The sequence below is a fragment of the Aquabacterium commune genome (genome assembly GCF_004362855.1).
In the GTDB taxonomy this organism is placed as follows: domain Bacteria; phylum Pseudomonadota; class Gammaproteobacteria; order Burkholderiales; family Burkholderiaceae_C; genus Aquabacterium; species Aquabacterium commune.
This window is the reverse complement of the sequence record NZ_SNXW01000010.1, coordinates 57,672-115,342: the sequence shown is the minus strand read 5'-3', so window position 1 is coordinate 115,342 and position 57,671 is coordinate 57,672. Positions and strand designations below refer to the sequence as shown.

Annotated in this window: 44 protein-coding genes (2 of these 44 cut by a window edge); 30 read left to right on the top strand and 14 right to left on the bottom strand. The window is 65.9% G+C overall.

What is annotated here, in order from left to right:
• A protein-coding gene (metX, locus tag EV672_RS15600; RefSeq protein WP_133610869.1) for a homoserine O-succinyltransferase MetX crosses the window boundary here: on the bottom strand, positions 1-967 show its 5' portion. 191 nt of this gene lie to the left of the window's left edge; 967 of the gene's 1,158 nt are visible here — the first part of the coding sequence; it begins with the start codon at positions 965-967; the stop codon falls past the left edge of the window.
• 352 nt (positions 968-1,319) lie between these two features.
• On the opposite strand from metX, the gene EV672_RS15595 reads away from it, so the two are divergent.
• Positions 1,320-2,975: an FMN-binding glutamate synthase family protein gene (locus EV672_RS15595; RefSeq protein WP_133610867.1), complete on the top strand. Its 1,656-nt coding sequence runs from the start codon at positions 1,320-1,322 to the stop codon at positions 2,973-2,975.
• 31 nt (positions 2,976-3,006) lie between these two features.
• On the opposite strand, the gene EV672_RS15590 is transcribed toward EV672_RS15595, so the two are convergent.
• Complete coding sequence (locus EV672_RS15590) at positions 3,007-3,627, bottom strand: glutathione S-transferase N-terminal domain-containing protein (RefSeq protein ID WP_133610865.1); 621 nt, start codon at positions 3,625-3,627, stop codon at positions 3,007-3,009.
• Between the two features lie 145 nt (positions 3,628-3,772).
• On the opposite strand from EV672_RS15590, the gene EV672_RS15585 reads away from it, so the two are divergent.
• From EV672_RS15585 to EV672_RS15515, 15 genes are all read left to right on the top strand, one after another.
• Entirely contained in the window at positions 3,773-5,149 is a 1,377-nt protein-coding gene (locus EV672_RS15585; protein WP_166643608.1) for a DUF898 family protein, read from the top strand.
• Between the two features lie 33 nt (positions 5,150-5,182).
• Positions 5,183-6,550 (top strand): adenylosuccinate lyase, encoded by a 1,368-nt coding sequence (gene purB / locus EV672_RS15580; protein ID WP_133610862.1) that lies wholly within the window; start codon positions 5,183-5,185, stop codon positions 6,548-6,550.
• Between the two features lie 290 nt (positions 6,551-6,840).
• Positions 6,841-8,181 carry a phospholipase D-like domain-containing protein gene (locus EV672_RS15575; RefSeq protein ID WP_166643607.1) on the top strand — a complete coding sequence of 447 codons (1,341 nt, stop codon included), beginning with the start codon at positions 6,841-6,843 and terminating at the stop codon, positions 8,179-8,181.
• Between the two features lie 17 nt (positions 8,182-8,198).
• Entirely contained in the window at positions 8,199-8,609 is a 411-nt protein-coding gene (locus EV672_RS15570; protein WP_133610857.1) for a hypothetical protein, read from the top strand.
• 186 nt (positions 8,610-8,795) lie between these two features.
• A complete protein-coding gene (locus EV672_RS15565) occupies positions 8,796-9,539 on the top strand; it encodes an Imm52 family immunity protein (protein ID WP_133610856.1) in 744 nt (247 codons plus the stop codon).
• A gap of 17 nt (positions 9,540-9,556) precedes the next feature.
• Complete coding sequence (gene pyrF / locus EV672_RS15560) at positions 9,557-10,396, top strand: orotidine-5'-phosphate decarboxylase (RefSeq protein ID WP_133610854.1); 840 nt, start codon at positions 9,557-9,559, stop codon at positions 10,394-10,396.
• Positions 10,397-10,456: 60 nt separating this feature from the next.
• Positions 10,457-11,821, top strand: a complete 1,365-nt coding sequence (locus tag EV672_RS15555) for an efflux RND transporter periplasmic adaptor subunit (protein ID WP_133610852.1) — start codon at positions 10,457-10,459, stop codon at positions 11,819-11,821.
• Positions 11,822-12,371: 550 nt separating this feature from the next.
• Positions 12,372-12,629: a hypothetical protein gene (locus tag EV672_RS15550; RefSeq protein ID WP_133610850.1), complete on the top strand. Its 258-nt coding sequence runs from the start codon at positions 12,372-12,374 to the stop codon at positions 12,627-12,629.
• Positions 12,630-12,634: 5 nt separating this feature from the next.
• Positions 12,635-17,368, top strand: coding sequence for a DUF3320 domain-containing protein (locus EV672_RS15545; protein ID WP_133610848.1), 4,734 nt, complete (start codon positions 12,635-12,637; stop codon positions 17,366-17,368).
• Positions 17,369-17,491: 123 nt separating this feature from the next.
• A complete protein-coding gene (locus EV672_RS15540) occupies positions 17,492-18,637 on the top strand; it encodes a Fic family protein (RefSeq protein ID WP_133610846.1) in 1,146 nt (381 codons plus the stop codon).
• A 110-nt stretch (positions 18,638-18,747) separates the two neighbouring features.
• A complete protein-coding gene (locus EV672_RS15535; protein WP_133610844.1) occupies positions 18,748-19,926 on the top strand; it encodes an ABC transporter permease in 1,179 nt (392 codons plus the stop codon).
• A 36-nt stretch (positions 19,927-19,962) separates the two neighbouring features.
• Positions 19,963-21,138 (top strand): ABC transporter permease, encoded by a 1,176-nt coding sequence (locus tag EV672_RS15530; protein ID WP_133610843.1) that lies wholly within the window; start codon positions 19,963-19,965, stop codon positions 21,136-21,138.
• A 62-nt stretch (positions 21,139-21,200) separates the two neighbouring features.
• Positions 21,201-22,124: a fumarylacetoacetate hydrolase family protein gene (locus EV672_RS15525; protein ID WP_133610841.1), complete on the top strand. Its 924-nt coding sequence runs from the start codon at positions 21,201-21,203 to the stop codon at positions 22,122-22,124.
• A gap of 67 nt (positions 22,125-22,191) precedes the next feature.
• On the top strand, positions 22,192-25,206 hold the full coding sequence (gene uvrA, locus EV672_RS15520) for an excinuclease ABC subunit UvrA (RefSeq protein WP_133610839.1): 3,015 nt from the start codon (positions 22,192-22,194) through the stop codon (positions 25,204-25,206).
• A 126-nt stretch (positions 25,207-25,332) separates the two neighbouring features.
• Positions 25,333-27,246 carry a PAS domain-containing hybrid sensor histidine kinase/response regulator gene (locus EV672_RS15515; protein ID WP_166643606.1) on the top strand — a complete coding sequence of 638 codons (1,914 nt, stop codon included), beginning with the start codon at positions 25,333-25,335 and terminating at the stop codon, positions 27,244-27,246.
• A 25-nt stretch (positions 27,247-27,271) separates the two neighbouring features.
• Here EV672_RS15515 and EV672_RS15510 read toward each other — a convergent pair whose 3' ends face one another.
• The 5 genes from EV672_RS15510 to EV672_RS15490 all read right to left on the bottom strand — a co-directional run bounded on the left by EV672_RS15510 (position 27,272) and on the right by EV672_RS15490 (position 35,236).
• Positions 27,272-28,885, bottom strand: a complete 1,614-nt coding sequence (locus tag EV672_RS15510) for a DUF1501 domain-containing protein (protein ID WP_166643605.1) — start codon at positions 28,883-28,885, stop codon at positions 27,272-27,274.
• A 14-nt stretch (positions 28,886-28,899) separates the two neighbouring features.
• Positions 28,900-30,696 carry a DUF1800 domain-containing protein gene (locus EV672_RS15505; RefSeq protein WP_133610833.1) on the bottom strand — a complete coding sequence of 599 codons (1,797 nt, stop codon included), beginning with the start codon at positions 30,694-30,696 and terminating at the stop codon, positions 28,900-28,902.
• A 171-nt stretch (positions 30,697-30,867) separates the two neighbouring features.
• Positions 30,868-33,693: a methionine synthase gene (gene metH / locus EV672_RS15500; protein ID WP_133610831.1), complete on the bottom strand. Its 2,826-nt coding sequence runs from the start codon at positions 33,691-33,693 to the stop codon at positions 30,868-30,870.
• Between the two features lie 65 nt (positions 33,694-33,758).
• The gene (locus tag EV672_RS15495; protein WP_133610829.1) at positions 33,759-33,995 is read right to left on the bottom strand and encodes an HP1242/YdcH family protein; all 237 of its coding nucleotides are present in this window, start codon (positions 33,993-33,995) and stop codon (positions 33,759-33,761) included.
• A gap of 77 nt (positions 33,996-34,072) precedes the next feature.
• On the bottom strand, positions 34,073-35,236 hold the full coding sequence (locus EV672_RS15490) for a patatin-like phospholipase family protein (RefSeq protein WP_133610827.1): 1,164 nt from the start codon (positions 35,234-35,236) through the stop codon (positions 34,073-34,075).
• Between the two features lie 196 nt (positions 35,237-35,432).
• Here EV672_RS15490 and recA point away from each other — a divergent pair, with 196 nt between their 5' ends.
• From recA to EV672_RS15445, 9 genes are all read left to right on the top strand, one after another.
• Positions 35,433-36,485 (top strand): recombinase RecA, encoded by a 1,053-nt coding sequence (recA, locus tag EV672_RS15485; RefSeq protein ID WP_133610825.1) that lies wholly within the window; start codon positions 35,433-35,435, stop codon positions 36,483-36,485.
• Positions 36,486-36,523: 38 nt separating this feature from the next.
• A complete protein-coding gene (gene recX, locus EV672_RS15480) occupies positions 36,524-37,036 on the top strand; it encodes a recombination regulator RecX (RefSeq protein WP_133610823.1) in 513 nt (170 codons plus the stop codon).
• Between the two features lie 237 nt (positions 37,037-37,273).
• Entirely contained in the window at positions 37,274-38,434 is a 1,161-nt protein-coding gene (gene sucC, locus EV672_RS15475) for an ADP-forming succinate--CoA ligase subunit beta (protein ID WP_133610821.1), read from the top strand.
• A 20-nt stretch (positions 38,435-38,454) separates the two neighbouring features.
• The gene (gene sucD / locus EV672_RS15470; RefSeq protein ID WP_133610819.1) at positions 38,455-39,348 is read left to right on the top strand and encodes a succinate--CoA ligase subunit alpha; all 894 of its coding nucleotides are present in this window, start codon (positions 38,455-38,457) and stop codon (positions 39,346-39,348) included.
• A 152-nt stretch (positions 39,349-39,500) separates the two neighbouring features.
• Complete coding sequence (locus tag EV672_RS15465; protein ID WP_133610817.1) at positions 39,501-40,202, top strand: TerC family protein; 702 nt, start codon at positions 39,501-39,503, stop codon at positions 40,200-40,202.
• A gap of 20 nt (positions 40,203-40,222) precedes the next feature.
• Positions 40,223-41,863: a serine/threonine-protein kinase gene (locus tag EV672_RS15460; protein WP_243738723.1), complete on the top strand. Its 1,641-nt coding sequence runs from the start codon at positions 40,223-40,225 to the stop codon at positions 41,861-41,863.
• Between the two features lie 69 nt (positions 41,864-41,932).
• Entirely contained in the window at positions 41,933-42,733 is an 801-nt protein-coding gene (locus EV672_RS15455; protein WP_133610813.1) for a Stp1/IreP family PP2C-type Ser/Thr phosphatase, read from the top strand.
• Positions 42,734-42,771: 38 nt separating this feature from the next.
• Positions 42,772-43,494, top strand: a complete 723-nt coding sequence (locus tag EV672_RS15450; protein ID WP_133610811.1) for an FHA domain-containing protein — start codon at positions 42,772-42,774, stop codon at positions 43,492-43,494.
• A gap of 31 nt (positions 43,495-43,525) precedes the next feature.
• Positions 43,526-44,353 (top strand): MBL fold metallo-hydrolase, encoded by an 828-nt coding sequence (locus tag EV672_RS15445; RefSeq protein ID WP_133610809.1) that lies wholly within the window; start codon positions 43,526-43,528, stop codon positions 44,351-44,353.
• Here EV672_RS15445 and EV672_RS15440 read toward each other — a convergent pair.
• The 3 genes from EV672_RS15440 to EV672_RS19385 form a co-directional block, all read right to left on the bottom strand.
• Positions 44,332-44,622 carry a type II toxin-antitoxin system RelE/ParE family toxin gene (locus EV672_RS15440; protein WP_133610807.1) on the bottom strand — a complete coding sequence of 97 codons (291 nt, stop codon included), beginning with the start codon at positions 44,620-44,622 and terminating at the stop codon, positions 44,332-44,334. The two genes, EV672_RS15445 and EV672_RS15440, sit on opposite strands and share 22 nt — an antisense overlap.
• Complete coding sequence (locus EV672_RS15435; protein WP_133610935.1) at positions 44,610-44,900, bottom strand: CopG family ribbon-helix-helix protein; 291 nt, start codon at positions 44,898-44,900, stop codon at positions 44,610-44,612. The genes EV672_RS15440 and EV672_RS15435 overlap by 13 nt, the downstream gene beginning before the upstream one ends.
• Before the next feature lie 66 nt (positions 44,901-44,966).
• The gene (locus EV672_RS19385; RefSeq protein ID WP_424923167.1) at positions 44,967-45,128 is read right to left on the bottom strand and encodes a CcdB family protein; all 162 of its coding nucleotides are present in this window, start codon (positions 45,126-45,128) and stop codon (positions 44,967-44,969) included.
• A gap of 337 nt (positions 45,129-45,465) precedes the next feature.
• On the opposite strand from EV672_RS19385, the gene EV672_RS15425 reads away from it, so the two are divergent.
• Complete coding sequence (locus EV672_RS15425; RefSeq protein WP_133610803.1) at positions 45,466-45,936, top strand: pilin; 471 nt, start codon at positions 45,466-45,468, stop codon at positions 45,934-45,936.
• Positions 45,937-46,190: 254 nt separating this feature from the next.
• Here the strand turns inward: EV672_RS15425 and EV672_RS15420 are convergent, their stop codons facing one another.
• Entirely contained in the window at positions 46,191-47,231 is a 1,041-nt protein-coding gene (locus EV672_RS15420; RefSeq protein ID WP_243738722.1) for a GSU2403 family nucleotidyltransferase fold protein, read from the bottom strand.
• A 164-nt stretch (positions 47,232-47,395) separates the two neighbouring features.
• On the opposite strand from EV672_RS15420, the gene tkt reads away from it, so the two are divergent.
• The 3 genes from tkt (at position 47,396) to EV672_RS15405 (ending at position 52,706) form a co-directional block, all read left to right on the top strand.
• Positions 47,396-49,441 (top strand): transketolase, encoded by a 2,046-nt coding sequence (tkt, locus tag EV672_RS15415; RefSeq protein WP_133610799.1) that lies wholly within the window; start codon positions 47,396-47,398, stop codon positions 49,439-49,441.
• Between the two features lie 74 nt (positions 49,442-49,515).
• A complete protein-coding gene (gene gap / locus EV672_RS15410) occupies positions 49,516-50,520 on the top strand; it encodes a type I glyceraldehyde-3-phosphate dehydrogenase (protein ID WP_133610797.1) in 1,005 nt (334 codons plus the stop codon).
• 401 nt (positions 50,521-50,921) lie between these two features.
• Complete coding sequence (locus EV672_RS15405) at positions 50,922-52,706, top strand: S8 family serine peptidase (RefSeq protein ID WP_166643604.1); 1,785 nt, start codon at positions 50,922-50,924, stop codon at positions 52,704-52,706.
• Here EV672_RS15405 and EV672_RS15400 read toward each other — a convergent pair.
• From EV672_RS15400 to EV672_RS15390, 3 genes are read right to left on the bottom strand one after another with little or no spacing between them, the layout of a single operon-like run.
• Positions 52,687-53,469, bottom strand: coding sequence for an SPOR domain-containing protein (locus tag EV672_RS15400; protein WP_133610793.1), 783 nt, complete (start codon positions 53,467-53,469; stop codon positions 52,687-52,689). The two genes, EV672_RS15405 and EV672_RS15400, sit on opposite strands and share 20 nt — an antisense overlap.
• A 50-nt stretch (positions 53,470-53,519) precedes the next feature.
• Positions 53,520-54,425, bottom strand: a complete 906-nt coding sequence (locus tag EV672_RS15395) for a biotin--[acetyl-CoA-carboxylase] ligase (protein ID WP_208110787.1) — start codon at positions 54,423-54,425, stop codon at positions 53,520-53,522.
• A 49-nt stretch (positions 54,426-54,474) separates the two neighbouring features.
• Entirely contained in the window at positions 54,475-55,008 is a 534-nt protein-coding gene (locus EV672_RS15390; RefSeq protein WP_133610791.1) for an SET domain-containing protein, read from the bottom strand.
• 128 nt (positions 55,009-55,136) lie between these two features.
• Here EV672_RS15390 and EV672_RS15385 point away from each other — a divergent pair, with 128 nt between their 5' ends.
• A protein-coding gene (locus EV672_RS15385; RefSeq protein ID WP_133610789.1) for a DNA topoisomerase III crosses the window boundary here: on the top strand, positions 55,137-57,671 show its 5' portion. Its footprint extends 249 nt past the window's final position; 2,535 of the gene's 2,784 nt are visible here — the first part of the coding sequence; its start codon is at positions 55,137-55,139; the stop codon falls past the right edge of the window.

Below are 57,671 nucleotides of genomic sequence, written 5' to 3'. Positions count from 1 at the left end.
TGAAGCTGATGACGAGGAATTTGGCCAGGGCCTGGGCCATCGCCGCCGACAGGTTGCCGCCGTGCGTGCGGGCCGGGTCGAAGTAATCGAGCGCCCGCGTGATCAGCAGGTAGGTGTTGGCGTCGAAGTAGTCGCTGAACTTGTCGCCCTGGTAGCGCAGGTAGCTCTCGACCTGGAACTCGATGTCCTGGGTGCTGTAGCTGGGTGCGTCACCGAGCTCGCGGCCGACCAGCTCGCGGCCGAACTTCGCTTCCATCACGTCGTCCGACAGGTAGGTGATGTGGCCGATCATGCGCGCCACGCGCAGGCCGCGCCGCGGCACCACGCCGTGCTCGTAGAAGTGGCCGCCGTGGAAGTCGGGGTCGGTGACGATGGCGCGGCGCGCCACCTCGTTGAAGGCGATGTTCTGTGCCGACAGGTTCGGCGCGGTGGCCACGGCCACGCAATGGCGCACGCGGGTGGGGTGCTGCAGCGTCCAGCTCAGGGCCTGCATGCCGCCCAGGCTGCCACCCAGCACCGCGGCCAGCTGCGTGATGCCCAAGGCATCGAGCACGCGCGCCTGCGCATTGACCCAGTCTTCCACCGTGACCACGGGGAAGTCGGCGCCATAGGGCTTGCCGGTGTCGGGGTTGGTGTGCGTCGGGCCGGTCGAGCCAAAGCAGGAACCCGGGTTGTTGATGCCGATGACGAAGAACCGGTCAGTGTCCAGCGGTTTGCCGGGGCCGATCATGTTGTCCCACCAGCCTTCGCTTTTGGGCAGGGGCTGGCCATCGGCGCAGGCGTGCAGGCCGGCCACGTGGTGCGAGGCATTGAGCGCGTGGCACACCAGCACGGCGTTGCTGCGGTCGGCATTGAGCTGGCCGTAGGTCTCGTAGGCGAGGGTGTAGTCGCGCAGTTGCGCGCCGCTCTGCAGCGGCAGGGGCGCCTCGAAGTGCAGGGTGGCGGGCGTGACGATCCCGAGGGACATGGTGGAGCGATCCAGAAAAAAACAAACCGGCCGCGCAGAAAGCAGGGGCCGGTGGCATCGACCTCTTTAGCGGCATTTTTAAAGCGCCCGCAATTCGGAACGGTCGGGGAGGTGCTGGCAGAGGCTGCGGCATGCACTTCCGACGGCAAATCGGCGCTGTGTGGCAGTGTAGCCGCAATTCAGGCTGTCGTGGGGTTGTCACAGCCGCGCCGGGGCAGCCCCCCGCTGGCCCCGTGTCAAACGCATCACAGCCGCGGACTGGGCGCAACAAGGCGGTCAAATGCCACGAACGGCGGCGGCCCGTTTCGCTACATTGGTCTGGCGAGCTCTTCCGGCTCCGAAGGAGGAAGCCATGCCAAGGTGGTTGATTCGACTCAACGCCCACATCCCCATCCGTTACGCGGCCTGGGTGGGCGCCGTGCTGGGGTTGCTGTACGGGCTGTGGTTGTGGGTGTCCGAAGGCGGCCACCATGGCTGGGTGTTGGCGCTGGGGTGCTCCGCGCTGGCGGGCCTGGGCCTCAATGACATGCGCCAGGCGCCGCGCTCCCTGTTGCGCAACTACCCGGTCATCGGGCACCTGCGTTACCTGCTGGAGTTCATCCGCCCGGAAATCCGCCAGTACTTCATCGAGAGCGACAACGAGGCCGCACCCTTCTCGCGCCAGCAGCGCTCGCTCGTGTACCAGCGCGCCAAGGGCGAGCCCGACAAGCGCCCCTTCGGCACCCAGAAGGACGTCGGCGCCACCGGCTACGAGTGGTTGAGCCATTCCATCGCGCCCAGCGACGTGGCCTCGCACGATTTCCGCGTCACCATCGGCGCCGGCGGCTCGTCGTGCACGCAGCCCTACAGCGCCAGCGTCTTCAACATCTCGGCGATGAGCTTCGGCGCACTCAGCGCCAACGCCGTGCTGGCGCTCAACACCGGCGCGCGCAAGGGCGGCTTCGCGCACGACACGGGCGAGGGCTCCATCAGCCGCTACCACCGCGAGCCCGGCGGCGACCTCATCTGGGAGATCGGCTCGGGCTACTTCGGCTGCCGCAATGACGCCGGCCACTTCGATGCCGACAAGTTCGTGGCCAACGCGCGCGAGCCTCAGGTGAAGATGATCGAGCTCAAGCTCAGCCAGGGCGCCAAGCCGGGCCACGGCGGCGTGCTGCCAGGCCCCAAGGTGACGCCGGAGATCGCCGCGACGCGCGGTGTGCCCGCGGGCGTGGACTGCGTTTCACCGGCCAGCCACAGCGCGTTTTCCAACCCCACCGAGATGCTGCAGTTCATCGAACGGCTGCGTCAGCTCTCGGGCGGCAAGCCGGTGGGCTTCAAGTTCTGCGTGGGCCACGCCTGGGAGTGGTTCGCCATGGCCAAGGCCATGCGCGAGACGGGCCTCTGGCCGGATTTCATCGTGGTGGACGGCGCCGAGGGCGGCACGGGCGCTGCGCCCCTGGAGTTCACCGACCACGTCGGCGCGCCGCTGCAGGAAGGCCTGCTGCTGGTGCACAACACCTTGGTCGGCCTGGGCGAGCGCCACCGCGTCAAGCTGGGCTGCGCGGGCAAGGTGATCAGCGCCTTTGACATCGCGCGGATGATGGCCCTGGGCGCCGACTGGTGCAATTCGGGGCGCGGCTTCATGTTCGCGCTGGGTTGCATCCAGGCGCAAAGCTGCCACACCGGCCATTGCCCTACGGGCGTGACCTCGCAGGAGCCCCTTCGCGCCCGCGCCCTGGTCGTGCCCGACAAGGCCGAGCGGGTTTACCGCTTCCACCACAACACCCTGCATGCTTTGAAGGAGTTGGTGCAGGCGGCTGGTTTGCACCACCCCAACGACATCAGCGCCGACCACATCGTGCGGCGGGTGTCGGGCTTCGAGGTGCGGCGGCTGTCGAACCTGCTGCCCTACCTGCAGCCTGGCGAGTTGCTGGCCGCCGAGCGCGGCGAGGTGCCCTGGAGCCAGCCCGCCTTCGAGCAGTACTGGCTGCGGGCGCAGGCCGATTCGTTCAGCTTGAGAGACTGACGATGGACTGACGAGGGACTGACGCTCGGCCTCAGGCCGCCGGCGGGGCCGTGTCGATGAAGCTCTGGCGCTGCGAGAGCTTCTCGAACAGGCGCGCGAGGTTGGGGTAGGTGTCGCGCCAGTCGATGTGGGCGAAGCGGAAATCGAGGTAGCCCAGCGCGCAGCCCGTGGCGATGTCGGCCAGGCTGTGGTGGTTGCCCGTGCACCAGGGGCGCTCGCCCAGGCCCTGGCTCATGGCCTTGAGGCTGGCGTGCATCTTGCCGAGCTGGCGGTCGATCCAGGCCTGGCTGCGTTGCGCCTCCGTGCGACCCGGCCAGGTGGCTTCCAGGCGCGCCAGGATGGCAGCGTCCAGCAGGCCGTCGGCCAGCGCCTCCCAGGTGCGCACTTCCACGCGCTCGCGGCCGCTCAAGGGGATGAGCTTGCCCACGGGCGAGAGGGTGTCCACGTACTCGACGATGACGCGCGAGTCGAAGATCGCCTCGCCACCTTCCATCACCAGGCAGGGCACCTTGCCCAGCGGGTTGGACGCCGAGATGGTGGTGTCGGCAGCCCACACGTCTTCGACGTCGAACTTGTAGTCGAGCTTTTTCTCGGCCAGCACGATGCGCACCTTGCGGACGTAAGGGCTGGTCAGGGATCCGATCAGTTTCATTCTGTGTCGTCGTGTGTGTCTGTGGCGGATTTTATCTGCCCCCCGGGACTTGCGTGTGCGGCCTGGTGCATCGCCCCCTGATCCACCTGTTTCGGGGGAGTCGCGCGGCGTGCGGGTGATGCATCCCATTACATTTGATGCCGAAATGAACAGATCCGGCGCCCGCTCCCCTGCGCGCGCCCTCCGGTTGACCCCTGTCGGACGCTGGTCTTCGGCCCTGAAGGCCGTGGGCGCAGCTTTGTCTGTGCAGGCCGTGCCCGACCGGCCCGCGCAGGCATGGACCTGGCCCGACCCGATTGGATCGCGTCGGGCCGCTGGCGCTGCGGCGTCGTCAGAGCACCCGGGGCATGCGCTGGAAGCGGGGGCTGGCGCACCGGCACCCACAGCCGCCCCGGCACCCCCCGCCCCCCCTGTGCTGACCCAGGCCGTGCCCTGGCGTGCCGCCGAGGCCTTGCCGTGTTTGCCGAACGGTGCCATCGACACCTGGCCCGTGGCCTTCACGGGCGCCGATGCCGCGTACGCGCGCCTCTGGTTCCAGGGCGTCCTGCTCACGCTGCTGACGCTGGGCGGCTACCTGCCCTGGGCGCGCATCGCGTGTCGGCGCTACCTGCTGCAGCACACCCGCGTGGCCGGCCAGCCGCTGGACGACCACCGCTCGCCCTGGGCCATGCTGGTGCGCCAGTGCCTGCTGCTGAGCCTGCTGGGCGGGGTGGTGCTGGCGGCGGCGGGGTCGCTCGTGATGGGGCTGGCGGCGGCCACGCTGGCGCTGGCCGTGTGGCCCATGCTCAAGCTGCTGGGCCTGAGCCAGCGCCTGCAGCGCACCACCTGGGCACGCCGCCCGATGGCCTTCGAGGCGGGGCTGCTGGACATCTACCAGGCGCTGGGCTGGCCCCTGGTCGGGGTGGCGCTGCTGGTGTGGTCCTGGTTGGCCGTGGCCTGGTGGGGACATGCCGCGGGCTGGGTGCTGTGGGGCATGGCCTTGGGCGGCTGCCTGCTGGCGGTGCCGGGCTGGTGCTGGGCCTGGCTGCACTTCCGCCAGTCGCACCTGCGGTTGGGGCCGCTGCGCGTGCGCTGGCGCCTGGGGCCGGACGCCCTCTCCAGCCTGATGCTGCAGGCGCTGGGGGCGACTTTGCTGCTGCTGGTGTTCAACCTCGGGCTGGCCAGCATCTGCCTGGCTGCGCTGCTGTGGTGGCAGGCCACGGGTGTGCCCGCCTGGGCGCTGGCCGTGCTGCTGGTCGCCAGCGTGGGGGTGGCCGTCGGGCTGGTCTGGCCACAGGCCCATGCCCGCGCACACAAGCTGGTGTGGAACCGCACGGGCAACCGCCACGTGCGGGTGCGCTGCCGCTTGCGCGTGCCGGCCATCGTGCGCATGCAGCGCCGCCACGGCCTGCTGCTCGTGCTGACGCTGGGTTTGTACTGGCCATGGGCCCAGATCCAGGCGCGCCGGGCGCGACTGAATGCCACCGTTCTGCAGGCGCGTGTGGGGGTGGCGGTGCTGGCGGCGCACTGGCCGGTAAAATAGCCGGTTGCCTGTTTGATCCGCCGGAAGCCCCTCATGAACCTCTCTGCCCTGTCTGCCCTGTCGCCGCTGGACGGCCGTTACGCCTCCAAGGTCGCCGCCCTGCGCCCGCTGCTGTCGGAGTACGGCCTGATGCACCGCCGCGTGCAGGTCGAAGTCGAGTGGTTCATCGCGCTGTCGGACGCCGGCCTGCCCGAGTTCGCGCCCCTGTCTGACGCGGCCCGCAGCCACCTGCGCGGCCTGGTGTCGCGCTTTTCCGAGACCGATGCCCAGGCCATCAAGGACATCGAAAAAACCACCAACCACGACGTGAAAGCCGTGGAGTACTGGATCAAGCAGCGTTTCGCCGGCCACGCCGAGCTGGACCAGGCCGGTGAGTTCGTGCACTTCGCCTGCACCTCGGAAGACATCAACAACACCAGCCACGGCCTGATGCTCAAGGCCGCGCGCGAGCAGGTCGTCCTGCCGGCCATCGACGGCCTGATCGGCACGCTGAGCGGCATGGCGCACCAGTTCGCCGCCATCCCGATGCTCAGCCGCACGCACGGCCAGACCGCCTCGCCGACCACCGTGGGCAAGGAAATCGCCAACGTGGTGGCCCGCCTGGCCACCGCCCGCGAGCGCATCGCCGAGGTCAAGCTGCTGGCCAAGATGAACGGCGCCGTGGGCAACTACAACGCCCACCTGTCGGCCTACCCCGAGACCGATTGGGAAGCCTTCAGCCAGGCCGTCATCGAGAACCAGCTGGGCCTGAGCTTCAACCCCTACACCATCCAGATCGAGCCGCACGACTACATGGCCGAGCTGTTCGATGCCGTCACGCGCACCAACACCATCCTGATCGACTGGTCGCGCGACGTCTGGGGCTACATCAGCCTGGGTTACTTCAAGCAGCGCACCAAGGAAGGCGAAATCGGTTCTTCCACGATGCCGCACAAGGTCAACCCGATCGACTTCGAGAACGCCGAAGGCAACCTGGGCCTCGCCAACGCCGTGCTGACCCACCTGAGCCAGAAGCTGCCCATCAGCCGTTGGCAGCGTGACCTGACCGATTCCACCGTGCTGCGCAACATGGGCGTCGGCCTGGGCTATGCCCTGCTGGCCTACGACAGCCTGGCGCGTGGCCTGGGCAAGCTCGAAGTCAACCCGCAGGCCCTGGCCGACGACCTCGACAGCGCCTGGGAAGTGCTGGCCGAGCCCATCCAGACCGTGATGCGCCGCCACGCCTTGCCCAACCCGTACGAGCGCCTCAAGGAGCTCACCCGCGGCAAGGCCATCACGAAGGAATCCATCCAGGCCTTTGTGCAGACGCTGGAGCTGCCCGAGGACGACAAGGCCCGCCTGCTGGCCATGACGCCAGGCAACTACATCGGCAAGGCGGTGGAGCTGGCCGAGCGCATCTGAGCGCACGCGATGCCCGCTTGATGCTCACTTGATGCGCACGTGATGCGCATCTGACGCACTGCGCCATCCGCGCGCGGTGCGTCAAGACGCCCTTGGGGGTGTGATCGATTCACCGAATCCGACTGGCGCGTGCGAGACCACGCGCTATGGTTGGGTCATGACAGGGCGGCGCATCTGCTGACCTGCATGCAGGCTCCAACGATGAGCCTGGAACATCACACACCACAGGGAATCCAATGATTTGCTCTCGCGCATGCCGCGTCGGGCTGGGTTGGGTGCTGGGCGCACACGTGCTCCTGGCCACCGCAGCCGAGACCTCGCCCCCATCTTCCACTTTCTCCACCTACTTCAACCACCGGCCTGAAGCCAGCTTCGTCGAACCCCATCGCGGCACGCAACGCGAGGGCAACAACTTCGAGCAGGTGATCGTGCAGCGCATTGCTGCCGCACGCACCCGCATCGACGTGGCCGTGATGGGCATCACCTTGCCCCACATCGCACAGGCATTGACCGAAGCCGCGCGCCGAGGGGTGCAGGTGCGTGTCGTGATGGACAACAGCTTCCGCAGGAACTGGGCCGCCTTGACGCCTGACGAAGTCGCCAGCCTCAGCGATGCCGACAAGGAAGTCTGGGCCGAGGTGGACAGCCTGGTCGATGTGGATGGCGACGGCGAAGCATCCGATGCCGAACTGGCCGCGAACGATGTGGCCACCATCCTGGCGCAGGCTGGCATCCCGGTCATCGACGACACCGAGGATGGCAGCAAGGGCTCGGGCCTGATGCACCACAAGTTCGCCGTGTTCGACGACGAGGTGGTGCTCACGGGCTCGGCCAACTGGACGCACAGCGGCTTCTTTGGCGACATCGGTCGGCCCGCCAGCAGAGGCAATGCCGAGAACCTGGTGGAAGTGCGCCATGCCGAGGTGGCCCAAGCCTACGCCCAAGAGTTCGCGCTCATGTGGGGCGATGGGCCAGGGGGCATGCGCAACAGCCGCTTCGGCATCGCCAAAGGCGCTCGTGCAGCGCTTGGCATCAGCACGCGCGATGGCCTGGTTCAGCTTCAGTTCAGCCCTTTCTCCGCGAGCAAGCCCTTGTCATCAACCACGATCGGCTTGATCGACTCGGTGCTCAAAGTGGCAGTGAGTCGCATCGACTTGGGCGCCTTCGTGCTGACCGATGCCACCTTGACCGACACCATGGCACAGCGCGCCGCCAAGGGCGTGATGGTGCGTGGCCTGTTCGATCAGGGCTACGCCTTCAACGACTTCAGCGCCACGCTGGACATGTGGGGTGTGCGCTTGCTGGATGCGGCCTGCGCGCTCAAGCCGCAGTTGCGTCCTTGGTCTGTCACGCCCATGGCCGTTGGTTACCCGGTCTTGCCAGAGGGCGACAAGCTGCACCACAAGGTGGCGGTGGTGGATGACCACACCGTGGTGGCCGGCTCGATGAACTGGTCGGCTGCAGCGCTCAGAAGCAACGATGAGAACGTGCTCATCGTTCACTCGCCTTTTGTGGCCGCAGCGTTTCGCCAGGAGTTGGATCGCCTGCATGCTTCGGCGGTGTATGGGCCTTCGCCAGCCTTGCGCGCCCGAGCCATCAAAGATGCACAGCGCTGCACCACAACCCAATGAACCCAGCGGAGAACGCCATGAATCGCATCATTTCGAACGTGCGCCGCTGCTTGGGCGCCTTGCTCTTGCCCATCGTGCTGGCCCTGCCAGCCTTCGCGGCCGACAAACCCCTGCCAGGCGAAGTCAAGGTCATCGATGTCAAAGAGGCCATGAGCCCTGCCAATGCCGCCTTCCAGGCCTGTGGCACCGGCATGCCGCCGGGCAAAGCCGTGGCCGTTGGCGTGGACGCCTCCATCAGCCGCACCGGCATGGTGAAGTTCGATGGCTTGGGGCAAGACGACAGCCTGCTGATCGAGGCCAAAGGCTTTGGGTACAAGATCGATGAAAAGCTGGGGGTGTGGAAGGAGGGATATGTGTCGGGCAGGATGCAGGACAAGCTTCGTTTGCAATTGGATCGGCAGCTGAAGGCGGCTCAATCGGTTGGATGATCTGTGCAGTGGGTGGTGCCCAATGAGGGCATCCGCAAAGCATTTGCAGAACTTCTTAACGGTAGGATTCCTGTGAAAGTAGCGCTTCCTAGGCCCGACTGCCCCAAATCGAGTGATTCAAGTGAAGGTGAAGCCGGTGGCTCTTTCTGATTTGTTGGCGTGCTCTGAATGGATGCACCTGAGAACATGACTTGTCCAGACTACCGCTTGGTATGCACTTGGGGCGCGCGCAGCCAGACGGCCCAGGAGATCGCTCACGATGTGATGCGCTTTTCATCGGCTGTGCTGGAGGTGTGCCCCGCCTTGCAGGCGTGGCATTACCTGGCGCCCAAAGACAAGCTGGTGCTCCTGCCTGACACCGTCGATGAAATCAGGCTCAAGGTCCTGAGGCCAGGCAATGGCGCCAGGCGGGGCGTTGCGCCGGACTTGATCTTGCCAGTCGGCTTCAGTGCACTGCTGCTGACATCCAAGAAGATTGACGCCGCATGCTGGATGGGCCACACGGGCTCGGATGGCGGTGGTTTGGGCAGCCGCGTCGCCATCAACTGCCCGCGCAGAGGCGATCTGGCCCAGGTCATGACCGAGCCCGACATGATGGAGCGTCTCTTTCGGATCATGGTCGAGGTGTGGCAACCGGACTGGGCGAGGGTGTCGCACACGGACATGAGCGACCCAGAGTACGCATTCCCCGTGCACTGGATGCTGTATGGCCGCGAGCCCTTGCCCCCAGGGCTGGTGCTGCCCGATGGCGTCGAGGTGCATGGCCTGACCGGTGCTGCGGGCGAGGTGCTGGCGCCGGGCCAGTACTTCGTCACGACACCAGGCGAGCGCTTTTTGTACAGCCACCCTGAGCACAAGGCGCGTTGCGAGGCCTTGAAGCGGGTGCTGCGCGAGGCGGGGTGGTTGCCGCCTGTGCCAGCCTGGGCTTGAGTCGGTAAAATTCGGGCATGAACTTCACCGACCAGCTCGCGCAAGCACAGCGCCTCCACCACTCTCTGCTTTGCGTGGGCCTCGACCCCGAGCCGTCGAAGTTCCCGGGCGCCTGGCAGGGCCAGCCCGACCGCATCTACGACTTCTGCGCGGCCATCGTGGACGCCACGAAGGACCTGGTCTGCGCCTTCAAGCCGCAGATCGCCTACTTCGCGGCCCACCGCGCCGAAGACCAGCTGGAGCGCCTGATGGCGCACATGCGCCGCGTGGCGCCCAGCGTGCCCGTCATCCTCGACGCCAAGCGCGGCGACATCGGCTCGACCGCCGACCAGTACGCCCACGAGGCCTTCACGCGCTACCAGGCCGATGCCGTCACGCTGTCGCCTTTCATGGGCTTCGACACGATGGAGCCCTTCCTGCGCTTCCCGGGCAAGGGCGTGATCCTGCTGTGCCGCACCTCCAACCCCGGTGGCTCCGATTTGCAGAACCTGCGCCTGGCCGACATCCCTGGCCAGCCGCGCGTGTACGAGCACATCGCGGCCCAGGCGCAAGGCCCCTGGAACACCAACGGCCAGATGGGCCTGGTGGTGGGCGCGACCTTCCCCGAAGAAATCGCCCGGGTGCGCGAGCTCGCGCCGACCCTGCCTTTGCTGATCCCCGGTGTGGGCGCGCAAGGCGGTGACGCCGCGGCCACGGTCAAGGCCGGTTTGAAGACGGATGCGAGCGGCGCCATCACGGGCACCATCGTCGTCAACAGCTCGCGCGCGGTGCTGTACGCCAGCAGCGGCGACGATTTCGCCAGCGCGGCCCGCCGTGTGGCCTTGCAGACGCGCGACGCGCTGAACGCGGCGCGCTGACCTGGCTGGCTTGACGCTCCCGTCAAGCACAATGCGGCATCCCTCCTCCCTGGTGATGCCATGACCGACACCGCCACGACCGGCGCCCCTTCAGCTGCCACCCCTGCCGCCTCCTCAGCCCCCCCCTCCAGCCTGAGCCGCCTGCGCATCGACCGCGGCGGGCCGGGCCAAAAGACCGGTGGCAAGACCGGTGGCCAAGCAGGGCGGCGTCGCCTGCCCTGGGGCTGGATCACCGTGGGTGCTGTGGCCCTGGCCGGCGTGGCCGCCAAGTGGCTGATCCCGCAGGCCGTCCCGGTGCAGACCGCGGCCGTGGTCACCAGCACGCCCTCGCAGCAGTTCGTGCAGCTCACCGCCTCGGGCTATGTGGTGGCGCAGCGCCGTGCCTCGGTGGCGTCCAAGGCCACGGGGCGCCTGGTGGAGTTGAACGTGCGCGAGGGCTCGGCCGTCAAGCAGGGCGACCTGATCGCGCGGCTCGACGCCAGCGACGTGCGCGCCGCCATCGTCTCGGCCCAGGCCAGCGTGCGCCAGGCCGAAGCCGGGGTGCGCCAGGCCGAGGTCGAGCTCGCCAACGCCGAGGCCGAACTGGCCCGCAGCAAGGGCTTGCAGGCGCAAGGCTTCATCTCGCCGCAGGCCGTGGACGCCACCCAGACCCGCGTGAGCGCCGCCCGCGCCGCGAAGGCCTCGGCCCAGGCCGGGCTGGAGGTGGCGCGCGCCCAGGTCCAGGTGCAGCGCGTGGCCGAGAACTTCACCGAGATCCGCGCGCCCTTCGACGGCGTCGTGCTGGTCAAGAACGCCAACGTGGGCGACATCATCACGCCGCTCTCCAGCGCCGCGGGCACCACGGGCGCGGTCGTCACCATGGCCGACATGCGCACGCTGGAGGTCGAGGCCGACGTGTCGGAGGGCAGCCTGGCCAAGGCCCGCATCGGCCAGCCGGTCGAGATCACGCTGGACGCGCTGCCGGGCGTGCGCTTCATGGGCCAGGTCGGCGGCCTCGTGCCCACGGTGGACCGCGCCAAGGCCACCGTCACCACCAAGGTCCGCTTCCAGCAGATCGACCCGCGCATCCTGCCGGAGATGAGCGCCAAGGTCAGCTTCCTGTCCCAGCCCATCACCGTGGCCGACCAGCAGCCGGTGCTGGCGGTGAACCCCAAGGCGCTGCTGCAGCATGAGGGCCAGACCGTGGTGTGGCGCGTGCGCGCCGAGACGGCCGCGGGTGGGTCGGCCTCGGCCGTGGCGCCTGCGGTGGGTGGCACACCCACGCTGCGCGCCGAGGCCGTGCCCGTCAAGGCGGGCCGCACGCTGGGCGATGTCCGCGAGGTCACGCCCCTGAAAGCCGGTGCCCTGGCCTCGGGCGACAAGGTCGTCGTCCAGACCGATGGGGTGTTGAAGGCCGGTGTGGCGGTGCGGCCGGCGGAGCAGTGAGCTGAGGGGCTCGCGCGCCGAGCTCCGAGCTTCGCCCGCCGAGCCAACAGCCCCACCTGCCGAGCTCCGAGCCGCGACCGCGCACCTCGGAGGTGCGGCGTCGCAGATCAAAGCTCGGCCGCCCGAGATCCGAGCTCGGCGCATGCACCTCTGAGCTGCGCACACCGAGCTTTTTGCTCCGACGTCCGAGCTGTTTGCTCCACGCATGCACCTTTTAGGTGCGTGAGTCGAGCTCAGAGCTCTGTGCGCCGAGCTATTTTCTCCGTGCGCGCACCTCCGAGGTGCGTGGGCCGAGCAAAAAGCTCGACTCACCCCGATGGCCGCCCCCCGCCTCAGGTGCGTGCCTCGGCAGCCCGCCCGCCGTGGGCGCACCGACTGGTTACCATCTCGCATCGCCGGGCAGCCCCCTGAGCCACCGGCGCCCAACGCTTCTCCTTCCAGCCCCCGGGACCCATGCTCGACGACATCAAGAAAACCCTCTGGGCCACCGCCGACAAGCTGCGCGCCAAGATGGACGCCGCTGAGTACAAGCTCTCTGAAGAAATTCCCCATGGACACTGATCGCATTGAAGATTTGCTCGAGCGCCTCATCGACAAACAAGACGACATCATCCGCAGGCTCGAGTCAATCGAAACGGTGCTGGATGCCCAGCTTGGTGAAGCCAACGTCCGGCTCTCGCGTGTCGAGGAAGAACTGAACTGGTGGGAAGACAAGCCCACCCTGGCCAAACAACTGCTATCGGCCCTGGAGCACATCGACAGGTCAGTGAACGAGGTCAACTTGTCGGTCATTTCTACCGGAGCGTGAGCATCATGAGGGAGGACATCAAGGCCAAGGTTCAAGCAAGCCGAAAAGAGCTGCTCGACATCGGATTGCGTAACAACCTGATCAGCTTCAGAAAGACCAGCAAGACGCTCGCTCTGCAGGCCGAATCTTTGCCCTCACTGTTTGATGCCCTGTATGCGGAGGGGCGCTCGCTGTCGTTCGAGGCAACCAGGGAGTCGAAGGCCAAAGCGGAGTCCGTAACCGATGCAGATCATCTGTCAAGCGAATTGGCCGATGACGCCTTGTTGGAAGTGCTGTCTGAGCGCAAGGCTGAAGCGCCCGGCCGCGGCCGCACTGACGAGCGTGTCTCGGGCCTGAAACTGAAGACCCAACTGGATCCAGAGCGCCTGTTTCTACAGTTGCTCAAGATGCGGGCCGAAGCGCAAGGCTATGTGGACGAGCAGGGGGTCAATATCCTTTTCCTGGCCTTTGGCTTTCTGCACTGGTATGAGAGCCCGCAATCCGCAGAGGCACGTAGGGCGCCATTGTTGCTGGTGCCAGTCAGCCTGAGCCGGGATGGCGCGCAAGAGGCGTTCAAGCTCGCCTACACCGGCGAAGACATTTTCTTGAACCTGTCTTTGCAGGCCAAGTTGAAAGCGGACTTCGCCATCACGCTCCCCTCGTTTGACCTAGAGGGCGATGTCGACAGTCAGGCGCTGATGGACTATGGCCGTCAGGTCGAGAAGGCCGTCGCCAACCAGCCTCGCTGGCGCGTGGCCACAGATGATCTCGTCCTGGGGTTCTTCTCGTTTGGCAAGTTCCTGATGTTCAGGGATCTAGATCCGCAAACCTGGCCAGAGGGCAAAGGCCCTGCGGATCATCCGGTCGTGGCTCGCCTGCTGGGCGGCGGGTTTGGTGATCGCCCCCCGCGCTTTTCTGACAGCCAGCGGATCGACGACATCATCTCGCCGGGTGATGTGCACTTTGTGCGCGATGCAGACAGCAGCCAAACGCAGGCGATTCTGGAAGTCAGGGCGGGTTCGCACCTCATCATCCAGGGGCCGCCTGGCACGGGCAAGTCTCAGACGATCACCAACTTGATTGCCGACCTGATCGGTCAGGACAAGACCGTGTTGTTCGTGTCCGAGAAGATGGCTGCGCTGGAGGTGGTCAAGCGGCGCCTGGATGAGTCTCATCTGGGCGATGCCGTGCTGGAGTTGCACAGCCAGCGCGCGACCAAAACCTCTGTGTTGTCAGAGCTGGCCCGCACGATGGGTCAGGGGCAGCCTCTGAATGACACGGGTGACCGCGACATCGAAGAGTTAAGTCGACTTCAAACCCAGCTCAACGCCTATTGCGAGGTGGTCAGCGCCCCAGTCGGCGCCAGTCAGATCCCGTTCGGCACGGTGCTGGGCCGACATCTGCAGATCAAGCGGCAGCACCCGTCCGCTTCAGTCGGGTCGTTTGCGCCCATGGCGAAGTGGTCTGAACGAGACTATCTCTTGAGACGAGAGGTGGTGTCCGAACTCCAGATGCACGTGGCCTCCAATGGTCGCCCCGACCGCAATGCCTTCTGGGGAAGCTCGCGAGAGTTCTTCACGCCCATTGAAGAGGCCGAGGCTAGGCAGGCCCTGGAGTCGGCTGAAGACTCGCTTGGCGGGTTGAAGGCCGCAGCAACGTCTTTGTCCGAGCGGCTGATGCTGCCCAGGCCGGCGTCTTTGCATGACATCGATGTGATTTGCCGTGCCGCCAGGCGTGCTTCTGGTGCACCCAGGCTGCAAGGCATTCAATTGTCGACGCAAGACTGGCAGCTTCGGCGTGATGCGCTCAACGAATTGATAAGTGCAGGTCGACGCATGGCTGCGCGTCGCGAGCAGCACGACGCCTCGTTGATGGAGCGGGCCTGGGACCATGACATGCTGGCCATCCGGCAAGCGCTCATGACCTACGGGCCGAAGTGGTGGAAGTTCTTGTCGTCTGCGTACAAGCAGGCCAGAGGTCAGCTGCAAGCCTTGTCTAAGGTTACTTTGCCCAAGGACCATGTAGACATGCTTCGGTTGGTTGATGCCGTGATGGACTACCAGGCGACACGCAAGGTCTTTGAGCAGCATGAAGGCCTTGGTGAGGCACTGTTTGGCGCGCAGTGGCAGCGGCAAAAATCGGATTGGGATGTGCTGGAGCGAATCACCGAGTGGGTGATGCAACTCCATGACGACATGGGGCGTGGTGACATTCCTGACGGCATCTTGGCATTCCTCTCCGGCAATGGTGATGCCAGCGGGTTGGGAGACCAGGCGGGTCAGATCGAGTCGTCCATTTCTCAGTTGAAGTCCAGCCTTGAAGCCGCCGCAGCGACGACAGGCATGGGCGATGCACAGCAGGCCTTTGATGTGAAGTCGTCGTCTCTGGACGAGTTGGCCGATGACTTGGACCATTGGCTTGAACACATCGGTCAGCTTTACCCCATGGTTCGATTCAATGTCCTTGCGGACAAGCTCAAACGAGAAGGCTTAGGCTCAATTGCAGACGTGGCGGCTCGTTCAGACGACACGACATCGATTCTGGCGAGCTATGACCAGACTTGGTACTCGGGATTGGTGCAGCAGGTCTATGCAAAGAACCCGACATTGCAGCAGTTTGATCGCATCCAGCATGAGCACCAGATTGCTCGCTTCAAGGCGTTGGATTTGAGTTCCATGAAGCATGCACAAGCGAGGCTCGCCTCTCATGTGTGGCAGCGTAAGCCGGCGCTCAACGCACCCGGTGAAATGGCGGTGATCCGCACCGAGATGAACAAAAAGCGGCGTCACCTGCCCATTCGACAGTTGATTGAGCGTTCTGGTCGAGCCCTGCAGCAGATCAAGCCGGTGTTCATGATGAGCCCGATGTCGATTGCCAACTTTCTGCCTCCAGGCAAGCTGGAGTTTGACGTCGTCATCTTTGACGAAGCGTCGCAGGTCAAGGCCGTGGATGCGCTGGGGGCCATCATGCGTGGCAAGCAGGTGATCGTGGTGGGCGACACGCGTCAGATGCCACCGACCGATTTCTTTGCACGAGAGATCGATTTTGACGACGAAGACAACGAGACCAGCGACATCGAAAGCATCCTCAGCCTGTTCAAGGCGGCAGGCTGCCATGAGTGCTACCTGCGTTGGCACTATCGCAGTCAACACGAATCATTGATCGCCGTCTCGAACGCAGAGTTTTACGACAACAAGCTGGTGATCTTCCCGGCTGCAGGTACGCATGAGAGCGCCACGGGCGTGCATTTCCATCACCATCCTCAAGCCATCTACGACCGAGGGCGAACACGCACCAATCGTGAGGAAGCCAAAGCGGTTGCCGCCGATGTCATGAAGCATGCTGCCGAGCGGCCGCATCTCTCTCTTGGCGTCGCTGCCTTCAGCGTGGCTCAGCGTGACCTGATCGAGGTAGAGGTTGAAATGCTCCGGCGGCGTCAGCCGCAGTTGGAGAGCTTTTTTAGCGCGCATCCAAACGAGCCGTTTTTCGTCAAAAACCTGGAGAACATTCAGGGCGATGAGCGCGATGCCATTTTCATCAGCGTGGGCTACGGGCGCAATGAGTCCGGCAGGGTGGCGAAGGAGTTCGGGCCACTGAATCGCGATGGCGGGCATCGCCGTTTGAACGTGCTGATCACGCGCGCCAAGATGCAGATGCGCGTCTTTTGTAACTTCACGGCGGACGAGCTGGAGCTGGATGCCGGGGCCAAGCAGGGTGTGCGTGCGCTCAAGAACTTCCTGAAATACGCCGAGTCCGGGGTGCTGGAGGTGGCCAAGGAAACAGGCAAGGCCACGGATTCTCCCTTCGAGGATGAGGTCCTGGATGCCTTGCGTGAGCGCGGCTACCAGGTCGAACCTCAAGTGGGCACGGCCGGATACTTCATCGACATGGCTGTGAAAGATCCTGAGCGGCCGGGGCGCTACATCCTGGCCATTGAGTGTGACGGCGCGTCCTATCACAGCTCGCGGTCCGCTCGGGATCGAGATCGCTTGCGTCAGGGCGTGTTGGAGGGACTGGGCTGGCGATTTCATCGGGTCTGGAGCACGGACTGGTTTCGCAACCGTCGGCAAGAGATTGATCGCATCGCGGCGGCCATCGAACATGCACGTGCATTGCCCACCTCATCGCAACCGTCACAAGCGAAGCCAGTTAGCGTAAAAGACGAGCCTTACGTGATCATGCGAGGCAAGCCGGCGGACGAAGAGATGAAGGGCGCCAGTCGGCCTTATCAAAAGGCGAGGCTGACCAGCGCCTCACAGGCCAGTTTGTTGGAGGTCAGGACAGACGTCTTGGCTCGGATGGTTGGCGAGGTGATGCGGCAAGAGGGCGCGGTGCATGTGAGCGACCTGACCAGGCGCCTGATGGATGCCTTTGGCGTTTCGCGAGCGGGTTCACGAATCACGGCCAAGGTAGATGAGGTGCTGGCCGATTGCGATAAGCGAGCTGTTGCGACGCTGCGCGGAGAGTTCGTTTATCCCTCCGGCGACGCTTCGATTCAGGTGCGCGATCGCTCCAGCCTGGAATCTGCCGAGCGGAAGATCGAGTTGGTTCCGCCTGAGGAGCTTGACTTGGCGCTTGTGACGTGCGTTCGAGCAGCGTTCTCCATCTCAGAGGATGAGGCCGTTCCGGCCTCGCTCTCGCTGTTGGGGTTTGGCCGAGCGACCCAGCGCATTGTTAGCGTGATGCAGGACCGGCTTGATGACTTGCTGAAGTCGGGGACGATCCGGCGTGAAAGCGGACGTTTGGTCATGGCTCAGTGAGATGCCAGGCGAGCTCTCTGCGCCGTCTGGTGTGGGCGGGGTGAAAGCCCGCTTGCATCCTTGCCCGTCAAATTAAAGAATGCTTTAATATAAAGCCAGACCATTCAAGCAGGCTTTCACACCATGCGCAGCACGGGCACTTACGCCATCGCCACGACCCTGGGCGAAGCCGTCCAGGCTTTCGTGCCGCATGCGCTGCCGCCCCGCGATCCGCCCGTGTCACCTGAGGCCTTTGCCACGCGCAACCAGGCGGCCGAAATGGCCTTGGCCCGCCTGTCGGGGGTGTCAGGCCTGGCACCTTCGGTGGACTGGTTGCTCTACAGCGCCATCCGCAAAGAGGCCTTGCTGACCTCTCAGATCGAGGGCACCCAGGCCACGCTGGTGGACCTGTTCGACGACGAAGCCGGGCTGGCCATCAGCAACACCGACGATGTCGAAGAGGTGACCAACTACCTGCGTGCCTTCCGCTTGGTAAAGGGCCATCTGCGCGACCCCAACGGTTTGCCCATCAGCGTCCGCCTGCTGTGCGACGCGCACCGCCTGCTGCTCGATGGCGTGCGCGGCGCGGGCAAGCAGCCCGGTGAATTGCGCCGATCGCAGAACTGGATCGGCGGCACGCGCCCAGGCAATGCCGCTTTCGTGCCGCCGCCACCGGAGCAGGTGGCGCCCTTGCTCGCCGACATGGAGCGCTTCATCCATGCCGATGGCTCGGGTTTGCCGCCGCTGGTGAAGGTGGCCTTGGTGCATGCCCAGTTCGAAACCATCCACCCTTTTCTGGATGGCAACGGCCGCATCGGGCGCTTGCTGATTGCGGCCTTGCTGGAGCATTGGGGCTTGCAGCCCGAGCCGCTGATGTACCTCAGCGGCTACCTCAAGCAGCACCAGGCCGAGTACTACCGGCGACTGTCGGCCATCCGCACCGAGGGCGATTGGGAGGGCTGGCTGGCCTTCTTCTTGGAAGGCGTGGCCTGCGCGGCCGCCGAGGCTGAGCGTGGCGTGGTGGCCTTGGCGAGTTTGATCGCGGCCGATCGGCGCCGCTTGCTGGCCTCGCCCAAGGCTGGCCCGGCCAGCTACCGCTTGTTCGAGATGCTGCCCACGATGCCGCGCTTCACCATCGAACGTGCACGCCAGGCACTGGACACCACCTTTCCGACCGCCACCGCGGCGGTGAAACTGCTGGAGGACCTGGGCATCGTGGCGGAGCTCACAGGTCAGAAGTCGAAACGCAGCTACAGCTACCAGGACTACATTGCGCTGCTGGCGCTTTGACGACGCACAGGACAGGTCCAGGCCCGCGCCACGTGCGCGTTGGCAGCCCAGGATGAACCGACGCCTGGTGTATGGTGACGGCCACCCCCGGACAGCGACCCGCCCGCCCCATGTTCCTCCTGCGCCTGCTGCTGAAAAACGCCTTCCGCCATCGGCTGCGCACGCTGCTGACCCTGGTCGGCCTGGTCGTGGCCATCTCGGCCTTCGGCTTGCTGCGCACCATCGTCGATGCCTGGTACGCCGGTGTCGATGCCACCTCCAGCACGCGCCTGATCACGCGCAGCTCGATCTCGCTGACCTTCCCGCTGCCGCTCCATTACGCCGAGCGCATCAAGTCGGTCGAAGGCGTCAGCGGCATCTCCTGGGCCAACTGGTTCGGCGGCATCTACGTGACCGAGCGCAACTTCTTCGCGCAGTTCGCCGTGGACCCGCCCAGCTACCTCGCGCTCTACCCCGAGTTCCAGCTCGACGAGGCCGACAAGCAGGCTTTCTTCCGCGACCGCCAGGGCTGCGTCGTGGGCCGCAAGCTGGCCGCGAAGTTCGGCTGGAAGGTGGGCGACAGCATCGCGCTGCGCGGCACCATCTACCCGGGCACCTGGCGCTTCACCGTGCGCGGCATCTACCAGGGCAAGGACGCCAAGACCGACGAGCAGCAGATGTTCATCCACTGGCAGCGCCTGGCCGATGGCATCCGCGCGCGGGTGGCCGGGGGCACGGCCGGCAAGGCCGCGAAAGCCGATTACGTGGGGGTCTATGTGGTGCGCATCCACAACCCGGACGACGCGCCGCTGGTGTCGCAACGCATCGACGCGCTGTTCAAGAACTCCCTGGCCGAAACCCTGACCGAGACCGAAAAAGCCTTCCAGCTGGGCTTCGTCTCCATGAGCGAAACCATCTTGCTGGCCGTGCAGGCCGTGAGCTTCATCATCGTCCTGATCATCATGGCGGTGATGGCCAACACCATGACGATGACGGCGCGCGAACGCTTGGCCGAGTACGCCACGCTCAAGGCCCTGGGCTTCCCGCCGGGCTTCGTGGTCAAGCTGCTGTTCGGCGAGAGTTTGCTGATCGCGCTCATCGGCGGGGGCATCGGCATCGCCGTGACCTTCCCCATGGCGCAGGCCTTCGTGAAGGCCGCAGGCACGCTCTTCCCCATCTTCCAGGTCTCGATGCTGACGGTGGCCTTGCAGGCGCTGGCCGCGCTGGTGGTGGGCACGGTGTCGGCGGCCTGGCCGGCTTGGAAGATGTCGCGCATCGACATCGTGCAGGGCTTGCGCCATGTGGCTTGAGCGCGTTTGGCATCACCCGATGACGGGGCACCCCGCATGAGCCTGCGCACCGTGCCCCTGAGCTACATCGCGCGCAACCTCTGGGTGCGCCGCGTGACCACCGTGCTGACCGCCGGCGGCATGGCCCTGGTGGTCTATGTGTTCGCCACCGTGCTGATGATGAGCGAGGGCATCCGCGCCACGCTGGTCGCCACCGGGCAGCCCGACAACGTGATGGTGCTGCGCAAGGGCGCGGGCGCGGAGATCAACTCCGGCATCGTGCGTGAGCAGGCCGCGGTGGTGGACAGCCTGGCGCAGATCGCCACCGACGGCCAGGGCCGCAAGCTGGTCAGCCGCGAGCCGGTGGTGCTCAACACCCTGCCCAAGCGCGACAGCGGCAAGCCCAGCAACGTCACGGTGCGTGGCACCTCCGACATCGGCCTGGCGCTGCGCCCGCAGGTGCGCATCGTGCAGGGCCGCATGTTCCGCCCGGGCACCTCCGAGATCGTCACGGGCCGGGCGGTGGCACGCGGCTTTGCCGGTGCCGGCCTGGGCGAGACCATGCGCTTCGCCGGCCGCGACTGGCTGGTGGTGGGCGTGTTCGACGCCTCGCGCAGCGCGTTTGACTCCGAAGTCTGGGGCGACAGCGAGCAGATGATCCAGGCCTTCCGCCGCAGCGCGTTCTCCAGCGTGGTCTTCCGCCTGGCCGATGCCGACAGCTTCGACGCCGTCAAGGCGCAGCTGGAGTCCGACCCGCGCCTGACGCTGGAGGCCAAGCGCGAGGTGGCCTTCTACGCCGAGCAGTCCGAGGCCCTGGCCACCTTCATCCGCCTGCTCGGCCTGGCGCTGTCCATCATCTTCTCGATCGGGGCGGTGGTCGGCGCGATGATCACGATGTTCGCCTCGGTGGCCTCGCGCGTGGGCGAGATCGGCACCCTGCGCGCCCTGGGTTTCCGGCGCAGCGCGGTGCTCTCGGCCTTCCTGGGCGAGGCCTTGCTGCTGGCGCTGGTGGGCGGCATCATGGGGCTGGGCGGCGCCTCGCTGATGCAGGCCGTGAACATCTCCACCGTGAATTTCCAGACCTTTTCCGAGCTGGCCTTCCAGTTCCGCCTCACGCCGGCCATCGCGGCGCAGTCGCTGGGCTTTGCGCTCGCCATGGGCCTGGTGGGCGGCTTCATCCCGGCCTGGCGCGCGGCGCGGCTGAAGATCGTGGACTGCCTGCGCGCCGCTTGAGTGCCATCCTCGCGCCATCCTCGCGCCATCTGCGCCCCCGCAACGAAACCAGGATCTCTCCCATGCATGTGTGCACCTTCGAACACCTCGGTCAGGCCCAGAGCGGCGCCGTGAGTGGCGCCCAGATCGGTGTCCTGCGCGGCAACGAACTCGTCACCCTCGCCGACAAGCTCACGCTGCCGCACGGTGCCCAGCTCTCGGCGCACCAGCCCATGATCGACCTGATCACCCACTGGCCGGCGGTGCGCGCCCAGGTGGCGGCGCTGGCCGCGGGGGCCCCGGCCGACCTCACGCTCGACAACGTCCACCTGCTGGCGCCCATCCCGCGCCCGGGCAAGACCCTGGCCATCGGCCTGAACTACCTGGAGCATGTGCAGGAAAGCATCGTGGGCGAAAGCCGCACCGTGCCCGAGCACCAGGTCTGGTTCCCCAAGCTGGCCAATGCCATCCATGCGCCCTTCGACGACATCGTGCTGCCGCGCGTCTCGCAGATGAGCGATTACGAGGCCGAGATGGTGGCCATCATCGGCCAGCGCTGCCGCCATGTGCCGCTGGAGCGCGCCCACGAGGTGGTGTTCGGTTACGCCGTGGGCAACGACGTGTCGGTGCGCGATTTCCAGAAGCGCACCTCGCAGTGGACGCTGGGCAAGAGCTTCGACACCCACGCGCCCTTCGGCCCCTGGATCACCACTTCCGACGAGGTCGGCGACCCGCACGGGCTGGAGATGCGCTGCTGGGTCAATGGCGAGCTGCGCCAGCACAGCAACACGCGGCTGATGATGCACACCGTGTGGTCGCAGATCGCGCAGCTCACGCAGGTGATGACGCTGGAGCCCGGCGACGTCATCTTCACCGGCACCTGCAGCGGCGTGGGCGCGGCCTTCAGCCCACCGAAGTTCCTGCGCGCCGGTGACACCGTGCGCGTGGAGATCGAGCGCCTGGGCGCCATCGTGGCGCATTGCGTGGACGAGGACAGCGAGGCCTGAGCCGACGTATCATGGCCGGTTGCCCTTGCCCCTGGTGGGTGGGCCTGTTCCTTGCTCTGAGTCGCTCATGCCTCGCCCTGATTCCCCTGCTGTTCCTGCCGCTCCCGATGCCGCTGCGCCGTCCGGCGAATCCGCTCCCTACCTCGCCCAAGCCCTCCGCTCCGAGCCTCGGTCGGCTTCCCGGAGTGAGCCCCGGACCGCACCCCGAACCGCACCCCGGGCAGAGCGCACGGAAATCCAGATCCGTGGCGCCCGCACGCACAACCTGAAAAACATCGACCTGGACCTGCCGCGCAACCAGCTGGTGGTCATCACCGGCCTGTCGGGCTCGGGCAAGTCCAGCCTGGCTTTTGACACGCTTTACGCCGAAGGCCAGCGCCGCTATGTGGAAAGCCTGAGCGCCTACGCGCGCCAGTTCCTGCAGCTGATGGACAAGCCCGATGTCGATGTCATCGAGGGCCTGTCGCCGGCGATTTCCATCGAGCAAAAAGCCACCAGCCACAACCCCCGCTCGACGGTGGGCACGGTCACCGAAATCCACGACTACCTGCGCTTGCTCTTCGCCCGCGCCGGCACGCCGTTCTGCCCCGACCACGGCCAGCCGCTGCAGGCGCAAAGCGTCAGCCAGATGGTGGACGCCACCCTGGCCCTGCCCGAAGACACCAAGCTGATGGTCCTGGCGCCCGTGGTGCGCGACCGCAAGGGCGAGTTCGCCGAGCTGTTCGCCGACATGCAGGCCCAGGGCTATGTGCGCTTCCGCATCAACGGCCAGGTCACCGAAGCCATCGACCTCCAGCCCCTGGCCAAGAACGAGAAGCACGACATCGACGTCGTGGTGGACCGCCTCAAGGTGCGCGCCGACATGGCCCAGCGCCTGGCCGAATCCTTCGAGACCGCGATGCGCCTGGCCGACGACCGCGCCCTCGTGCTCGAAATGGACACGGGCAAGGAGCATCTGTTCTCGGCCAAGTTCGCTTGTCCCGTGTGCAGCTACTCGCTGTCGGAGCTGGAGCCGCGGCTGTTCTCCTTCAACTCGCCGGTGGGCGCTTGCCCGACCTGCGACGGCCTGGGCCATGTCATCGCCTTCGACCCGCAGCGCGTGGTTGCCTTCCCCTCGCTGAGCGTGGGCAGTGGCGCCGTCAAGGGCTGGGACCGCCGCAACCCCTACACCTACAGCCTGATCGAGTCGGTGGGCAAGCACTACGGCGTGGACATCGACCAGCCCTTCGAAGAGCTGCCCGCACACCTGCAGCAGGTGCTGCTCTACGGCTCGGGCGCGGACGAGATCGAGTTCACCTACGAGGCCGAAGGCGCCAACGGCAAGAAGCGCAAGGTCAAGCGCAGCCACGCCTTCGAAGGCGTCATCCCGAACTTCGAGCGCCGCTTCAAAGAGACCGATTCGGCCACCGTGCGCGAAGAACTGGCCCGCTACCAGCAGCCCAAGGCCTGCCCGGAGTGCGATGGCACCCGCCTGCGCCGCGAGGCCCGCAACGTCAAACTGCACGATGCCGTCAGTGGCGACACCAAGGCCATCTACGAGATCGGCCACGCCACGCTGGCCGAGGCCCATGCCTACTTCGCGCAACTGCACCTGGTGGGCGCCAAGGCCGAGATCGCGGCCAAGGTGGTCAACGAGATCCGCTCGCGCCTGCGCTTCCTCAACGACGTCGGCCTGAACTACCTCAGCCTGGACCGCAGCGCCGACACCCTCTCGGGCGGCGAGGCCCAGCGCATCCGCCTGGCTTCGCAGATTGGCTCCGGCCTGACGGGCGTGATGTACGTGCTCGACGAGCCCAGCATCGGCCTGCACCAGCGCGACAACGACCGCCTCATCGGCACGCTGCAGCACCTGCGCGACCTGGGCAACAGCGTGCTGGTGGTCGAGCACGACGAGGACATGATCCGCGCCGCCGACCACGTGGTGGACATGGGCCCGGGCGCCGGCGTGCACGGCGGGCGCGTGCTGGCCCAGGGCACGCCCGAAGAGGTCACGGCCTCGCCCGACAGCATCACGGGCCGCTACCTGTCGGGCGCCTTGCGCATCGAGGTGCCCACGCAGCGCCGCCCCTTCACCGACGAGACGCCGCGCCTGCGCGTGGTCAATGCGCGCGGCCACAACCTGCAGGGCGTGACGGCCGAGTTCCCCGTGGGCCTGCTCACCTGCGTGACGGGCGTGTCGGGCTCCGGCAAGTCCACCCTGGTCAACGACACGCTGTATGCGGCCGTGGCGCGCAAGCTCTACCAGGCCCACCTCGACCCCGAACCGCACGACGAGATCGAAGGCCTGGAGCTGTTCGACAAGGTCATCAACGTCGACCAGTCGCCGATCGGGCGCACGCCGCGCTCCAACCCGGCCACTTACACCGGCCTGTTCACGCCCATCCGCGAGCTGATGGCCGACGTGCCCACCGCCCGCGAGCGCGGCTACAACGCCGGGCGCTTCAGCTTCAACGTGGCCGGTGGCCGCTGCGAGGCCTGCCAGGGCGACGGCGTGCTCAAGGTGGAGATGCACTTCCTGCCCGACGTGTACGTGCCGTGCGACGTCTGCCAGGGCAAGCGCTACAACCGCGAAACGCTGGAGGTGCTCTACAAGGGCAAGAACATCCACGAGGTGCTGAACCTGACGGTGGAGGACGCGCTGGCTTTCTTCAGCGCCGTGCCCAGCATCGCGCGCAAGCTGCAAACGCTGATGGACGTCGGCCTGGGCTACATCCGCCTGGGCCAGTCGGCCACCACGCTGTCCGGCGGCGAAGCGCAGCGCGTCAAGCTGGCGCTGGAGCTCTCCAAGCGCGACACCGGCCGCACGCTCTACATCCTTGACGAGCCGACCACCGGCCTGCACTTCCACGACATCGCCTTGCTGCTCAAGGTGCTGCACCAACTGCGCGATGCGGGCAACACCATCGTCATCATCGAGCACAACCTGGACGTCATCAAAACGGCCGACTGGCTCATCGACATGGGCCCCGAAGGCGGCTCGGGCGGCGGGCGCCTGCTGCTGGCGGGCACGCCCGAGGCCCTGGCCGTGCACGCCGACAGCCACACCGGGCGCTACCTGAAGCCCCTGCTGTCGCTGGGCTGACGGCCTCGGGGCGGTCAACGGCCGTGGTGCAGCGCAGCACGGCAGGGGTGGGATGCACCCCGTTGTGCGCCACGCGGCTGTTGTGCCAAAGTGGTGCAAAGCCGTTTTGCCTCTCCCTGGATGTCGATGAGTTCACCCGAAATGGCGCAGGCCGCCCCCGACCTGGTGCCCCCCCTGGCCGTTTTGCAGCTGCTGGACGCTGCCTGGTTCCTGGCCGATGCCGATGGGCGGGCCAGCCAGGCCTGCGCCAAGGTCACGGCCTGGCTGGGCGCGGGCTTCGGCGCGGGGCACTGGCAAGACCTGGTGCACCCAGACGACCGCGCTCTCGCGGAGGGGCAGCCCGTGGGTGAACGTGGTGCCGACCGCCGCTGGCGCATGGCCGATGGCAGCTGGCGCTGGTTCGCGCACCGCAGCCAGCCCATGGGCGCGCAGACCTTGCACGTGCTGCAGGACATCGACGCGCGCAAGCGCCAAGAGATCGCGCACAGCGATGCCGCCGGGCTGCTCGACAGCCTGCGCCTGCACCTGCCCGGCGTGTTCTACAAGCTCGACGCCGACGAGCAGGGCGTGCCCCACGTCACCTTCGTGAGCGAGGCCGTGCGCGAGCTGCTGGAGTACGAGCCCGAAGAGGTCGAGGCCGACTTCCGCCGCATCTTCGACCGCGTCCACCCTGACGACCGTGAGCGCTTCCAGGCCATCGTCGCCAACGCCTTGCGCACCAACGCCGACACCACCTTCGAGTACCGCGTGGTCTTGCCCCGCAAGGGCGTGCGCCATGTCGCGGGCCGCGCCTGCTCGGCGCTGCAGTCCACCGGCCGGCACGCGCGCTTCGGCTACCAGCACGACATCACCGAGCAAAAGCTCTACCAGGAGGCCCTGGTGCAGGCGCGTGCGGCCGAGCAGGCCAGCGCGGTCAAGTCCGAGTTTCTCTCCCGCATGAGCCACGAGCTGCGCACGCCGCTCAACGCCATCCTCGGCTTCGCGCAGCTGCTCAAGATGAGCACCGCCGAGCCCCTGGGCGCCGAGCAGTGGGAGCGCGTCGATGTGCTGGAGCGTGCCGGGCGCCACCTGCTGGCCCTGGTCAACGACGTGCTCGACCTCTCCCGCATCGAGGCTGGCCACATGGCCTTGCACATGGGGGCCATGGGCGTGCGCGGCGTGTTCGACGAGGTGCACAGCCTGGTGGTGTCCACGGCGCACGCGCACGGGGTGTCGCTGCACCGACCGCTCCTGCCCGAGCAGCCCCAAGGGCCGCTGGCCGTGCGCGCCGACATGCTGCGCTTGCAGCAAGTGCTGGTCAACCTGATGACCAACGCCATCAAGTACAACCGGCCGGGCGGCGATGTCTGGCTGGCCGCGTCGCTGGTGGGCAGCGAGGTCTGCCTGACGGTGCGCGACAACGGCCAGGGCATGACGCCCGAGCAGCAGGCGCACCTCTTCGAGCCCTTCAACCGCCTGGGCGCCGAAGGCAGCGACATCGACGGCTCGGGCATCGGCATGGTCATCGTGCAGCGCCTCGTGCAATGGATGGGCGGCCGCCTGAGCCTGCGCAGCGCCCCCGGCGAGGGCACCGAGGTGTCGGTGTTTCTGCCGCGTGCCGAGTCTCAGGAGGTGGCTGCACCGTTGGCTGCTTTGCCCTTGCGTGGCGATCAGGCCATGCAGCGCCCCGTGGACATCCTCTGCGTGGAAGACAACGAGGTCAACATCGCCCTGTTGACGAGCATCCTGGAGTTGCGCCCGGCCTGCGCCTTGCGGGTGGCCCGCTCCGGTGCGGAGGCTTTGCAGCACGTGGCCCAACGACGGCCTGACCTCATGCTCATCGACATGCAGTTGGGTGACATGTCCGGCCTCGATCTGGCCAGCAGCCTTGACCGCGACGCCTGCACCGCCGGCATCCCACGCATCGCCTTGTCGGCCGACGCCATGCCCGGGACGATCCGCGAAGCCCAGGCCCGGGGCTTCCAGGCCTATGTCACCAAGCCGGTGGACGTGCGTCCCTTCCTCGCCACCCTGGACCAGGCCATCGATCAGCTGGCTTGAGGTTCATGCTGGCCCTGAGCCGGATTCAAACCCGCATGAAGCCGAGGTCGTGCGTGCTGCTGCTGAACTGGCCCAGGTTGGGCAACAGGGTCGCCAGGTCGCCAGGGCTCACGCCCATCCACTTGCCCAGCGTGTAGGCGTACTGGTCCACCGAGGTGGTCGGGATCAGCACGCCGTTCTGGATCTGGTCGGGGCTGCTGAAATTGCCGGCGGTGTCGGCCGAGCTGTACTGCGGGAAGGTGCCATAGACCTCGGTGCCATGGACCGCACCACCCATGACGATGTGGTGCGAGCCCCAGCCGTGGTCGGTGCCATCGCCATTGCTGGTGAAGCTGCGGCCGAACTCCGATGCTGTGAAGGTGGTCACCTGGCTGCGCATGTCGCCGCCCGGCATGCTGGCCAGCACGGTGTCGAAGTAGTTCAGGGCGTGGTCCAGCGAAGCCATGCGGTCGGCCTGTTCGCTGATCTGCTTGTCATGGGTGTCGAAGCCGCCCATGTTGACCATGAACAACTGGCGCGTGATGCCGAGGCTGGCCGTGCGGTTGGTGTCGATGAGTCGCGCGATCATCTGCAACTGCAAGGCCACGCCGTTGAGCTTTTGCGTGCCGTCCACCGGGCTGGTGTAGTGGAGCAGGGGGTCGGTGTACGGGTTCGTGACGCCAGCGCTGCTCCACGGGCTGCTGCCCAGTGGCGCCAAGGCGTTGCCCAGCAGGGTGCTGGCGGTCAGCGCGCGCTGCACCAGTTTCTGCTGATCCAGCACGAACAGGCTGGTGCGGTCGTTGGGGGTGCTGCCTCCGGGGGGGATGGTGCCCATCACCGAGGCCACTGCAGTCTGCAGGCCCGCGTTGCCATAGATGCGTCCGCCGCTGCCCAGGCTCTGGATGCCGGTGCTGCTGCTCTGGTAGGGCAGCACCGAGCGTCCTGCCAGCCACACGGAGGTCTGGGCGGGCGTCATGCAGGTGAACATGCGCTGGACGATGGCGGCATCGGTGGCACTGCGGCCGCCGCCATTGCCCGACATCAGCAGGTCCCCCATCAGGCCGCCCCAGCCTTCGCTGGCACCCTCCGGCTGGAACGACTGCCAGGTGGATTGCTGGTCGTTGTGCGAGAACAGCTTGGCTGGTTTGCTCGCGGTGGCGCTGGCGTAGTCCAGCTTGCTGGTCGGGCGCGTCAGTGGGCCCACATTGGCCAGCACGCAGGCGCGTCCGGCATTGTGGATCTGTTGCAGCTTGCTCAGCGCCGGGTGCAGCGCGAAGGTGCGACCCGCATGGACGCTGCGCCCCGCGTGGTTGATGGGCAGCACACCACCCAGGCGCTCTGGCGTGGCGCCGGATGCGCTGCTCACTGGCGCCACACCGGGTTCCATCAGCGCGATCGAGGTGCTGCCATCTGTGGGGCGCCGGTGGTGGAGGTAGTGCCCCCAGGATGTGCTGTCCGTGGCCAGCACCATGTTGAAAGCGTCGTTGCCGCCGTTGAAGAAGAGGCACACCAGGGCCTTGTAGCCGCCGCCTGCACTCTGGGCAGACGCCTGCGTCAGCGTGCCCATGTTCAAGCCAAAAGGCAGCGCAGCGCCCATGGCAGACATGGAGGCCGCGCGTTGGAGGAAGCGGCGCCGGTCAGGGTGGTGGGGGTGACTCACGTCTTGCTCCTGGCTCATTGCTGGACCATGAAGTCCGGTGACACGGCCACCAGCAGCACCGCGGCTTGCACCCGCTGGCGCTTGTTGGCATCGGTGGTTTTGGGCATGCCGTCGATGGCTGTGATGGCGGTGGTGCGTGCGGTGCCGCTCAGCGGGCGGCCCAGCATCAGCGTGGCAATGGCATCGATCAGGTCGGATGGCGTGACCGCCTTGCCCAGCCAGGGGCTGAAATCGAACTGCACATCGTTGCGACGCATGGTACTGCTCCACTCTCCCCAGCCGCTCTCCAGGATGTTGCTCACGAAGTTGGCGTAGCCCAGTGCTGCGGTTTCGGTGGCGATCTGGGCTTCGGGTGCGACCAGGCCTTCCGCCGCGATGGCGCTTTGCGGTGGCCGGTAGCCAGGGCGAAAGAAGTTGAACACCGAGGGCGAGCGCATCGGTGTCTGACCGAGAGAGCTGGCCGCATCGCTCGTGTCGATCGCAGCATAGAAGACCGAGCCGCTGCTCAGGTAGCGGTCGCTGGTGTGGGGCAGGGCGCGCAGCAGGTGTGCCAGGCGCAACACGGGTTCGCGCAGCTTGCCGTAGCTGTACAGGGTGGCCGCAGCAGGGCGACGTGCCTCATCGTGCAGCAGGATGGCCTTGACCACTGCGCGCAGGTTCCCGTTGCTCTGGCGGAAGGTGCGGGTTACGTCCGCCACATAAGCATTGCTGGGGTTGCTCGTCACCAGGCGCTGGATGAGTTGACGGCTGAGGAACGGCGCGGTGTTGGGGTGGTTGGCCAGGGTGTCCAGGGCCACACGAAGGCTGGCCTGGGGGTTGGCGGTGCTCTGGGTGGCCACGGTCACCCCCAAGAACTGTTTCACGCCGGCTTCATGAGCCTCCGCATAGCCTTGCATCGGGCTGATGTCCTGGGTGTTCGGATCGGAACACTCGTTCCAACGCCAGAAACACTTCCACCAAGGCTGCCCCGACTTGGAGGCTGGCCACATCCAGCTGAAACCGGTGAACACCCGTGCCAGCCCCTTGATGTCGTTGGCGTTGTAGCTCTCAACCGGCTTGCCGTTGATCAACTTGGGCTGGGCGCTGTCGTCGAGGTCGTACAGGCCGATCGAGAACAACTGCATGACCTCGCGCGCAAAGTTTTCGTCCGGCACGCGACCGCTGCCATCTGCCTTCACATTGGCCATGTGCGAAAGGTATTGCCCCATCGCTGGGTGCATCGCCACGCCTTCGAGCAAGTCACGGTAGTTGCCACTGGACTGCTGCGTCAGCATGTCCATGTAGCTGGCCACGGTGCGACCATTGCCAACGTTGTTGATGGAGATGACGAAGATCTCTGAGAGCGCGAAGGCCACCCTGTGCCGCAACTGGGCCTGTTCGTCTCGCAGGACGTGTGTCCACCAAGAGTAGATGATGTCATCAGGGCTGGGTCCAGCGGAGCGCGCCTTGGCTGCCGCAGACGCCTCGACCGTCTGCACATGGGTCAGCGCGGGCTGGGCATCGAACTGCTCGTCGATCCATGGGCCATAGCCGACTTCTCTGAGCCGTGCAACCTGGGTGGGTGTGGGCCCGAAACTCGCCTGCTGCAGAAAGCGGTGAGCCTCGCTGTCGCTGGCGGGCTTGGCCGCGGCCTGCTCACGGGGGGAGGTGTTGCTGGGCGAGTCCCCGCCGCCGCAGGCGCCCAGGCCCAGCATGACGGCCATCCCGGCCACCATGGCGGCGCGCTTCCCCCAGGCCAGGCTGGCGAGGGTGGTGCGGTGCAGCAAGGGCGTGACGCGGGCGAGCAACAACATGGCGGAGCGGTTCGGCATGGCGGCCGTGACCGAGGGCAGATCGGAATGGTTGCCAATCTGCCACGCTCCCCGGTGAACGTCCTGCAGCCGGATGCCTCAGGTGTAAGAGCCTGAAACGGCTGCGCCAGAAAGGGGCGGCACGTGCGACATCCGTCACGCCCTGCCTCCGGTCAAACCAGAGGGGTGGGCTCAGAGCAGCGGTGCCAATGCACGCTCGGCATCGCTGCGGTTGTGACCGGTGCGCTGCGCCCAGTCGTCAACCTGGTCCGAACCGATCTTGCCCACGTTGAAGTAGGCGGCCTCCGGGTGCGCCAGGTAGAAGCCGCTGACGCTGGCCGCCGGCATCATGGCCAGGCTCTCGGTCAGGTGCATGTGGACCTCGTGGGCGTCCAGCACCTTGAACATGTCGCGCTTGACCGTGTGGTCCGGGCAGGCCGGGTAGCCCGGTGCCGGGCGGATGCCGCGGTACTGCTCCTTGATGAGCTGGGTGTTGTCCAGCACCTCGGCGTTGGCGTAGCCCCAGAACTCCTTGCGCACGCGTTCGTGCATGCGCTCGGCGAAGGCCTCGGCCAGGCGGTCGGCCAGGGCCTTGAGCATGATGGCGGAGTAGTCGTCATGGTGGGCCATGAACTCGGCTTCCTTCTTCTCGATGTTCAGGCCCGCGGTGACGGCGAACATGCCGATGTAGTCGGCCTTGCCGCCGGCCTCCGGGTGCGGTGCCACGAAGTCGGCCAGCGAGCGGTTGGGGCGCTTCACCCCGTCCACCACCGGGCGCTCGCTCTGCATGCGCAGCGGGTGCCAGCGCATCAGCTCGGTCGTGCGGGTCTCGTCGGCGTACAGCGCGATGGCATCGTCGTCCACCGTGTTGGCCGGGTACAGGCCGATCACGCCATGCGCCGTCAACCAGCGGCCCTCGACGATCTTCTTGAGCATGGCCTGGGCATCGGCGAACACGCGCTGGGCTTCTTCACCCACCACCGCATCGCTGAGGATGGCGGGGTAGGGGCCGTGCAGATCCCAGGTCTGGAAGAAGGGCGACCAGTCGATGTAGGGGGCCAGCTCGCCCAGGTCGTAGTTCTTGAACACGCGCCGGCCGATGAACTTCGGTGCCTCGGGCGTGTGGGCCGCGAAGTCCACCAGCGCCTTGTTGGTGCGGGCCTCGGCCAGCGACACCATCGGCGTGGCTTTCTTGTTGGCGTGCTGCTCGCGCACCTTGGCGTAGTCGGCGTTGAGCTCGGCGATGTAGGCCACCTGGCGCTCGTCGCTCAGCAGCTCGGAGCACACCCCCACCGCGCGCGAGGCATCGGGCACATAGACCACCGGGCCGCTGTAGTTCGGCGCGATCTTCACGGCGGTGTGCACGCGCGAGCAGGTGGCGCCACCGATGAGCAGTGGCGTCTGGCGTTCGCGGAAGTAGGCGTCGCGCTCCATTTCGGCGGCGACGTACTGCATCTCTTCCAGCGAGGGCGTGATCAAGCCTGACAGGCCGATGATGTCCGCGCCGACTTCCTTGGCCTTGTCGAGGATGTCCTTACACGGGACCATCACGCCCATGTTGACCACCTCGAAGTTGTTGCACTGCAAAACCACGGTGACGATGTTCTTGCCGATGTCGTGCACATCGCCCTTGACGGTGGCGATCACGATCTTGCCCTTGGCCTTGGCGTCGCCGCCGCCTTCGATCAGCAGTTTTTTTTCTTCTTCGATGTAGGGCAGCAGGTGGGCCACGGCCTGCTTCATCACGCGGGCGGACTTCACCACTTGCGGCAGGAACATCTTGCCCGCACCGAACAGGTCACCCACGGTGTTCATGCCAGCCATCAGCGGGCCTTCGATCACGTGCAGGGGGCGTCCGCCGTCTGCCTTGATCTCTTGATAGCACTCTTCGGTGTCGGCCGTGATGAACTCGGTGATGCCGTGCACCAGGGCGTGGCTCAGGCGTTGCGCCACCGACACCGGTGCCTCTGGCGTGCCGCGCCAGGCCAGCTTGGCCGTGTCGTCCTTGGCGGCACCTTTGACCTGCTCGGCGATGGCCAGCAAGCGCTCGGTCGGCGTCAGCGTGGTGTCTTCGCCATCCTTGAAGACGGGTTGGCGGTTGAGCACGATGTCTTCGACCAGCTCGCGCAGGTTCGCGTCCAGGTCGTCATAGACACCGACCATGCCGGCGTTGACGATGCCCATGTCCATGCCCGCCTGGATGGCGTGGTACAGGAACACGGTGTGGATGGCCTCGCGCACAGGCTCGTTGCCGCGGAAGCTGAAAGACACGTTCGAGACACCGCCCGACACCTTGGCGCCTGGCAGGTTCTGCTTGATCCAGCGCGTGGCCTCGATGAAGTCCACGGCGTAGTTGTCGTGCTCCTCGATGCCGGTGGCGATGGCGAAGATGTTCGGGTCGAAGACGATGTCCTCGGGCGGGAAGCCGACCTCATCGACCAGGATGCGGTAGGCGCGCTCGCAGATCTCTTTCTTGCGCGCGAAGGTGTCCGCCTGGCCTTGCTCGTCGAAGGCCATGACCACGGCCGCCGCGCCATAGCGCTTGACCAGCTTGGCCTGATGGACGAAGTTCTCGACGCCTTCCTTCAGAGAGATCGAGTTGACGATGCCCTTGCCCTGCACGCACTTCAGGCCCGCCTCGATCACCTCCCATTTGGACGAGTCGATCATGATGGGCACGCGCGCGATTTCCGGCTCACCCGCGATCAGGTTCAGGAAGCGCACCATGGCGGCCTTGCTGTCCAGCATGGCCTCGTCCATGTTGATGTCGATGACCTGGGCGCCGTTTTCCACCTGCTGGCGGGCCACGGACAACGCGTCCTCGAAACGCCCCTCCAGGATCATCCGCGCGAAGGCCTTCGAGCCCGTCACGTTGGTGCGTTCACCGACGTTGACGAACAGCGAGCCTTGCCCGATGAGCACGGGCTCCAGCCCCGACAAGCGCATGGGCGGCGGGGCGGCGTCAGGCGTGCCGGTGGACAGGGGGGCGGTGGAGGCGGCAGGTGCGGGAGGGGTCATCCCGCCATTTTAAGTGGCATGCCACCGACCGACGCAGAAGCGTTCAGGTCGGCGTCCTGCTTTTGTCAGGCCTTGAGCAGCGCGTAGAGCTCGTCCTTGAGGGCCACGCGGCGCAGCTTCTTGGATTCGAAGTCCGCGGCGGAGCTGTGCTCGATGCCTGTTTCCAGGCGCACGATGGCCTTGTCGAGGTCTTCGTATTCGCGCTCCAGACGGGCGAAGTGCGCATCGCTGGTCTTCAAGGTGTGGATCTTGTCCTTGAGTTCGGGGAAATCTTTGGCCAGGGGGTGGTGGTCGAGGGTCATGGGGCGCCTTGCGTGTCGCTCTGGGTGGTTCAGGCCTTCATGTTCGCGCGGACGCGGCTGGCCAGACTTGCGTCACATCAAGGATGCGGGTGCTGCCCCAGGAAGAAGCCCTCGATGTCGAAGCTGCTGCTGTGGCCAATTTGTTCGCGGTGCTGGGTGAGCCATTGGCTGGCCGCCCGGTGGCCCAGTTGGTGCAGCGTCTGCAGGAAGGCCCAGTCGGTGTTGAATTTGCTGGAGGCGTTGAACTCGGCCATGCCCGCGTCGTCGGCGACCATGTGCATGTGCAGGTTCTTGTAGCGGCCGGGGTCGAGCTTGTCTTCCTTGAGCAGGCGCTTGACGAAAGCAATGGCGCGCATCTCGCCGATCAGGCTGGCGTTGAAGGTGATTTCGCTGAGCCGGTCGATGATGTCGATGCTGCGCGTCGGGTTGTCCTCGCGCTGCAGGGGGTTGAGGCGCACCAGCAGCAGGTCGCTGTTGGGCGTGTTGTAGATCAGCGGGAACAGCGCCGGGTTGCCGGTGTAGCCGCCGTCCCAGAAGTGCTCGCCGTCGATCTCCACCGCCTGGAAGGCGAAAGGCAGGCAGGCCGATGCCAGCAGCGCGTCCAGGCTGAGCTGCTCGGCGCTGAACACGCGCGCCTGGCCGGTGCGCACCGAGGTGGCCGTCACGAACAGCGGGATCCCACAGTGCGCGCAGCCGGTGTGCAGGGCTTCGACGTCCACGTGCCGCACCAGGATGTCGCGCAGCGGGTTGAGGTTCAGCGGGTTGAACTCGTAGGGGCTGAAGGCCCGCGTGAACATGTTCAGCCACTGATAGGCCGGGAACTGGTCGAAATTGAACTGGCTCTTGAGCTGGCCGTCGGCTTGCAGCGTCATGGGCGACACCAGGGGGCCATGCTGGCTGACGTCTTGCCAGAAGCCGTGCAGCGCCTTTTGGGCGTGCTTGCGGGCCCGTCGGATGGCTTCGCCTGCGGTGCCTTCCGGTGCACCCACCGATGTGCCTGTTGTGGCCTGCTTCGAGGCGCCGCCTTGGAAGCCCGTCACGTACCCCGACAGCGCCACCGCCCCGTTCAGCGCTCCCGCGCTGGTGCCCGAGATGGCGCCGATGTCCAGGCCGTCCTCGTCCAGCAGCCGGTCCAGCACGCCCCAGGTGAACGCCCCGTGCGAGCCCCCACCCTGCAGGGCCAGGTTGACGCGGGGCCGGGGTGCGGCAGCGGTGGTGGCGTGGGTGCGGGCGGTGCTCATCGGATCAGTCTAAAGCAGCGCATGTGCCGGCGCGTGACAACAGACACCCCCTCAAGAGGGATAAAAAAATCACTGCCAGGTACTGTACAGATATCCAGTCTTTGCCATAATGCAGCCAACACAGCCCGGCAGGCAAACAGGCGAACAGCCGTTTGTGACTGCACCCCGAACCCACAGGCCCAGTGCCGGAGACCCCATGGAAGCCACTGCGAAGTCCAACCTCAACACCGAAAAAGCCAAGGCCCTGCAGGCCGCGTTGGCCCAGATTGAAAAGCAGTTCGGCAAGGGCTCCATCATGCGCCTGGGTGAGGGCGAAGTGATCGAAGACATCCAGGTCGTCTCCACCGGCTCCCTGGGCTTGGACATCGCGTTGGGCGTCGGCGGCCTGCCCCGCGGTCGCGTCATCGAAATCTACGGCCCGGAGTCGTCCGGCAAGACCACGCTGACCCTGCAAGTCGTCTCTGAAATGCAGAAGCTGGGCGGTGTTTGCGCCTTCATCGACGCCGAACACGCCCTGGACGCCCAGTACGCCCAGAAGCTGGGCGTCAACCTGCAAGACCTGCTGATCTCCCAGCCCGACACCGGCGAGCAGGCCCTGGAAATCGTCGACGCCCTGGTGCGTTCCGGCTCGGTGGACCTGATCGTCGTGGACTCCGTGGCCGCGCTGACGCCCAAGGCCGAACTCGAAGGTGAAATGGGCGACGCGCTGCCCGGCCTGCAGGCCCGCCTGATGAGCCAGGCCTTGCGCAAGCTGACGGCCAACATCAAGAAGACGAACTGCACCGTCATCTTCATCAACCAGATCCGCATGAAGATCGGCGTGATGTTCGGCAGCCCCGAAACCACCACCGGTGGCAACGCGCTGAAGTTCTACGCGTCTGTGCGCCTGGACATCCGCCGCACCGGTTCCATCAAGCGCGGCGAAGAGATCGTGGGCAACGAAACCAAGGTCAAGGTCGTCAAGAACAAGGTGGCGCCCCCCTTCAAGACCGCTGAATTCGACATCCTGTACGGCGAGGGCATCAGCCGCGAAGGCGAGGTCATCGACCTGGGTGTCACCGCCAAGGTGGTGGACAAGTCGGGCGCCTGGTACGCCTACAGCGGTGAAAAAATCGGCCAAGGCAAGGACAACGCCCGCGAGTTCCTGCGCGAAAACAGCGACCTGGCCCGCGAAATCGAGAACAAGATCCGCGAATCCCTGGGCATCTCCCTGCGCCCGGTGGGTGCGGATGCGTCCTCGGCCGAGTGATGGGCTGAGGTGCTTGGGCGCACGGTGAGGGGCTCCCCATGAAGCTGTCGCTCAAAGTGTCGCTCAAGGGGCGCGCCCTGAAATACCTCGCCGCCCGCGAGCACTCCCGTCTGGAGCTCCAGCGCAAGCTGGCGCCCCATGCCGAATCGCCCGAGCAGGTGGATGCTGCACTGGACGAGCTGGAAGCCCGAGGCCTCCTGTCGGCGGAGCGCTTCGCAGAGTCCATGGTCCATCGCAAAGCGGCCCGCTTTGGCGCAGCGCGCATCCAGGCCGAGTTGACGCAGCACCGCCTGCCGTCAGACATTGCCCAGGCCGTGGTCCGCACCTTGCGCGACACAGAATTGGCTCGCGCCCACGCCCTGTGGGTCCGGCGCTACGGCGAAGTCGCCCAGGCGCCCCAAGACCGTGCCAAGCAGGTGCGCTTCTTGACAGCCCGTGGTTTTTCCTCCGACGTGGTGCGCCGAGTCACGCGCGGTGAAGGGGGTGAGGCCTGCGAGGGTGCGGAATTGGACGTCGGCCCTGAGCGCGGTGGCGGTGATGGCGAGCCCTGAATTGGCCCTCTTCCCCCCAGCATCTCACCCCTTCAGACGCCATCCTCGGCTGATGACGCATGCGACGCCATGCAGCCCTGCGGAAAACCACATTCACTCCCAGGGGTGGCAGTGCTATGCTGACCGCTGCGACGCAGGCCGGCCAACCCGGAAGGCGTTGCGCTCGCCCCCGCCCGATCGGCCTGGGCGGGTTTTGTCACGTTCGACACGAACGCATCACCACATTGCGAGATCCCCATGAAGATTCATGAGTACCAAGGCAAAGAGATCCTGAGCCGATTTGGCGTGCCGGTCCCAAGAGGCATCCCGGCGTTTTCCGTTGACGAAGCCGTGGCTGCCGCCGAAAAGCTCGGCGGCCCCGTCTGGGTGGTCAAGGCCCAGATCCATGCCGGTGGTCGCGGCAAGGGCGGTGGTGTGAAGGTGGCCAAGTCCATCGACGACGTGCGCCGCCTGGCCAATGACATCCTTGGCATGCAGCTCAAGACCCACCAGACCGGCCCCGAGGGCCAGAAGGTCAACCGCCTGTACATCGAAGACGGCGCTGACATCCAAAAGGAATACTACGTGTCGGTGGTCACCGACCGCGGCACCCAGAAGATCGCCTTCATCGCTTCCAGCGAAGGCGGCATGGACATCGAAGAAGTCGCCCACAGCACGCCCGAGAAGATCATCACGGTCTTCATCGACCCGCTGGCCGGCCTGACCGACGCGCAAGCCCAGCAGATCGCCGACGGCATTGGCATGCCGGCCGACTCGCAAGCCCAGGCCAAGGACATCTTCAAGAAGCTGTACCAGTGCTACATGGACACCGACGCGTCGCTGGTTGAAATCAACCCGCTGAACCGCGACGGCAAGGGCAACGTCATCGCCCTCGACGCCAAGTTCAACTTCGATGCCAACGCGCTGTTCCGCCACCCCGAAATCGTGGCTTACCGCGACCTGGACGAGGAAGACCCGGCCGAAGTGGAAGCCTCCAAGTTCGACCTGGCCTACATCCAGCTCGACGGCAACATCGGCTGCCTGGTGAACGGCGCCGGTCTGGCCATGGCCACCATGGACACCATCAAGCTGTTCGGCGGCGAGCCGGCCAACTTCCTGGACGTGGGTGGCGGCGCCACCGCCGAGAAGGTCACCGAGGCCTTCAAGATCATGCTCAAGAACCCTGACGTCAAGGGCATCCTGGTCAACATCTTCGGCGGCATCATGAAGTGCGACACCATCGCCGATGGCGTCATCACCGCCTGCAAGGCCGTGAACCTGAACGTGCCGCTGGTGGTCCGCATGAAGGGCACCAACGAAGACCTGGGCAAGAAGATGCTGGCTGACTCTGGTCTGCCCATCATCAGCGTGGACACGATGGCCGAAGCGGCCACCAAAATCGTCGCCGCCGTCAAGTAACGCCCCAGGAAAGAACCATCATGAGCATCCTCATCAACAAGGACACCAAGGTCATCACCCAGGGCATCACGGGCAAGACCGGGCAGTTCCACACCCTCGGCTGCCAGGCCTATGCCAATGGCAAGAACGCCTTCGTGGCGGGCGTGAACCCCAAGAAGGCCGGCGAGAAGTTCTCCGACATCCCCATCTACGCTTCCGTCAAGGAAGCCTCGCAGCAAACCGGCGCCACCGTGTCGGTGATCTACGTGCCGCCCGCCGGTGCCGCTGACGCCATCTGGGAAGCCGTCGAGGCCGACCTGGACCTGGTCATCGCCATCACCGAAGGCATCCCTGTGCGCGACATGCTGATGGTGCGCAACAAGATGAAGGCCAAGGAAGCGGCTGGCGGCAAGAAAACCCTGCTGCTGGGCCCCAACTGCCCCGGCCTGATCACGCCCGAGGAAATCAAGATCGGCATCATGCCCGGCCACATCCACCGCAAGGGCCGCATCGGTGTGGTCTCGCGCTCCGGCACGCTGACCTATGAAGCCGTGGCGCAGTTGACCGAACTCGGCCTGGGTCAGTCCAGCGCCGTGGGCATCGGTGGTGACCCCATCAACGGCCTCAAGCACATCGACGTGATGCGCGCCTTCAACGACGACCCCGACACCGACGCCGTCATCATGATCGGCGAGATCGGCGGCCCGGACGAAGCCGAAGCCGCTCAATGGTGCAAGGACCACATGAAGAAGCCCATCGTCGGTTTCATCGCCGGTGTCACCGCCCCTCCGGGCAAGCGCATGGGCCACGCCGGTGCGCTGATCTCCGGTGGCGCCGACACGGCGGATGCCAAGCTGGCCGTCATGGAAGAGTGCGGCTTCAAGGTCACGCGCAACCCGTCGGAAATGGGTCGCATCCTGAAGTCGCTGATCTGACCGCTCTGACTTGATTCGGCCTGAATCAGCCTGATTCTGGTCGGATGCTAGGGGCCGGCGCATCGCCCTTCTGGGGGTGGTTCGCCGGCCCGGTTTTTTGTCTGAGCGCCATCCTCAGCCCCTACACTCAAGATCTGATTCTTTCATCGCACATGGACGCCTTCCTCACCCCCGAGTTCTGGCTTGCAGTTGGCCAGATCATCATGATCGACATCCTGCTGGGCGGCGACAACGCCATCGTCATCGCGCTGGCCTGTCGCAATCTGCCGCCTGAGCTCCGTCGCAAAGGCATCCTGTGGGGCACCGCGGGCGCCATCCTGTTGCGCGTCGTGCTGATTTTCTTCGCCATGTCCCTGCTGGCACTGCCCTACCTGAAGTTGGTGGGCGCGGCCTTGCTGCTGTGGATCGGCGTCAAGCTCCTGGTGCCCGAGGACGAGGACCACGGCAACCTGCAGGCCAGCGACCGCCTGATGGGCGCCATCAAGACCATCATCGTGGCCGACTTCGTGATGAGCGTGGACAACGTCATCGGCATCGCCGGTGCAGCCCAAAGCGCCGGACACGAAGGACACCAGATGCCGCTGGTGATTTTCGGTTTGCTGGTGAGCATCCCCATCATCGTGTGGGGCAGTGGCCTCGTTTTGCGCTTGATGGACCGTTTCCCCATGATCGTCACAGCCGGCGGCATGTTGCTGGGCTGGATCGCTGGCACCCTGGCGGTGACCGATCCGGCCATCCAGGGCTACCTGCCGCAAGGTGACGCCGTGCGCTATGCAGCGGGTGGGCTGTGTGCTCTGCTGGTGCTGGCCGTGGGCAAGGCGCTGGCCGCTCGGGTTGAGCCCAGCGCTTCCTGAGCGTCACGTTCGGGATGCCCATGCCGCTGTGGTATCTGCTGTTGGTGCTGCCGCTGGTGATCTGGCTGATCTGGCGCAGCCCTTGGGGGCGCCGTGCAGCATCGCGGGCCCGGCGCCACAGTCAACAGGCAGCCACCGACTGGGCTGATTTCACCGACACCGCGCCGGTGGCCGAGGACGCTCAGCAGGCCCGTCGTGAGCGCAGGCAGGCCGAGCGCGACGGGTTTGTGGATTCTTCGCTGGCTCACCGCGAGGCGTCTCGCCAGGAAATCGCGCCCGGCGTGTTCGGCGACAGCGTGGCCAGCAGCGTCCGAGACAGCGCCCATGACAGCACCGATGACAGCACCCTGAGCGGCGCCCGCAGCTCCTCGCCCGCCCTGGACAGCTGGTTCGATGACCTGGACGACGGCCATGCGCAAGAGGGCAGGCACTCGCAGCCCATGCCGCTGACGCCGCCGCAGCGCATCCAGCGCATCCAGCGCGTCCTGCAAGCGCAGGGCGATGCGCCGGTGGACCAGGCCTGGGAGACCCTGCGCGGCTACATCCCGGATGCCAGCCACCGCGAGGCGACCCTGCAGACCTGCGAGCGCATCGCGGCGGCCTTCGAGGCCGATGCCCGCTTCGAAGCGGCCCGCGACGTCTATGAGCACATGGCCGACATCGACCCCGATTGGCCCGAGGTGCGCCATCGCCTGATGCGTGTCCGTGGCCTGGCCCAGGTGGCCACGGTGAGTTCCTGGGGCTCCGTGCCGCCGCGGCCGGTGCCCACCCTGTCACAGCCGGGCCTGGGCCGCTACCTCATCGACAAGCCCTTGGGCCAGGGCGCCATGGGCGCGGTCTATCAGGGGCACGATCCAGCCACGGGTCGGCGCGTGGCCATCAAGACCATGGCCTTGTCCCGCGAATTCAGCGGCGACGACCTGGTGGACGCCCGCAACCGCTTCCTGCGCGAGGCCGAGATGGCCGGTCGACTGCAGCACCCCGACATCGTCGGCATCCTGGACGCGGGCGAGGTCGATGGGCTGGCCTACATCGCCATGGAGCTGGTCGAGGGCGTGGACCTCGCACGCCATGCCCAGGCCAGCCAGTTGCTCAGCGTGCCGCAGGTGCTGCGCATCACCGCGCGGGTGGCCGAGGCGTTGGCCTACGCACACACCCGTGGCGTCACCCACCGCGACGTCAAGCCGGCCAACATCATGGTCGATCTGGCCCACGACGTGGTCAAGGTGATGGATTTCGGCGTGGCCCGCGTGGCCGACGCCACCCGCACGCGCACGGGCGTGGTGCTGGGCACGCCCACCTTCATGTCGCCCGAGCAGTTGTCCGGGCAGCCCACCGACGGCCGCAGCGATGTGTACTCGCTGGGCGTCACGCTGTTCCAGTTGCTCACAGGTGCGCTGCCCTACCGCAACGATTCCATGGCGGCGCTCATGCGTGCCATCGGGCGGGAGCCACCCACGCCCTTGCTCAGCCTTCGCCCCGAGCTGCCGCCCGCATTGGGTGACATCGTGGCGCTGGCGCTGCAAAAACACCCCGCCACGCGTTATGCCAGCGGCCAGCAAATGGCCGATGATCTGCGGGCGGTGCTGCGCAGCTTGCCCGATTCGCCTCCGCCGCAGGTGCCGAGGCCGGGCGGTGGCCTCGACATCGACCTCGGTTGACGGCCTCCGCGCAACGCCCTGACGACATCCCCGATCCCCGCATCGACCCAACACAGCGACAATTTGGCCATGGAGTTCGAGTTCTACAGTCAGACAGACACCGGGCGGGTGCGCACCAACAACGAGGACAGCATCGCCCTCGAGGAGCCCTGCGCCCTGGCCGTTCTGGCCGATGGCATGGGGGGCTACGCCGCGGGCGAGGTGGCCAGCGGCATGGCCTGCGAGTTCATCCGGGCCGAGCTCGGCCGCTGGTTGAGTGAAGCGGCGGCCAACGCCAGCGACACGGACGTCAAGCGCGCCATGGACATCTGCGTGGACAACGCCAACCGCGCCATCTTCAGCGCCGCCAACTCCAACCCGACCTACGCCGGCATGGGCACGACCCTGGTGATGGGCGTGTTCCGCTCCGGGCGCCTGCTGATGGGGCACATCGGCGACTCGCGCGGCTACCGCTGGCGCGCAGGCCAACTCCAGCAGATCACCAAAGACCATTCGTTACTGCAAGAGCAGATCGACGCTGGCATGCTCACGCCCGAGCAGGCGCTGTATTCGGCCAACAAGAACCTCGTGACGCGGGCCCTGGGCGTGGAAGACCTCGCCCTGCTGGAGACCCACCTGCACGAAGTCCAGTCCGGCGACATCTACCTGATGTGCTCGGATGGCCTGTCCGACATGCTGCGCGACCCGCAGATCGCTGACGTCATGTCTGCCCACACTTCGCTGGCGGACATGGGGGGGGCGCTGGTTGCCGCGGCGAACGAGGCGGGCGGGCGGGATAATATCGCTGTCGTGCTGGTGCGGGCCCAGGGAGTGGCCGAACCGGTGCCCAGGTCATGGTGGCCCTTCAAGCGGCTGGGCGGCCTGGGCTGAACATCCAATATCAAGATCCATACCCGAAGAGGTTACGAATGGGAAAACTGGTTGTCTCACTCGATGGGGTCGTCATCAAGGAGGTCCAAGTCACGAAAGACAAGACCACCCTGGGACGGCGCCCCTACAACGACATCGTGATCGACAACCTGGCCGTCAGCGGTGAGCACGCTGTGCTGCAGCTGGTGGGTGGCAATGTCTTCCTCGAAGACCTCAACAGCACCAACGGCACCTACATCAACGGGAAGGCCGTCAAGAAGCAGCTGCTGCAGCACAACGACACGGTCGAGATCGGCAAGTACAAGATCAAGTTCCTGGTGGACGAGGGCTCGGACTACGAAAAGACCATGATCATGCGCTCGGACACGCCGCTGCCAACGGCCCTGGGCGCCCGCAGCCCGTCCGGCCCGAGCACCACCCCGCCGTTGTCCGGTTTCGGTGGCACGCTTTCGGGAGGCATGGGCAGCTTCGGCAGCAATTTCGGCAGCCTGCCCCAGCAAACGCCCGCGTCCATCAAGGTGCTCAACGGCGCTGCGGCAGGCCGTGAAGTGGCGCTCACCAAGGTCGTGACCACCGTGGGCAAGCCTGGCGTGCAGGTGGCCTCCATCACCAAACGCCCGGGCGGCTATGTGTTCGCCCACGTCGAGGGCAGCGCCCGCCCGACCGTGAACGGGGAGCCCGTCGCGGCCGACCCGGTGCACCTGAAGAGCGGTGACGTGATCGAGCTGGCCGGCACGCAGATGCAGTTCGTGCAGGCGTGAGCCTGACGCCAAGCCACAAGCCGGTGCCGACATGATCCGCGTGCTGGGTTGCTACGGGTCGATCGCGGCCCGCTGCCACACCACCTCCTTCCTGCTGGACGACGACATCCTGATCGATGCCGGCAGCGGCGTGGGCGAGTTGCGCCTGGACGAACTGGCCCGCATCGACCACGTCCTCGTCACGCACAGCCACCTCGACCACGTTCTCAGCATCCCCTTGCTGGCCGACACGGTCATCAAGTTGCGCATGGGCGCAGGCGGGCCTGCCCAGCTCAAACCCATCCACGTGCACGCGCTCCCGGAAACGCTGGAGGCGCTGCGCCAGCACATCTTCAACGGCGTGATCTGGCCCGATTTCACGCGGTTGCCCAGCGCGGCACACCCGGTGCTGGTGTTCCACGAAGTGCAGGTGGGCCAGACGCTGCGCTTTGCCGCGCGCGGCGGCCAGACCGACCGCCTGGTGCACGTTCTGCCAGCCGCCCACACCGTGCCGGCCGTGGGTTTCGGCGTGGACACGCCCCAGGGCTGGTGGGTGTTCACCGGTGACACGGGCCCGAACCCGGCGCTGTGGCAGGCCTTGAACGGCTTGCGCATTGCCCAGCTGGTGATCGAGACCGCGTTTGGCAACGAAGAAGCGCACCTGGCGAACATCAGCGGCCACCTCTCACCCGAAACCCTGGCCCAGGAATTGGCGCAGCTGGACGGCGAGGTGAGCGTGTACATCACCCACCCCAAGCCCGGCGAGGTGCCGGCGGTGCTGTCGCAGGTGCGGGCGCTGGACAGCCGCCACCGCATCGAGCCCCTGCGGGAGGGGCAGCGCTTCCATGTGCCGGCGGATCAGCCGCCCACTTCCCTCTGATGGCGCACCGCGAGGATGATCACAACATCCCCATCGATGCGATAGCGGGCCACATAGCCCGTGTCACCGAAGTCGATCACCCATTCCCGGAACTCGTCGGGCAGGCCTTCAATGGGGCGGCCGATGTGGGGCTGCAGGCCCAGCACTTGCACAGCCTTGATGATGGCCTGGCCTGCGCGCTGCGCAGCGAGTGGGTTGTGGGGCCTGAGGAACTCACGCAGCCGCTGCAAGTCAAGCACGGCAGACGGCGCGAACCTCACTTGTGGCATGCAGGCGCGGGCAGTTCGTTGTCTGTGCCCCAACTTGCCAGCCAGCCATCCACCTCTTGTGCGGTGGCATGCAAGCCTGTGGCGCGGTACGCTTCCCAGGCCTTGAGGGTGTCTTGGCGAAAAGCTTCGCGCTTCTCTTCACGCTCAACGTACTGGCAGATGGCCTCACGCATGAGCCAGTGAGGCGTGCGCTGACGAGCCTCGGCCAGGCGCTTCACACGCTCTTTGATGTCGGCGCCAATTTTGATGGCAACAGGGCGAATGACAGCATCAGCCATGGCGAGTTCGACCTTCAAAAACACACAAGGTATTACCTTAGCATAACAGGGGCTCGATGCCTGCACTCAAACGCCACTGAACAAGCAATTCAGCGCGGCGGTGACTTCACACGTGTGTGCTTCGACGCTTTGAACGGCATCGCCAAGGGCCTTCACCGGCACTGCGGCCATGAATTGCGTCACCATGACGACTTGCTCGCCTTCGGGGACCGCATCAGATTTGCCGATCCTCGGCCAAAGGCAGGCCCTGCTTTGCGCGGCAGTGGCACAGAGGACGGTGCAGTGTTCTGGGTCGCAAGCATGGCGTGCTCACTTGGCCTGAGTGACAAAAATTGTCATCTCAAACTGGGGATTGACACTTTCTGTCTCACACACAGAAACAACCCCGACCTGAACAGTCTCATCCGTTCGGATGCCCGCGGGAAAGCGCGCAGGAAATCACGGTTTTTCAAGGGCTGAAAGCTGGCACGCGGGCTGCACTTGTACTGGCATGCGCTCGGCGGTGCCGGGTGCTTCTCGCAAACCCTTTCTCTGACCAGCGGGCACATGCCCCAAGGAGTTGACCATGAAGCGCGTCCAACAAGGTTTCACCCTCATCGAACTGATGATCGTCGTGGCGATCATCGGCATTCTGGCGGCTGTGGCGCTGCCAGCGTACCAAGACTACACCGCACGCTCGCAAGTGACTGTATCTCTCGCTGAGATCACGGGTGCGAAGGTCAACGTTGATGACTCGCTGAGCGCAGCCATTCCGGCGGCTGCGATCACTGCAACCAACGCTGCTGATATCCAACCGTACGGTTTCACCGCTGCTACTTCGCAGCGTTGCTCGGCATATGAGGTCAAGCTAAACACGGACTCCACCGCTTCCATCAAGTGCACCATGAAGGGCGGCACGGACGTCGGCAGCAAGTACATCCAGTGGGCTCGCACTGCAGCTGGCGCTTGGACGTGCACCTCTGACACCGTCGCAAAGTATCTTCCCAAGGGTTGCACCGCTCCTGTCGTAGCCGCAGCCCCTCCTGCCGCTCCTTGATTGACTTTGCCTAAGCGCCCTGGCTGAACGTCGGGGTGCACAGAGGGCGCCTGCTGGCGCCCTCTGTCGTTTTGGGGTTCTGTAGATGGCCTCACGAAACGCTAAAATGCGCAACTCAGCGCAACGCACCCACCCCCGCCATGCCCCAAACCACCAAGAACATCACCGCCATGGCCAACGCCATTCGCGTTCTGGTGTTGAGGTTCACCGGGCAAGTCGTTCAGCTCTTTTGAGGGGCGGTGGGGCATCAGCCCTCACATCGCCCCAAGCTCTCTTGCGATTTCGGGCTCCACCCGCCCCAGGGCCTTCAGCCCTTCCGCAGCCCGCTTGCGCCATCCCGGGCCTCGCCCGAGCGCATCAGCCCAAGCCTCCTGCAAGGCCTCCGGGTCGTTGGCCACGAAGTAGCTCATCAGTGCGGCAGCTTGGGCCAAGTCTTTGCTGACTTTGGCTTTGAATGCGCCGGCGCGCTCTCCGATGATCAGCAGCTTGTGCACGGCATAGCGTTGCGGTGCGGGCAGGTTCACCACCACGCAGCGGCCTGTCGGGTCGAACAGCGTGGTTTGCTGAACACCTTCCAGCGAAAACTCCATGAACCGCAGCGGCTGCAGGGCCACATCGAGGTTGGGAATGCGTATCGGGTCTTCGCTGTCGGAGGTTCTTGGCGTCAGGAAGTCCACCTGAAACTCGGGTTCATCGCGGTGCTTGTATGAAGCGCCTGCGCTGCCTCGGTACTGCACCAATGGCAGGAAGCCACCCTCCATGGTCGTCAGTGCCGAATGCGGCTGGGCTGCGATGTCGGTCGGCAGCGCGATGGACACATTGCGCCCGGCATGGGCGAAGTCGATGTCGGAGGTTTGGTCTGGGCTGCGCCATCGCACCCCCAGTTGGTTGGCATAGGCCAAGAAGGCGTGCGTGCCGATCAGCACCCCGCCTGCGCGGAAGAAGCCAAACTCGTTGAGCCGCAAGATCACGCTGAGGTGTTTGCGCTGGATGGGCGCGCAACCCAGCGCCTGTGCGGATTTGGCCAGAGGTTTGAGCCGTTCCAAGGGGGCTTGCAAACCAGCTCTTGCCATCAGTTCTTTGACGGCTTCATTGTCTGGGCCGACGTAGATTTGCCGCACCGACTGGGCGTTTTCTCGGTAGGCGAAGTACCAGTGCCGTGAGCCTTTCACCATCTTGGAGGCGAAGCTGCCCTGGATGTGTGAAACGTCGCGCGCGAGTTCCGTGGCCATGGCTGCGGTTTGCAGTTGTGCAAAAGCCGTGGCAGCGGAAACGGGCAGGTCTGTGAAGTGCATGGGCATGCAGCGTTATACAACATATTGTTTTTTGTTGTATAGCGAGTGCGCAGGGCAAGTGACCGTGAGCTTGTGGTCATGACAGGCGGCTTTCGGCCGCTGCCGGGCCCCGACCAAGCTAAAATCCAGGGTTTCCCGCAGCCACCCACCCAGCCGCCTCCACCATGCCCCAAACCACCAAGAACATCACCGCCATGGCCAACGCCATCCGTGCTCTGGCGATGGACGCCGTCCAGCAAGCCAATTCGGGCCACCCTGGCGCGCCGATGGGCATGGCCGACATGGCCGTGGCGTTGTGGGGCCGTCACCTGCGCCACCACCCGGCGCAGCCGCTGTGGGCCGACCGCGACCGCTTCGTGCTGTCCAACGGCCACGCGTCGATGTTGATTTACGCGCTGCTGCACCTGTCGGGCTACGAGCTGTCCATCGATGACCTCAAGGCCTTCCGCCAGATGCACAGCAAGACGCCGGGCCACCCGGAAGTTGGCGTGACGCCGGGCGTGGAAACCACCACCGGCCCGCTGGGGCAGGGCATCACCAACGCCGTGGGCATGGCCCTGGCCGAGAAACTGCTGGCCACCGAGTTCAACCGCCCCGGTCACGCCATCGTCAACCACCACACCTATGCCTTCCTGGGCGACGGTTGCCTGATGGAAGGCATCAGCCACGAGGCCGTGGCCCTGGCCGGCGCCTGGAAGCTCAACAAACTGATCGCGCTGTACGACGACAACGGCATCTCCATCGACGGCCAGGTCACGCCCTGGTTCATCGACAACACCGCGCAGCGCTTCGAAGCCTGCGGCTGGAACGTCATCGGTCCGGTCGATGGCCACGATGTCGATGCCGTGGATGGCGCCATCACCAAGGCCAAGCTGTCCGCCGACAAGCCCACCCTGATCGTCTGCAAGACCCACATCGGCAAGGGCTCGCCCAACCGCGCCAACACGGCCAAGGCCCACGGCGAGCCGCTGGGTGGCGACGAGATCAAGCTGACCCGCGAAACCATTGGCTGGGAGCACGACGCCTTCGTCATCCCCGACGAGGTCTATGCCGACTGGAACGCGAAGGCCGACGGCGACATCCTGGTGGCCGACTGGAACACCCGCTTCGAGGCTTACAAGGCCCTGTTCCCTTCTGAGGCCGCCGAGTTCCTGCGCCGCATGGCCGGTGAGTTGCCCGCGAACTTCCCCGAGATCGCCGTGGAAGCCGTGGCCGCCGCCCACGACAAGGCCGAAACCGTGGCCAGCCGCAAGGCCAGCCAGATCGCGCTGGAGTTCTTCACCGCCGCCATCCCGGAAATGCTGGGCGGCTCGGCCGACCTGACCGGCTCGAACCTGACCAACACCAAGAGCACCCCGGCCTTCCGCGTGGACGAGACCGGTGCCGTGGTCACCACCGATGGCAAGCCCGGCCGCCACATCAACTACGGTGTGCGCGAGTTCGGCATGGCCGCGATCATGAACGGCGTGACGCTGCACGGCGGCTACATCCCCTACGCCGGCACCTTCCTGACCTTCTCCGACTACAGCCGCAACGCCATCCGCATGGCCGCGCTGATGAAGCAGCGCGTGATCCATGTGTTCACGCACGATTCCATCGGTCTGGGTGAAGACGGCCCCACGCACCAGTCGGTCGAGCACGCCGCCAGCCTGCGCCTGATCCCGGGTCTGGACGTCTGGCGTCCGGCCGACACGACCGAAACCGCCGTGGCCTGGACCATCGCCCTGGCCAACAAGCACCGTCCTTCGGCGCTGTTGCTCTCGCGCCAGAACCTGCCCTACGCCCCCAAGCAGGATGCGGATGTCATCACGCAAGGCGCTTACGTGCTGGCCGAACCCGCAGAAGTGGGGTTGAAGAAGAAGGCCGTTGCCGTGATCATCGCGACCGGCTCGGAAGTGCAACTGGCCCTGCATGCCCAGGCCGAGCTCGCCAAGCGCGGTGTGCCGGTGCGCGTGGTTTCCATGCCTTCGACCTCCGTGTTCGACCGCCAGGACGTCGCCTACAAGAAGGCTGTGCTGCCCCCGAAGCTGCCCCGCGTGGCGGTGGAAGCCGGTGTCACCGACTTCTGGTGGAAGTACGGCGTGGACGCGGTGGTCGGCATCGACACCTACGGCGAGTCGGCTCCGGCTGGCGTGCTGTTCAAGCATTTCGGCCTCACGCCCGAGAACGTCACGGCCACCGTCCTCAAGGTGCTGGCCAAGAAGAAGTGAGCTTCGGCTCCTGCCGTGACTCTGCCCCCTGACCCGATTTCCTGTTCTGTCATCCTCCGCAAGGTAAACGAATCATGACCATCAAGATTGGTATCAACGGCTTCGGCCGCATCGGCCGCATGGTGTTCCGCGCTGCCATCCAGAACTTCGCCAACGACGTCGAAATCGTCGGCATCAACGACCTGCTGGAGCCCGACTACCTGGCCTACATGCTGAAGTACGACAGCGTGCATGGCCGTTTCAAGGGCGACGTGGCCATCGAGGGCAACACCCTGGTCGTCAACGGCAAGAAGATCCGCCTGACCGCCGTGAAGAACCCCGCCGAGCTGAAGTGGGACGAAGTCGGTGCCGACATCGTCATCGAATCCACCGGCCTGTTCCTGACCAAGGACACCGCCGAAGCCCACCTGAAGGCTGGCGCCAAGAAGGTCATCCTGTCCGCCCCGTCGAAGGACGACACCCCGATGTTCGTCTATGGCGTCAACGACAAGACCTACGCTGGCCAGACCATCATCTCCAACGCTTCGTGCACCACGAACTGCCTGGCCCCCGTGGCCAAGGTGCTGAACGACACCTTCGGCATCAAGCGCGGCCTGATGACCACCGTGCACGCTGCCACCGCGACGCAAAAGACCGTGGACGGCCCGTCGAACAAAGATTGGCGCGGCGGTCGCGGCATCCTGGAGAACATCATCCCCTCCAGCACGGGTGCTGCCAAGGCCGTGGGCGTGGTGATTCCTGAGCTGAACAAGAAGCTGACCGGCATGGCCTTCCGCGTGCCCACCTCCGACGTGTCGGTCGTTGACCTGACCGTCGAGCTGAACAAGGAAGCGTCGTACGAAGACATCTGCAAGGCCATGAAGGCCGCCTCTGAAGGCGCCATGAAGGGCGTGCTGGGCTACACCGAAGACAAGGTCGTGGCCACCGACTTCCGTGGCGAAGTCTGCACCTCGGTGTTCGATGCCGAAGCCGGCCTGGCCCTGGACAGCACCTTCGTGAAGGTCGTGTCCTGGTACGACAACGAGTGGGGTTATTCCAACAAGTGTCTGGAAATGGCCCGCGTCATTGCCGCCAAGTGAGCGAGCTGCTCGCCATGTGAAAATCGGTAAACAACGCGCGAAGCGTTGACTTGTACCGCGAAGGCCCCCGAGTGGGGCCTTTTTCATTTGACTCCAGATGCAACATGGCCGACAACAGGTGTCAGAACGTGCTTGTTTGCATCTTTGTGGTGCCACCCCGGGCGACATAATTTCGCCGACATGTTGCGTCAGTGCTGGTTCAGGAGTGTCGTGTGAACGCTGGTCGAAATGGGCTTGGGCGCCCGGGTGAGGTGGTTGCCACGTGGGTGCGCCGCGGCGGGGCGTTGGCCTGTGCGCTGGGGCTGGCCCTGGGCGCTGCGGGTGCTTGGGCCCAAGGTGCTGCTGCCGCGCCTGCGGAGCGCCTGGCGCTGGGCCTGATCGTCAAGCTCAAAGACACCCAAGTGAACTCCGTGGTGCGCCTGCCGGCGAGCGTGCGCCCGTCCGACACGGCCCAGGCCCAGCGCCTGCGCATGGCCGCGGCCACCAACCGCAAGCGCGTTGGCTTCCTGGTGCAAAAGCCCACGGCCTACGGCGCCCATGTGATCCACCAGGGCCACTACACCACGGTGGCCGAGGCCGAGGCCGAGGCTGCCAAGCTCCGCCAGGACCCGGACGTGGAATGGGTGGTGGTCAATCGGATGGAGCGGGCCGCGGCGACAGGGGTGCAGTTTGGGATCACAACAACGGCGGGAAATGCCGCTTACCTGACGCACAAATGGCTGCAACGGCGCGCTGACGTGGGCCTGGGTGTGGCGGGGTTCCGGGATGCCTGGGACAGGTTGAACAACGCATCCAAGCCGGGCAGCATTCCATCGCCCCTGGATCTGTCGCCCGTGGTCGTGGCTGTGCTGGACACCGGTAAGCTCACCCACCCTGACCTGGACGCCCGCACGCCGTTTGGGTTCGGGTACGACTTCGTTTCTGAGGTTCAGTTCGCACAGGATGGCAATGGATTGGACCCCGATCCAACCGACCCTGGCGACTACTTGGTCAGTGACTACAGCAGCACGTGCACAGCACATGACAGTTCTTGGCACGGCACGTCGGTGATGTCCATGTTGACGCCACTGGCGGATGACCCTGCCACCCTCATGGGGCCTGGTGCCTTGAGCATGTTGCCGCCATCGGTGGCGAAAGTGTTGCCTGTGCGCATTGGCGGCACTTGTGGTGCATTGGTCAGCGACATCATCGAAGGCATGTTATGGGCGGCAGGTGTGGACTACCAAGGCTCACCGGGCATCAACCAGGCGCCTGCACGGGTGATCAACCTCAGTTTTGGTGGCCAAGGAAATTGCCAGAACACAGACCCCAAATCCGGTGACGCCTTGTACCGCCAGACGATTGCCACATTGCGCACTAAGGGCACATTGGTGGTCTCTTCCGCTGGCAATGGCGACAGTTCCGACACTGCGCGTGGTTACGTCGGGCCGACCCGCCCGGCCAGTTGCCCTGGAGTCATGGCCGTGACCGCATTGCGTTACGACGGCAGCAAGGCGACGTATGCCAATACTGTGGATGGCACGCGCAGCAGCGCTGGCTACTTCGGCTTGGCTGTGGCAGGAGGGGACAGTATTTCAGCCAGCTCGGCAGAGAGTCTGAACTTGCTTTCAGACCGAGGTCCACGGGGTGCCGTCGGTGTTGCCTTGGAAGGCGATATTTGCGACAACCTGGGCCGATGCTACGTTTCCATGGGCACGAGTTTTGCAGCGCCCCAGGTGGCCGCTGTCGCAGCGCTTGTACTTTCTGTGGCGCCGACGCTGACTGTGGACCAACTGGTGAGTGTCTTGCTGGAGACTGCCACGCCTCACCCCGCGCCTTCAGCCTCTTCCTGCAATCTCGCGGCGCAGACTGTGGGGAATTGCACCTGCACCACTGCTGCGTGCGGCAGCGGGGTGCTGGATGCTGATGCGGCGCTGGATCGGGCAATCAGAGACCATGCTTCCTCGGGCACTTTCAGCTCGCCGTCTCTCTACGCCAGCTACTTCGTGCCGCAACGACTGCAGAGCGCGGGCAAAAGCGGTGGCGGCGGCGGCGGCGCCACCGACGACCTCAGCCTCCTGGCGCTGATGGCCTCGGTGCTGGGCCTGACGTGGTGGCGCTGGCGCTCTGAAGCTCAGGCCCGCGCCATGCGCACCGTGCGCACCGTGCGCATCAGGGGCGACAGGCTCAAGGGCGGCAAGCGCTGAACGTCTTGCCTTGCGGCAGCTTGGTGGCCGACAAGGCCACTTGTGCCTGCTGCGAAGCTTGCGCCACGCGGACCAGTTGCATCTCGCCTTGCGGGCGCAGCACGACGATGCGCGCGGTGCGGATGCCGCGCAGCTTCACGGTGGCCAGGCCGCTTTGGGCGTCTGCCAGGCTGGTGTAGCGGCCCAGCGAGAGGCCTTGGGCGAGCGCAGGCGGTGCGCTGAGTTCTTCGAAGTTCAAGCCTTTGATGCGGCGTAGCTCGCTGAGCTTCTTGGCGTACAGCTCGTCGTCGGGGTAGGGGCCCATGTACACCAGCCAGATGCCCGAGATGGGCACCGCTTGCGTTGTCCACGCATCCGCGGGCAGTTGCGCTTTGAGTGCGGTGCCCACCTGGGCCATGTCTTCGCTGCGGAAGGGGCCGGCCTGCAGGCAGATGCCGGTGGTGGTGGCGGACGCTGTCGCCGCGCCAGAGGCTGCACTGGACGCCGCAATGGACGCTGCACCCGATGCGGCCGACGACGTTGCCGAGGCGGCATCCGGCATGGCGTCCGCGGCTGTCGTGGCATCGGTGGCCGCTGGGCCACTGCTGGCGGCCTGAGCCCCCGACAGCACGGCGATGCGGTCTGCATGGCGCTGCTGCTGCAGCCGGGCGGGCTCGTGCTGGGCGTCGGGTTGCACGCCCACCAGGGGCTTGAGCCAGCCCTGGCTCCAGGCCAAGAAGGTGGCGTTGACGGCGAACAGGATCAGCACCAGGTAGCGCAGCATGGGGGCGGGTGTGTGGGTGGACCGGAAGGGTTGGGTGAGTCGCCAAAGCCTCAGGCGGGGCGCACGCTGACGTCGCCGGCGTGCCAGCGTTGGAGGCCCGAGGCAGTATGCACGAGCAGGGCACCGCTGTCGTCCACGCCCTGTGCGGTGCCTGTTTCATCGGGCTGTGGGGTGCCGGGTGATGCGGCCCCCGCAGCTGGCGGCAGGCTGGCGGCCGAGGTCCACAGCTGCACCGGCTGGCCCAGCAGCACGTCGCGGCGGGCATAGGCCGCTTGCAGCGGGGCAAACCCCTGGCGCTCGAAGGCCTGCGTGGCCCGGAGCAAGGCCGGCAGCAGCCAGCCCCAGACATCGCCCAGGCTGGGCGCCGGCGTGGGCAGCCAGGCCGAACCCGGCACCGCGGCACCCGGCTGGACGTTCAGCCCCACGCCCATGACCACCCAGCGTTGCCCTTCGGTCAGGCCTGGGGCCGGGGTGGCTTCGATCAGGATGCCACCGACCTTGCGCCCGCCCAGCCACAGGTCGTTGGGCCATTTCAGGCCGATGGCGGGGGGGAGGGCGCCACCCCGCTCGGCGTGGTGCGCTTGCAGACCGGTGTCGAGCGCATCGGCCAGGGCCAGGCCCACGGCCAGCGACAGCGCGCTGCCACCGCCCGGCACGGCGTCCAGGTGCAGGGGCAGGCCCAGGGAGAAGGTCAGGGTGTCGCCCGGGCGGGCTTCCCAGCTGCGGCCGCGGCGCCCGCGTCCTGCGGTCTGGCGCACGGCCACCATCGCGGTCGGCCAGACCTCGCCACGCCGGCCCTGGGCCATGAGCGCGGTGTTGGTGGACTCGGTCTCGGGCACAACGTCCAGCACCAAGCCAGGCGTGGTGGGCGCGCAAGCCACCCACAAGCGCTCGGCGGCCTGGTTCAGGTCGGCCAGGATCGGCGCCAAGTCTGGCGTGCTCTGGGTGGTGTCCATGCTGCGCGCGGTGGCGGTGGCAGGCCGGTGGGGTGGGGCGCCGAGGGGCTCAGCGGCGGCGCTTGGAAGCCAGCATGGTGCCTCGGCAGGCGTCGGCGCCACACCAGCAGGCGTATTCCTTTTTCAGCTTGGGCGTCAGGCGGGCGTCGATGATCAGGCCGTAGTCGAAGAACAGCTCTTCGCCGACGGCGATGTCGCGCAGGGCCTGGAGGAAGACGCGGTCGCCATCCTGCTCGGCTTCCAGGTTGGGCGCGCAGCTGTGGTTGATCCACTTGGCCGAGTTGCCCTTGTGTTTGCCGTCGATGACGTGGCCGTCGTCGAGGTGGAAGTAAAAAGTGTGGTTGGGCTGGGCCGGGTCGTGCGGGTGGCGGCGCAGCGCCTCTTTCCAGGTGATGATCTCGCCCTTGTACTCCAGCACGGTGTCGCCTGCGCGCAGCGGGCGGATCGCGAAGACGCCCTTGCCATGCACGCCGGACTCGCGCACCTGGGTGCGGCGGCCCCGGTCTGCGGCCTCAGAGTGTTGTTTGGCCGTCCGCACAGCGGGTTGGGGCGCGGATGAGTTTCGAGAGGCTGCTTGCGTCATCGGCCAGTTTGGGTACATTGAATTGGTGGGCGCGCGCGTGCCCGCGTGTGCGCCCCTGCGCCCACGTGTGTGCGCGCGAGAAGCCCGATTGTAAGTACGGTCTCCAACATTTCCGAACACGCCCGCTCATGAGCAAAGCCCTGGTCATCGCAGAGAAGCCTTCCGTCGCCCAAGACATCGTGCGTGCCCTCACGCCGATCGACGGCAAGTTCGACAAGCACGACGAGTACTTCGAGTCCGAGCACTACGTGGTCAGCTCGGCCGTGGGTCACCTGGTGGAAATCAAGGCGCCCGACGAGTTCGACGTCAAGCGCGGCAAGTGGAGCTTCGCCAACCTGCCCGTCATCCCGCCGCACTTCGACCTCAACCCCATCGACAAGAGCAAGGGGCGCCTCAACGCCCTGGTCAAGCTCATCAAGCGCAAGGACGTCACCAGCCTCATCAACGCGTGTGACGCGGGGCGCGAGGGTGAACTGATCTTCCGACTGATCGTGCAGTACGCCGCCGACAGCACGGCCACCACCCGCGCCAAGGGCCTGGGCAAGGACGTCAGCCGCCTGTGGCTGCAGAGCATGACGCCGGCGGCCATCCGCGACGGCTTCGCGCAGCTGCGCACGGACGAACAGATGCTGCCGCTGGCCTCTGCGGCGCGTTGCCGCTCCGAGGCCGACTGGCTGGTGGGCATCAACGGCACGCGGGCCATGACGGCCTTCAATTCGCGCGATGGCGGCTTCTTCCTGACCACCGTGGGCCGGGTGCAGACGCCGACGCTGTCCATCGTGGTGGAGCGCGAAGAAAAGATCCGCAAGCACGTCTTCCGCGATTACTGGGAGATCCGCGGCACCTTCGGCGCGCAGGCCGGCAGCTACGACGGCAAGTGGTTCAACCCGGACTTCAAGAAGGCCAAGGGTGCGGCCGAAGGCTCGCTGGAGGCCGAACAGAAGGCCGACCGCGTCTGGTCTGCCGCCGAGGCGCAGGCCATTGCCGACGCCGTGCGCGGCCAGAGCGGCACGGTCACGGAAGAGTCCAAGCCCAGCACCCAGGCCAGCCAGTTGTTGTATGACCTGACCACGCTGCAGCGCGAGGCCAACTCCCGCTTTGGCTTTTCCGCCAAGACCACGCTGGGCCTGGCGCAGGCCCTGTACGAAAAGCACAAGGTCCTGACCTACCCGCGTACCGATTCGCGCGCGCTGCCCGAGGACTACCTCAGCGTGGTCCAGCAGACCATGGGCATGATCGCCGACGAGGACCTGCCCGGGCCGCTCAAGGACCTGGCCCAGCACGCCCGCAAGGCGCTCAACGACGGCTACATCAAGCCCACCAAGCGCGTCTTCGACAACGCCAAGGTCTCGGACCACTTTGCCATCATCCCGACGCTGCAGGCACCGCGCAGCCTGACCGAGGCCGAGGCCAAGCTCTACGACATGGTGGTCAAGCGCTTCATCGCGGTGTTCTACCCCTCGGCCGAGTTCATGGTCACGACCCGGATCACGCAGATCCCGGCGGGCGGTGCCACGCACCACTTCCAGACCAACGGCAAGGTGCTGGTCAAGCCGGGCTGGATGGCCGTCTATGGCAAGGAAGCGGCAGAAGAAGGCGACGACGCCCACCTGGTGGCCGTGCAGCCGGGCGAGTCGGTGGGCAACGAAGATGTCAGTGTGACGGCGCTCAAAACCAAGCCACCCGCCCGCTACACCGAAGCCACGCTGCTGAGCGCCATGGAAGGTGCGGGCAAGCTCATCGACGACGAGGAGCTGAAGGCCGCGATGCAGGAAAAGGGCCTGGGCACGCCCGCCACGCGCGCACAGGTCATCGAAGGCCTGCTGACCGAGAAGTACATGCTGCGCGAAGGCCGCGAGCTCATCCCCACGGCCAAGGCCTTCCAGCTCACCACGCTGCTGCGCGGCCTGGGCGTGGAAGACCTGACCAAGCCCGAACTGACCGGCAACTGGGAGCACCAGCTTTCCGAGATGGAGAAGGGCCGCCTCAGCCGCGAGGCCTTCATGGACGAGATCGCCGCGATGACGCAGCGCATCGTGCAAAAGGCCAAGGAGTACGACCGCGACACCATCCCCGGTGATTACGCCACCCTGAGCACGCCCTGCCCGAACTGCGGCGGCGTGGTCAAGGAGAACTACCGCCGCTTCACCTGCGTGGGCAAGGGCGCAGCCACCGGTGCGGACGGCGAAGCGCCCGCGGGTTGCGGCTTCAGCATGACCAAGATCCCGGCCGGGCGCAGCTTCGAGCTGCACGAGGTCGAGCAGCTGTTGCGCACGCACAAGCTGGGCCCGCTGGAGGGCTTCCGCTCCAAGGCGGGCTGGCCCTTCACGGCCGAGCTGAAGATGGTCCAGGACGCCGAATCGAACAACTGGAAGATGGAGTTCGACTTCGGCGAAGACGCCAAGAAGGAAGAAGAGTCCGGCGAGGCCATCGACTTCAGCGCGCAGACCACGCTGGGCGCCTGCCCCAAGTGCAACAGCTCGGTGTTCGAGCACGGCACCAACTACATCTGCGAGAAGTCGGTCGGCCCCAAGCCCAGCTGCGACTTCAAGACGGGCAAGGTCATCCTGCAGCAGCCGATCACGCCGGAGCAGCTCGCCAAGCTGCTGGAAAACGGCAAGACCGACCTGCTGGACGGTTTCGTGTCCAACAAGACGCGGCGA

Excerpts from the sequence above, each read along its gene's own strand:
- EV672_RS15465 (WP_133610817.1), top strand. The coding sequence starts at position 39,501 with ATGGACGCCTTCCTCACCCCCGAGTTCTGGCTTGCAGTTGGCCAGATC.
- EV672_RS15425 (WP_133610803.1), top strand. The coding sequence starts at position 45,466 with ATGAAGCGCGTCCAACAAGGTTTCACCCTCATCGAACTGATGATCGTC.
- EV672_RS15450 (WP_133610811.1), top strand. The coding sequence starts at position 42,772 with ATGGGAAAACTGGTTGTCTCACTCGATGGGGTCGTCATCAAGGAGGTC.
- EV672_RS15400 (WP_133610793.1), bottom strand. The coding sequence starts at position 53,469 with ATGCTGCGCTACCTGGTGCTGATCCTGTTCGCCGTCAACGCCACCTTC.
- EV672_RS15495 (WP_133610829.1), bottom strand. The coding sequence starts at position 33,995 with ATGACCCTCGACCACCACCCCCTGGCCAAAGATTTCCCCGAACTCAAG.
- EV672_RS15460 (WP_243738723.1), top strand. The coding sequence starts at position 40,223 with ATGCCGCTGTGGTATCTGCTGTTGGTGCTGCCGCTGGTGATCTGGCTG.
- EV672_RS15590 (WP_133610865.1), bottom strand. The coding sequence starts at position 3,627 with ATGAAACTGATCGGATCCCTGACCAGCCCTTACGTCCGCAAGGTGCGC.
- EV672_RS15595 (WP_133610867.1), top strand. The coding sequence starts at position 1,320 with ATGCCAAGGTGGTTGATTCGACTCAACGCCCACATCCCCATCCGTTAC.
- EV672_RS15515 (WP_166643606.1), top strand. The coding sequence starts at position 25,333 with ATGAGTTCACCCGAAATGGCGCAGGCCGCCCCCGACCTGGTGCCCCCC.
- metH (WP_133610831.1), bottom strand. The coding sequence starts at position 33,693 with ATGACCCCTCCCGCACCTGCCGCCTCCACCGCCCCCCTGTCCACCGGC.
- EV672_RS15390 (WP_133610791.1), bottom strand. The coding sequence starts at position 55,008 with ATGACGCAAGCAGCCTCTCGAAACTCATCCGCGCCCCAACCCGCTGTG.
- EV672_RS15585 (WP_166643608.1), top strand. The coding sequence starts at position 3,773 with ATGAACAGATCCGGCGCCCGCTCCCCTGCGCGCGCCCTCCGGTTGACC.
- EV672_RS15570 (WP_133610857.1), top strand. The coding sequence starts at position 8,199 with ATGAATCGCATCATTTCGAACGTGCGCCGCTGCTTGGGCGCCTTGCTC.
- EV672_RS15545 (WP_133610848.1), top strand. The coding sequence starts at position 12,635 with ATGAGGGAGGACATCAAGGCCAAGGTTCAAGCAAGCCGAAAAGAGCTG.
- uvrA (WP_133610839.1), top strand. The coding sequence starts at position 22,192 with ATGCCTCGCCCTGATTCCCCTGCTGTTCCTGCCGCTCCCGATGCCGCT.
- pyrF (WP_133610854.1), top strand. The coding sequence starts at position 9,557 with ATGAACTTCACCGACCAGCTCGCGCAAGCACAGCGCCTCCACCACTCT.
- gap (WP_133610797.1), top strand. The coding sequence starts at position 49,516 with ATGACCATCAAGATTGGTATCAACGGCTTCGGCCGCATCGGCCGCATG.
- EV672_RS15445 (WP_133610809.1), top strand. The coding sequence starts at position 43,526 with ATGATCCGCGTGCTGGGTTGCTACGGGTCGATCGCGGCCCGCTGCCAC.
- EV672_RS15490 (WP_133610827.1), bottom strand. The coding sequence starts at position 35,236 with ATGAGCACCGCCCGCACCCACGCCACCACCGCTGCCGCACCCCGGCCC.
- EV672_RS15440 (WP_133610807.1), bottom strand. The coding sequence starts at position 44,622 with ATGCCACAAGTGAGGTTCGCGCCGTCTGCCGTGCTTGACTTGCAGCGG.
- EV672_RS15395 (WP_208110787.1), bottom strand. The coding sequence starts at position 54,425 with ATGGACACCACCCAGAGCACGCCAGACTTGGCGCCGATCCTGGCCGAC.
- EV672_RS15555 (WP_133610852.1), top strand. The coding sequence starts at position 10,457 with ATGACCGACACCGCCACGACCGGCGCCCCTTCAGCTGCCACCCCTGCC.
- sucD (WP_133610819.1), top strand. The coding sequence starts at position 38,455 with ATGAGCATCCTCATCAACAAGGACACCAAGGTCATCACCCAGGGCATC.
- EV672_RS15565 (WP_133610856.1), top strand. The coding sequence starts at position 8,796 with ATGACTTGTCCAGACTACCGCTTGGTATGCACTTGGGGCGCGCGCAGC.
- purB (WP_133610862.1), top strand. The coding sequence starts at position 5,183 with ATGAACCTCTCTGCCCTGTCTGCCCTGTCGCCGCTGGACGGCCGTTAC.
- tkt (WP_133610799.1), top strand. The coding sequence starts at position 47,396 with ATGCCCCAAACCACCAAGAACATCACCGCCATGGCCAACGCCATCCGT.
- EV672_RS15435 (WP_133610935.1), bottom strand. The coding sequence starts at position 44,900 with ATGGCTGATGCTGTCATTCGCCCTGTTGCCATCAAAATTGGCGCCGAC.
- EV672_RS15550 (WP_133610850.1), top strand. The coding sequence starts at position 12,372 with ATGGACACTGATCGCATTGAAGATTTGCTCGAGCGCCTCATCGACAAA.
- recX (WP_133610823.1), top strand. The coding sequence starts at position 36,524 with ATGAAGCTGTCGCTCAAAGTGTCGCTCAAGGGGCGCGCCCTGAAATAC.
- EV672_RS15455 (WP_133610813.1), top strand. The coding sequence starts at position 41,933 with ATGGAGTTCGAGTTCTACAGTCAGACAGACACCGGGCGGGTGCGCACC.
- EV672_RS15420 (WP_243738722.1), bottom strand. The coding sequence starts at position 47,231 with ATGCACTTCACAGACCTGCCCGTTTCCGCTGCCACGGCTTTTGCACAA.
- EV672_RS15505 (WP_133610833.1), bottom strand. The coding sequence starts at position 30,696 with ATGCCGAACCGCTCCGCCATGTTGTTGCTCGCCCGCGTCACGCCCTTG.
- EV672_RS15535 (WP_133610844.1), top strand. The coding sequence starts at position 18,748 with ATGTTCCTCCTGCGCCTGCTGCTGAAAAACGCCTTCCGCCATCGGCTG.
- EV672_RS15540 (WP_133610846.1), top strand. The coding sequence starts at position 17,492 with ATGCGCAGCACGGGCACTTACGCCATCGCCACGACCCTGGGCGAAGCC.
- sucC (WP_133610821.1), top strand. The coding sequence starts at position 37,274 with ATGAAGATTCATGAGTACCAAGGCAAAGAGATCCTGAGCCGATTTGGC.
- EV672_RS15530 (WP_133610843.1), top strand. The coding sequence starts at position 19,963 with ATGAGCCTGCGCACCGTGCCCCTGAGCTACATCGCGCGCAACCTCTGG.
- recA (WP_133610825.1), top strand. The coding sequence starts at position 35,433 with ATGGAAGCCACTGCGAAGTCCAACCTCAACACCGAAAAAGCCAAGGCC.
- EV672_RS15525 (WP_133610841.1), top strand. The coding sequence starts at position 21,201 with ATGCATGTGTGCACCTTCGAACACCTCGGTCAGGCCCAGAGCGGCGCC.